Source organism: Lacibacter sediminis (genome assembly GCF_014168535.1).
Classification (GTDB): Bacteria; Bacteroidota; Bacteroidia; order Chitinophagales; family Chitinophagaceae; genus Lacibacter; species Lacibacter sediminis.
Map to the genome: position 1 here is coordinate 1,960,835 of NZ_CP060007.1, position 57,671 is coordinate 2,018,505.

The window sequence follows — 57,671 nt, forward strand, 5'->3', positions numbered from 1 at the left end:
GCTGAAGCAGTCCCTGTTGTAACACAGGTTATGGACTTGTCGAAAAACCGTAACGATAATATCAGCGGAAAGAAAATATTAGTGGCAGAAGATAACGAGATCAACCAGAAAGTAATTATGCACGTACTGCAACGTGTGGGCATCAGCACCACCATTGTAAATAACGGTAAGGAAGCTGTTGAATTACTTGAAGCAGGTGAAGAGTTTGACCTGATCATCCTTGATCTGCAAATGCCAATAATGAATGGATTTCAGACAGCAACCTATATCAGGAAAAAACTGGAATTAACTCTTCCTATTATTGCCATGACGGCGAGTGCACTTCGTAATGAAAAAATGCGCTGTTTTGAATTAGGTATGAACGAATATCTCACCAAACCATTTGTTCCGGCTGATCTTTATACCGAGCTGCGTCGTTTCTTACTTGCTCAGCCAGCAACAGGCAAGTCAACAAACACATCACAAACACAACAACAGGGCACTGAATTGTATAATCTTTCGCACCTCTATGAAATGGAAGACCAGGAATATTTCTGCGAAGTATTACAGCTGTTTCTTGCAACAACACCATCATTATTAAATGAAATTCATGAAGCAACACTGTATGAAAATTGGGAGGAAGTGTACAGGAAAGCTCACAAGTTAAAAAGCAGCCTCGGCATTCTGCAAATGAATTTAATGCTTGGCCTGGTTTCGACAATTGAACTTCAGGCAAAAGAGCAAAAGAATATTGACCGGATACCCGATGGGTTAAAAAAAGCAACGGAACTGTATGACTTGATACGTCCAATGATTGAAGCCGAACTGGAAAAAGCAATACAAATAACCTGAACTTAATTACCAACCTGAAAAATCAAAACATGAAAATTTTAGTAGCAGAAGATGAACCCATCATGCTTAAAACAATTGCTTTGCGTTTACGGAAAGACGGTCACGATGTAATTGTTGCTGATAATGGCCGTGAAGCCATGGAGCAGATCGATGCACATGATCCTGACATGATTATTACCGACATTATGATGCCTTACTCATCCGGGCTGGAAATTGTTGGAAAAGTAAAAGCTGTTGGCCAGCGTAACGTTCCCGTTATTGTGCTGAGTGCAATGGGCCAGGAGAATGTAGTCGTTGAAGCATTCAACCTTGGTGCCGATGATTATATTACAAAGCCATTCAGCCCGAATGAACTTTCCATGCGTGTCAAACGGTTAACAAAAATTGCCTGATGAATGTCGCCTGTTTTAAAAGAAATGGATGTTCATTAAAACAGAGTAGGTAATTTCAAGTTAAGCGGATTAAATTAGTTGTATGGAAATGGAATTTAAAATGGCTGCGCAGCAAGTGCTGGATGTATTTATACAACCGGTTCACCTGATGCTGGCCATGTTTATTTTCATTGCGATTATTACGGTTGTCATCTTTTTTATTTTAGTTTATCTCATTCGTCGAACGGCACGCAGTTACAGGCGTGCCCAGTTAAGAGAAACATACAGTTCGCTGATCAGTGAACTTGCGCTTTGCGAAACGGAAAATGAATTGCAGGAGTTCCTTGCTCTGTCATCTACACAAGAGCAACTTCATTTATTGCTCAACGACGCCTATTCACGAAAAGTACTGGTATCAGAATTGTTGAAAACCGTAAAGAATATGAGCGGCACAGCAGCATTGAACATTTGCTGGTTTTATGAAAAGGCCGGGCTCGATAATGATTCTCTTACACGCTTACAGGAAGGCGCATGGCATGTGAAAGCAAGAGCCATCCAGGAATTGAGCGGGCTTCAGCAAAAAAAATATATCACGAAGATTTATCGTCTTACAAACCATCCGGATGAATTGGTACGTAATGAAGCAAGAACGGCTGTGGTAAAACTCACCGGTTTTGATGGTTTACGTTTTCTGGATGTTGTGAGTTACCCGTTAACCGAATGGCAACAGCTGTGCCTTTTGTATGAGCTATCGTTGCATGGCAGCAGAGCATTTGAACAGGCACCCCGTTGGCTGCAATCAAAAAATAACAGTGTAGTTGAATTTACATTACGTTTAGTGGAAGTGTACAAGCTGTATGAGCTTTATCCCAACGTAATTGCATGTTTACATCATCCGGCAAAGATTGTCAGGAAAAAAGCACTTGCAGCACTAAACGAAATTTATGATTCAACTGCAAATGAATTGCTGGTTGAAATGTATACCAAAGAAGATGCTGACGTGCAGGTGCAAATACTAAAACTGCTGCAGGAACATGGTGGAGAAGCAGAACAGTTTTTTCTATTGCAGCAGTTGATTCACCCACAACAGGAAATTAAAGTAGCTGCAGCACGTGCAATATTTCATACTCAACCAGAAGCGGAGCGTTTATTAAAACAACAGGTGGATGAAGAAAGCTACCCATGGACAGTATTGCTTCCACAGTTAAAACAGGAGGTAGCTTTATGAACTGGCAGCAGCTTCTTGTTGATCTGTTAACCTATGTTATTTTTATTTATTCTGTTGTATTGTTATTATGCTATCTCTTCATTGCTTTTTATTCCATTGGTGAAACAAGAAGATATATCCGTAAAAGCAGTTTCACTGATTACTCCATCATGGCGGTATCAGAACACACGCCATCTATCAGTATTCTTGCGCCGGCATACAACGAAGGCGCAACGATCATTGAAAATATCCGTTCGCTGCTGAATATCCATTACAACAATATGGAAGTGATTGTGCTTAATGATGGCAGTAAAGATGATTCAATGCAGAAGTTGATGGATGCCTATCAACTCGTGGAAGTTCCGTACGTCTTCACTACACATATTGCAACAAAACCTGTTCGTGCAATTTACAGAAGCAGCAATCCCGTTTATAAAAAGTTACTTGTTGTTGATAAACAGAATGGAGGTAAGGCTGATGCGTTGAATGTTGGTATCAACATCGCATCGAATGATATTCTTGTTTGTATTGATGTGGATTGTATACTTGAGCAGGATGCGATGCTGAAATTGATCAAACCATTCCTGGAAGAAAAAGAGAAACGTGTGATTGCTACTGGTGGTGTTGTACGTATTGCTAATTCATGCGAGGTAAAAGATGGAAAGATTATTCGTGTGCATTTACCTGAAGAGTTTATTCCAAGGGTGCAGACATTAGAATATATCCGTGCATTTTTATTGGGTCGTATGGCATGGAGCAGGCTGAATGGATTGTTGCTGATTTCAGGTGCGTTTGGAGCGTTCGATCGGGAGATTGCAATTAGAGCCGGAGGTTACGATCATAATACTGTAGGTGAGGATATGGAACTGGTTGTGCGTATGCGCCGCTATATGGAAGAGAAAAAACTTCCGTACAAAGTTGCTTACATTCCAGATCCCCTTTGCTGGACAGAAGCACCTGCGAGTTATAAAATTCTTGGTCGTCAACGTAACCGCTGGACCAGAGGAACCATTGAAACATTGAAGCTTCACAAGAAAATGTTTTTTAATCCGTCTTATGGTGTGTTGGGCATGCTCAGTTATCCTTACTGGTTCTTCTTCGAATTTCTTGCCCCGCTCATTGAGTTTACCGGCTTTATTGCGTTGTTGATATTTTCTGTCCTCGGCTTTATGGATTGGCCATTCTTTTTTGCTTTGCTTGGGTTTATTCTCAGTTTTGGATTTCTGTATTCTGTATTTGCAATTTTGATGGAAGTACTTACCTATAATCAATACAGGAAACGAAAAGAAATTTTCAGTTTAATACTAACTGCTTTTTTAGAACCATTCGTTTTTCATCCGTTTGTAGTTTGGAGTGCTGTACGTGGGAATATTGATTTGATCCGTAAGAAAAAATCATGGGGTGAAATGACAAGACAAGGATTTGCCGGAAAGAAAAAAACTTAGAATCTTCTTCCATACCCAACTGATCCATACAGTTGATTGCCGAATGTGGATGGCTTGTATTCATCCCTTGAATAGCCAACTGCAAACTGTAGAATATTTTTTCGCTGAATCGATTTCTTAATACCCAAAACAATGCGATTGGAATATAACCTTTGGTTCGTAGTAAACTGAATATTTCTTGTTTCATCGGGCGATACTCCCGTACCATATTGCAGCCAGGCATAATCGTTCATTTCACCAAAATACCTGCGTGCTGTAAATAACCCAGCGAAGTTGAAACCGTCATTATCGCTCAGGAAACTTCTTGCCTGTAAAAACCAATTGCCGGTGTAATAACCGACACCTGCAACGCCGATCCATAAATTCTTATCAAAGTATAGATAACGAAAACCTCCTTCAAGTTCAATACTTTTCGGAATATTTACATACAACGAATAACCTGCACGAAACTTTGGAAAAACGGGCATGTCTGCTGAATAGCCAACACCTACATAACTATAAACCTTCTTTGAGAATTTCGGATATGCTTCCAGTTCGCCTTGCCAGCCATTTTGTGCAAGACGGTTTGCATAATTCAAGCGGCCAAGGATAGCTGCTTTCTTTGTTTCGTGTTTGTACTCAAGACCGGTTATGTGCCAATTGTTAGCAAACTGTTTGTCGAAATGAAAATACTCGTATTGAATGGTGAGTGTGTTCTTGAAGTGCACACTGTCTGTTTGTTGTGCAGCTGTAAACACCGGCAACAACAAAATGAGGTATAAAATAATATGGTTTCTCATTATGACTACGGAGTGAATAAAGGTAATTGTTATCCTGCTATGTTTTTGTAGTTGAAAATAGAAAAATAGTCAGCTTATTAGAATCTTACAAACAATTCGCAGAAATTGCGCCAGAACTCAAACTTATAAAATGTAAATACGGAAATATGATAGAGAACAAGTATGAGTAAAGCAAGAGGGAATACATTCCATCGTTTATGTGATCGCCAATCCCAGATACATAGACCAATCAGCATCAGATCAGCTAACAGGAACCCGGCGAAGGGAGCCATTGGGTTACCCTCGATCGTAGGCATATAATTCAGCATACCCCGAAAATGAATGTGAATCAACCGGTCTGTTACAGGTGTAAACATAGGAAACACTGTACAGATCATGTAACGGGCATGGATAGTTGATTTCTTACGATGATAAATTGCAAGTCCGTAGAGTAGTGCAAATGCAACGAGTGCGTTTGCGGCCAGTGCTACAAAGAAATAATCCATCGTACCTAATTGCGGTACGGGTTGCAACTGGTATTTTAATAAGTCAAGTGTAGTAAAGATCATGAGCGGTACCAGTATGTACGATGCTTTACCAACTGTTCTGTGCAGTTTTGTACGTTTTGTACGGATGAGGTAGGGCTGCACGATCAGCATCAGGCACCAGAGCGTTAATGCAATACCATGCAGATGCATCCGGTAATTCTTCTGTTCAAGTAATTTGGTAAAATAAGTTACCCAGAAACCGGCTACTACAAAAAGGAAGAAAGCAATGAAATATAAATGACTCTTTTGAAAAATTGTTTTCTCAAGCTTCATGGCAATTAGTTGGTTAACGTTCAAGATACAAATCTGAAAGGATCAGCTGGTTAATTCTTTCAAATTCATAAACGAATAACACATCAGCTTTGTTCAATATACTCCTGCAGTAAAGCTGCATTCAGAATTTGTGTTTTCTTACCGTCGGTATTGATCGCTTTTTCAGTACTTAATTCGTTCATGATCCTGAACAACGATTCATAAGTAGTACCTGTATAAGATGCAAGATCCTGGCGACTGATGGAAAGATTGATGTATCCATTTGCATCTTTTCCGAATTTATTCTGCAGGTAAAGCAATGCATTTGCAATACGTCCTTTTACATTCATGTGTGCAAGGTTGCGCATGCGTTTTTCCGATTCTTTCAATTCAGCTGCAAAGAACATTAATAAGTTATATTGAAAATCGGGATTGGTGCGCAGTGTACTGTTGAAGAAAGAAAGATCAATATAACAAACATCGGTTGGTTCCATTGCGGTACCTGAAACAGGGTAAACAGTATCAGCACCTAAACCACGGTGTCCAACAATGTCGCCATCTCTTGCAATACGAAGGATCAGTTCTTTTTCATCGCTCCATCGCTTATGCACTTTCACCAGGCCTTTGCTGATAAAGTACATGCCTTTTACTTCTTCGCCTTCAATAAACAGTTGCTCACCTTTTTTGAAATGAAAACTTTTGCGGTTGGCATCAAGCGCAGGTAACCAATCGTGCTGGCATTGTTTGCACATGGTACAGCTTTTCAGGTCGCAGTTCTTTTTGTTTTGCTTCATTGCGGATTTTCGTGTTTGCTGCTGCAAAGTAACGGCAAACGCTGTTTGGGTTCATCACAAAGATTTCTTCTGAAAAATAGCTTCTCCTGTTTGTTCGTTTATAGCCGACTTTAAAAGCGATGGATGCAGTTTCACCACTTCACCCACGATAATAATTGCAGGATTGCCAATGCCTTCGTAGGATGCTTTAAAGAAAATATCTTTTACTGTGCCAATCACCATCTTCTCATCTTTAGTAGTACCATTCTGAATAATGGCAACAGGTGTATCGCTTTTGCCATGCGTTCTGAAAATATCCATAATGCCTTCGAGCTTACTCATGGCCATTAATATAATAACAGTAGCACTTGATTGTGCGGCTAATTGGATATCTGTTGATATCTCACCCGAACGGGTAGTTCCGGTTGTTACCCAAAAGCTTTCATTGATACCACGACAGGTGAGGGGAATCATTTGTGAAGCAGGTACAGCAATGGCACTGGAGATGCCGGGCACCAGTTCAACCTCCATTCCAGCCAGTCTTGCTGTTTCAATTTCTTCCTGGGCACGTCCAAACACAAACGGATCGCCGCCTTTTAAGCGCACCACCACTTTATGTTTCTGGCCATACTCTACTATTAATGTATTGATCTCTTCCTGGGAAAGGGCATGGCAACCATAGCGTTTGCCCACAAAACGTTTGATGCAGTTGGACGAGGCATACTGCAGAAGTTCATCGTTGGCGAGTGCGTCATATAGTATCACATCAGCCTGCTCCAGCATACGTATAGCTTTTATTGTAATAAGTTCCGGATCGCCTGGTCCAGCCCCAATAAGTAGCAATTTTCCCAGTTTCATACAAATTAAATTAAAAAATATGTGATCGAAATCATGTTTCGGTCAATAAAAATACAAAAAATAGCCTTAATTTCATGACAGAAATCATTTAATACTCTGCTGATAGTTGGGTTTGCCATAAAAAATATTAAATGATTAAAAATTATAATACGATTGTTTGCTACCATTGTTGTTACACTTAAACAATAAGATTATGAAAGTGGTAGTAATTGGAAACGGCATGGTGGGTTACAAGTTTTGCGAAAAGCTTGTAAAAAAGAACATTGCCGGCAATATCTCCATCGTGGTTTTTGGAGAAGAAGTAAGACCTGCTTACGACAGGGTTCATTTAAGTGAATATTTCGCCGGTAAATCTGCCGACGATCTTTCCCTCGCTCCCAAAGAATGGTATACTGAAAATGGTATTGTATTACATCTTTCCGATCCCGTGGTATCAATCGACCGGGAAAAGAAAACCGTACACTCACACGCAGGTATAACCGAAACTTACGATTACCTGGTCCTGGCTACAGGTTCTGCAGCATTTGTGCCCCCGATTCCGGGAGTTGAAAAAGAAGGTGTATTTATCTACCGCACCATTGAAGACCTGGAACTGATGACCAAATGGGCAAAGAAATCAAAGAAGGGTGCGGTGATCGGTGGTGGCTTGCTGGGATTAGAAGCTGCGAAAGCCATGCTTGATCTGGGTGTTACCGATACGCAGGTAATTGAGTTTGCTCCACGTTTAATGCCCCGCCAGATAGATGATGCGGGTTCAAGATTATTACAATCGAAATTAGAAGACCTCGGTCTTACAATTCATACATCAAAAAATACCACGGCTATAAATGGTGATGAAGCAATTGCCAGCATGAGTTTTTCTGATGATAGTTCTTTTGATGTTGACATGCTCGTGATCTCTGCCGGTATTAAACCAAGAGATGAACTGGCAAGAAATGCAGCAATTGAAGTTGGTCCACGTGGAGGAATAACCGTTAACGATAACTTGCAAACATCCGACCCTTTTATTTTTGCTATTGGTGAATGTGCATTACATAAAGGAATGATCTATGGTTTGGTTGCTCCCGGTTACGAAATGGCCGAAGTGGTGGTGACTAATTTAACAGGAGGTGAAAAATCGTTTACCGGTTTTGATATGAGCACCAAGCTAAAATTAATTGGTGTGGATGTAGCCAGCTTTGGCGATCCGTTTGTGAGTGGAGAAGGAATAAGAAGTATTGTGTTTGATGACAGTGTGAAAGGTGTTTACAAACGCATTAATGTAAGTGCCGATGGTAAAGAATTATTGGGCGGAATTTTAGTGGGTGATGCAGAGCAATACAATATGTTGTTGCAAACCTGTAAGAACAAAGTGGTGTTGCCTCCAAATACAGAAGATGTTATTCTTGGTGCAAGAGGTGGTGAAGGTGAGGGTGGTGCCGGTGTTACAAGTTTGCCTGATGATGCAGTGATCTGCAGTTGCGAAGCTGTAACAAAAGGAGCTATCTGCGAATCAGTTGTATTGGGTTATGAAACTGTTGATGGCATTAAGAAATGCACCAAAGCAGGTACCGGTTGTGGTGGTTGTGTGCCAATGGTGAAAGACTTGATGTTGCATACCATGAAAACACAAGGCAAGGTTGTTCGTAATGTATTGTGCGAACACTTTGATTACAGTCGCCAGGAATTATTTGATCTCATCAAAATAAACGATCTGCGTACATACGATGCAGTGCTGGATAAATTTGGTAAAGGTGATGGTTGCGAATTGTGCAAACCTCCTGTTGCATCGATCCTTGCAAGTTTGTGGAATGAAGTGATCCTGAAAAAAGGAAATGATACGGCACAGGATAGTAATGATCGTTTCTTAGCGAATATTCAAAAAGGTGGAACCTATTCTGTAGTTCCTCGTATTCCCGGTGGAGAAATTACGCCTGATAAATTAATTGTGATTGGACAGGTAGCGAAGAAATACAATCTCTATACAAAGATCACCGGCGGTCAACGTATTGATCTGTTTGGTGCACACTTAAGTGATCTTCCAAATATCTGGGAAGAATTAATTGAAGCTGGTTTCGAAAGCGGACATGCTTACGGTAAAAGTTTACGTACAGTAAAAAGTTGCGTTGGAAGTACCTGGTGTCGTTTCGGTTTGCATGATAGTGTAAGTTTTGCAATACGGGTTGAAGAACGCTATCGTGGTCTTCGTTCACCACATAAATTAAAAGGTGGTGTTAGTGGTTGCATCCGTGAGTGTGCTGAAGCACAGAGTAAAGACTTTGGAATTATTGCAACAGAAAAAGGCTGGAACCTGTATGTATGCGGCAACGGCGGTAGTAAACCTCAACATGCATTGTTACTCGCTTCTGATATTGATGAAGAAACATGTGTAAAGTATCTCGATCGTTTCTTAATGTTTTATGTAAAAACTGCTGATCCGTTAACACGTACAGCTACATGGTTAAATAAGATGGAAGGTGGTATTGATTATCTGCGTTCAGTTGTTGTGCATGATGCATTAGGAATGAATGCAGAGTGGGAAGCGGCAATGGAAAACCATGTAAACACTTACGAGTGCGAATGGAAAGCTGCGATTGAAACGCCTGAATTACGTAAACGCTTTAATCACTTTGTAAACGCACCTGAAGTGAAAGATCCAACAGTTGTGTTTGATCCAATGCGTGAACAGAAGCGTGCGAAAGAATGGAAATAAAGATTTTTGGTTTTGAATAATACGATTGTTGCCATATAGAAAATTGCTTTTAACCTCCGAATAATACTCCAAACGAATTTTCGATGATTGATTGCTAAGGCCCCAATGGCCACTTTTCTGCGATTGCCTGCATATAAAAAAAGGAAGCTCTGTTCTGTTGTGTAAACACAAGTTTTATCAACAGGTATTCATTAAGTCCTTTAAGTACTAAAAATATGATCGCAGAAAAAACAATTACCTGGTTTGCCGCCTGCAGAGTATCAGATGTTCCTGCAAACGGTGGCGTGTGTGTGAAATACAACGACACACAGATTGCACTTTTCCATTTTACAAGACGAGATGAGTGGTATGCCACACAAAACGAATGCCCGCATCGTCAGCAAATGGCGTTGAGCCGTGGCATGATCGGTACGCAAAACGAAGAGCCGAAAGTTGCCTGCCCCTTTCACAAAAAAACATTTTCACTGGTTACAGGCGAATGCCTGAGTGGCGATGAATGCGCTATTAAAACCTACGAGGTGAAAGTGGAAGAGGGCATGGTCTACATCGGTGTTGAAGATTAATAATACATTATTTCAAAACCAAAACTGAAGAATAAATGAAGAGAAAGTAAACTAATTATCAGCAAAGCTGAAAAAAATAGCCCGGCAGATGGCAGTCTAACCGGGCCGTATGATTCCAGGATTTATCACCTTAAAATCGACCAAAATTAACATGAAAAATTTTAAAACAACACGAATAATCTTTTTGAGCTTAATGCTACTAGCTTATTGCACAACAAAGGCACAGTTTACATTATCAGGCCAGCTCCGCACACGTACTGAAGTGCGTAACGGCTTGGGCAACCTCGTATTGAAAGGTTCGAAACCCGCCGTGTTCACTTCACAACGTACGAGATTGAACTTTGGCTATAAATGGGACAGATTAACTTTTGGAGTGGCAGTACAGGATGTTCGTGTTTGGGGACAGGATGCATCATCTATTTCAAATGCAGATGGTAACCGTTTGATGCTGCATGAAGGTTGGGCAGATCTTACATTGTTCAACGTTGCAGATACAACCATCAAAGCAAAAGGTATTGACCTGATGAGCCTCAAAGTAGGTCGCCAGGAATTAATTTATGATGATGTGCGTTTGATCGGCAATTTAGACTGGTTGCAACAGGCCCGCCGTCATGATATGGCGTTGATGAAAACAGTTCACAAAGGATGGCAGATCGATATCGGTTATGCGTTCAATCAAAACACAGATGCATTTGGATATACCGGAACTGGTTATGTTCCGTCCAATGTACCTGCGTATGTAAAAAACTCATTGGGTACATTAGTGCCAACACCAGCAGGCATGTTGCCAATGGCAACAGCCGGCAGTGCAAGTAATAACAGCAGCAAAACAGGAGCACCTGTCTGGATGAATCCTCCCACAACAAATGGTGGTAACCAGGATTACAAATCATTTGCGAGTTTGTATATCAGCAAAAAAATTAAGCAGACTAAATTCTCTGCGCTCTTCTTCAACGACAATTTCGGTAAATACAAACTTGATTCAGCAGGCAGCGATGCTACAGGTTATGTATATGGTCGTCGCTTTGTTTCTTCCGGCGCATCAGATGCGTTCAATTATAAAGGAACCAATCAACGTTACACGTATGGTTTAATGATCAACCAAACGATAGGTAATGCATCCGGTTTTGGAAAGATCGCATTCCAGGGAGCTTTCTATGCACAAAGTGGTAAGAACCGTGATGGTGTGAAAATGAAAGAAGCCTATCACTATGCATTGTCTGCAACTTATCAAAAAGGAAAGATCAGTGTAACACCCGGTTATGAATTCTTAAGTGGTAACGATGCAACAACTGCAACAGATGAAAAGTTTGATCCATTATATGGTACGCCACACCGTCATTGGGGTTACATGGATTATTTCTATGTAGGTACAGGTTCACCTGCAGGTGGTTTAAAAAATCCTTACCTCAAAGTGAAATACACAGGCACTGCATTAACAGCAGGTGTTGATTTTCACTTGTTCTCTATTGATAAAAACATGAAGAAAGCTGATGGCTCCTTCATTGGAAAAGATCTTGGTAATGAACTTGATTTCCTGTTGAACTACAACATGAACAAGTTCACTAATATAGAATTGGGTTATTCAATCATGAATGCAACCGGCAGCATGGCAATTGCAAAAGGACAGGCAACAACTGATGCGGCAGCTGCTAATTACAGGAAAACAGGTAACTGGTTTTATGCGATGCTTCGCTTTACGCCTGATTTCTTTTACACAAAGCCGGTAGCGATCAAACAGTAATGATGTGATGAATGAACAGAAGAGGTAATGATTAGTAACACTTAAAACAACAACAACATGAAACTCTCAATAAAAAAACTGGTTCTTTTTTCAGCAATGGCGCTGTTGCTTACAGGCATGTTCGCCTTTAAACTTTCTACGCCTTCACGTAAAATAAAACTGGGGTTTATTCCTCTTACCGATTGCGCACCGCTGGTAGTGGCAAAAGAACTCGGACTCTTTGCGAAGTATGGAGTGGATGTGGAACTTGAAAAACAAGCATCATGGGCAGTGGTACGTGATAAAATATTGAACGGTGAATTAGATGGCGCACATTGTTTATTCTCAATGCCGCTTTCTGTTTACACAGGTGTTGGTGGTAAGGCAGGTTCCGAAATGAAAATTGCGATGGTGTTAAATAACAATGGCCAGGCAATTACATTGTCAAAAGATTTTTGCGGACAGGTTGGGTTTAAACAAGTGAACAAAGCTGCAGGTGGAGTAAAAAATGTTCAGGGCAGAAAGGAAGTAACCTTTGCACAAACATTTCCCGGCGGTACGCATGATATCTGGTTGCGTTACTGGATGTCGGCAGCAGGTATCAATCAGAAATCAGTTGGTATCATTACCATTCCTCCTCCGCAAATGGTGGCCAACATGCGTGTTGATAATATGGAAGGTTTTTGTGTTGGTGAACCATGGAATGGTGTTGCAGCCGCACAAAACGTTGGCTTTACACATATCTCTTCACAGGATCTCTGGAAGAATCATCCTGAAAAAGCATTGGTTGTGAATTCAGCTTTTGCTTCTGCCAGCAGGGAAGATCTCAAGAAAGTAATGAAAGCAATTGTTGAAGCATGCAGGTGGCTCGATGTAATGAGCAACAGGTCAAAAGCAGCTTCATGGCTTTCAAAACCAAATTATGTAAATGCGCCTGTTCAGGTATTGGAAGCAAGATTGAAAGGTTCATACGATCTCGGTTGCGAGTTAGGTGTACAAAAGTATAAAGATGATTACATGACGTTTTATAATAACGGTATTGTAAACATGCCTAAGAAATCATACACCGCATGGTTTCTTGCACAGTATGTTCGTTTTGGATATTTAAAAGCTGAGCCGAATTACAAAGGCATTGCAGAAAAATTAGTGTTGGATGATCTGTTTGCAGAAGTAGCAAAAGAAATGGGTATACCGGTGCAAACGGATATGCAGGTGATCAAAACAAATTTTGATGTGGCATTTGATCCAAACAATGTATCGGCTTATTTGAAAACAACAAAACATTAAAAATGGTGAGTGGTCAGTGGTGAGTTGTAAGTAATGATTCACCGCTGACGATCACAATAAAATATTTACAATGAAAAATTTCTTCTCCATAAAAACGCTTCTTTCAGCGGTCTACTTTTTAGGTGGGCTTGCGCTGATGGGTGGTATATGGGAATTAATTGCAGCTATCACTAAACATGAGATCCCAACACCGGCAATGACATGGGAAGTGTTTAAAGAAGTTATGCAAAATCCCATGCAGAACGATCCTGATTACAAAGGCATCGGTGTGAAATTGATCAGCTCACTCAGTCGTGTAGGAATTGGTTTTGGCTTTGGTAGTTTATTCGCTATTCCGATTGGTTTGATCATGGGGTCAAATAAAATTACCATGAACATCATTAATCCAATGGTGCAGATACTTCGCCCTGTTTCTCCATTGGCATGGTTCCCGTTGGGACTTGCCATTTTCCAGGACTCACCACAGGCAAGCATCTTTATGATCTTCATTTGTTCATTGTGGCCAACGCTTATCAATACAGCATTTGGTGTATCACATATTCCGCAGGATCATAAAAATGTTGGAAAGGCATTTGGCTTTTCCCGTTGGAAATACATTACAAAAATTGTGTTGCCTTATACATTCCCGCACATCTTAACCGGTTTGCGTTTGTCGATTGGTGTGGCATGGATGGTAATTGTAGCAGGAGAGATGTTATCAGGTGGTATGGGGCTTGGATATTTTGTTTGGGAAGAAGGATTTAATGGCGGCAGTGTTGCAAAGATCCTTGTAGCCATCATCATCATTGGTATTGTTGGGTTGTTGCTCGACAGAATTTTTATGGCTTTGCAAAAGCGTTTCAGCTTCGCTGCATAAAACCTAAAACAGATGTTTATGAATAAGAAAAATATAACAACAGCTTTACTGGTAGCAGTGATCGTTGGAACTATTCTGAATATAATAAACAGCTATGAAGTGATTGTGAATGGAACATTTACAGGTAAGAACATGCTCAGGATCATGCTCACCTACATCACACCATTTTGTGTGTCGCTTTATTCTTCAACAAAAGCTTCAAAGCAAAAAGCATGAACGGAGTGATAACAGAAAACGAAATTTTAAATTCTTAACTGAAAAGTTATGACAACAACATTAGGACTAAGCCCACGGGTGGTTGAAATAAGCAAGACAGATACTGCCGAGGCAAACAGTATTGAAATAAACAATGTAACTGTAAGCTTTAAAACGCCTACCGGTGTTTACACAGCCGTGAAAGATATTTCATTGAACGTAAGGAAAGGAGAGATCGTTGCACTCATTGGTCACTCGGGCTGTGGTAAATCAACACTCATGGGCACAATCAGTGGCATGGTGAAACCAACATCAGGTGAAGTGATCGCTAATGGAAATGTGGTTTCAAAACCAGGCCCTGACAGAGGTATTGTTTTTCAAAACTATTCCTTGCTTCCCTGGCTGAGTGTTTATAGTAATATCTACGAAGCTGTTGACGCAGCGTTGAAAGATAAATCAGCAGCAGAAAAGAAAGCATTGGTTGAAAAGAATTTGAAGATGGTGAATCTCTGGTCGCACAAAGACAAATTGCCCGGGCATTTATCAGGTGGCATGAAACAACGTGTAGCTATTGCACGAGCATTCGCCATCAACCCAAGTATTCTTTTGCTTGATGAGCCTTTCGGTGCATTGGATGCTTTAACTAAAAGTAACATGCATGTAGAGCTGTTGAAATTATGGAACCTCGATAACAGGGAAAAAACAATTGTGATCGTTACACATGATGTGGAAGAAGCAATTTTCTTAAGCGATCGTGTAGTGGTGATGAACAATGGTCCGGCTGCTACCATCAAAGAAATTGTTGATGTGCCGTTGCCAAGACCAAGAAATAAAAAAGAGATCGTTCATGATGAATGTTACATGGCGATCCACGACAAGTTATTAAGTCTCCTGATCGATAAATTTTCAATCAACGATATACATTAATTCATTCTAACACTTAAAACAGCAGCTGATGTCGCAAGCAACATTACAACAACCACTAAGCAAACTCAATATCTTTTCATTGAGTGGTGTGCAAATGAGAACCTTCCATATTACCTGGCTTACATTTTTTGTTTGCTTTTTTGGATGGTTTGGATTAGCTCCTTTAATGCCAACCATTAAAGAAGACCTACATTTAGATAAGTCACAGATCGGAAACATTGTGATTGCATCTGTATCAGGTACCATCATTGCACGTTTGCTCATTGGTCGTTTGTGCGATACCTGGGGGCCACGGAAAACATACACTGTATTGTTATTGCTTGGTGCAATTCCGGTAATGGGTGTTGGCTTGGCACAATCATATACGTCGTTTTTGTTGTTCCGTTTAGCGATCAGCGTAATTGGTGCATCATTCGTGATCACACAGTTTCACACATCCATGATGTTTGCGCCAAACATTAAAGGAACAGCCAATGCAGTTGCTGGTGGTTGGGGTAATCTTGGTGGTGGTATCACCAACATGGTGATGCCGTTGATCTTTGCGGCCATTGTTGGTTTTGGTTATACCAAAGGCGAAGCATGGCGTTATGCGATGATCGTTCCCGGTGTAATGATGTTGGTGGTTGCATTTTTGTATTTCCGTTATACAAAAGATACACCTGCCGGTAACTACGATGAAATTCAACGTGAAGTAAAAGTAAAAACCAAAACTGATTACAGTGTGTTGAAAGACTGGAGAGTTTGGTCACTTGCATTAGCATATTCCGTTTGTTTTGGAATGGAAATCACCTTCGACAATATTGCTGCACTTCACTTTGTGCAGGAGTTTAAATTATCACAAAGCAGTGCAGGATTCTGGGCTGGTGTGTTTGGCTTCATGAACATTTTTGCACGTGCACTCGGCGGCATCTTTGCTGATAAGGTTGGCAGAAAATATGGTATGCGTGGTAAAGGTTTATTACTTGCTGCTGTATTGTTGCTTGAAGGTGCAGGATTGATGTTGTTTGCGCAAGCCGGTTCATTTACGATGGCTATAATCTCCATGATCTCTTTTGCATTGTTTTTGAAAATGGCGAATGGTGCAACATATGCTATTACTCCCTTTGTAAATGAAAAAAATGTTGGATTGGTGAGTGGTATTGTTGGTGCAGGTGGTAATGTCGGCGGTATGTTGTTTGGCTTCCTGTTTAAAAGTAAAAACATTACATACGTTGATGCATTCGGTTATATCGGTATGATCGTAATGGGTGTGTCGTTATTGGTATTGGTAACAAGATTTACGAAAAAAGAGAAAGTGGCAGAATTGAATGTGGCGTTAGAGAACGCAGCGTGATGATTTATTAAAGATTGTCTGCAAATAAAAAAGTAGCGTGAAGGAAACGAATGAACATACTATGGATCTGAACAGCTCAGGAAATACTGCAGCTAACCTTACCACCTGTTGTTATTGTGGAGTGGGTTGCGGTATTGTTACCAGTAAAGATAAATTGGGTCGTTTGCATGTGGAAGGCGATAAGAACCATCCTGTAAACAAGGGTATGCTTTGCAGCAAGGGCATGAATCTTCATTACACAGTGAACGATCGCTCTGATCGGTTGCTTTATCCGGAGATGCGTTACAACCGTAACCAGCCCCGTCAACGGGTAACATGGGATACAGCTTTGGAACGCACAGCAAAAGTATTTGCAACACTCATTGAAAAGTATGGTCCTGATTCGGTTGCGTTCTATGCATCGGGACAATGTTTAACAGAAGAATATTATGTGATCAATAAACTCATCAAAGGATTTATCGGCAGTAATAATATCGATACCAACTCACGTCTTTGCATGAGCAGTGCCGTGGTTGGTTATAAAATGAGTTTGGGCGAGGACAGTGTGCCAGTGAGCTATGATGATCTTGAACTGGCTGATGTAATTTTTGTGGCCGGTGCAAATCCTGCCTGGTGTCATCCCATTTTATGGAGAAGAGTGGAGGCAGCCCGTGAAAAAAATCCTGATCTCAAAATCATTGTCAGCGATCCACGTAAAACTCAAACATGCTCCATTGCCAATGTGCATCTGCAATTAAATCCGGGAACGGATATAACGCTGCATCATGCAATAGGAAGAGTGTTGATCGAGAACGGCGATATTGATCTCGACTTTATTGCTAATCATGCAGAAGGCTTTGAAAAATACCGTGATACTGTTTTTGAACGAACCATTGCAGAAGCAGCGATCATTTGCGGTGTTGATGAAAAAGATATTCGATTAGCAGCTTCTTATATTGGTAAAGCGAAAGGTTTCATCAGCATGTGGACGATGGGCTTGAACCAAAGTGTAATTGGTGTAAACAAAAACCTTTCACTCATCAACTTAAATTTAATTACTGGACATATAGGAAAACCAGGCTCTGGTCCGTTATCGTTAACAGGTCAGCCAAATGCGATGGGTGGAAGAGAAGTAGGTGGCTTGTCGAATTTATTACCTGCCCATCGTGACCTTTTAAATCCCGAACATCGTGCTGCAGTAGAAAATTTCTGGGGTGTTGCCCCGGGAACGATCGCTGCGAAGCCAGGTCTTACTGCTACAGAAATGTTTGAAGCGTTGAATGATGGACGGTTAAAAGCCATCTGGATCCTTTGCACCAATCCACTGATCAGTTTGCCTGATGTGCGCATGGCTGAAGAAGGATTGAAGAAAGCAAAGTTTGTAGTAGTACAAGACATCAGCAATCGCCCCGAGACAATCAGGTATGCCGATGTGCTGTTACCAGCAGCATCATGGACCGAAAAAGAAGGTACCATGACGAATGCAGAGCGGCGCATCAGCTACTTGAATAAAATTATAGATGCACCGGGGGAAGCCTTGCCCGATGCTGAGATCATTTGCCGCTTTGCAAAAAAGATGGGCTTCAAAGGTTTTGATTACAACAGCTTCTCCGAAATTTTTGCAGAACATGTTGCACTCACTGCCGGTACCAATATCGACATGAGCGGATTGAGTTATGAAGTTCTGAAAGAGAAACGTTCGGTTCAATGGCCGTATACTTCTTCATCAGAAAGCTATGGTACAAAGCGATTGTTCACTGATCGTAAATTTCATACGCCTTCGCAAAGAGCCATCATTCATTCGTTCAATGATGAGAATCAATCAGAAAAATTAAGTCCAGATTTTCCATTGGTGTTAACAACAGGTCGCATCCGTGATCAGTGGCATACCATGAGCAAAACAGGAAAAGTAAATAAACTCAACAAGCATATTTCAGAATCGTTTTTGGAAATACATCCTGATGATGCGGCTGAACGTTCCATTAAAGAAAATGATCTCGTTGAAATTTTTAATGGCAGAGGTAATGTAAGAGTGAAAGCAAAATTCACAACCGATATTAAGAAAGGGGTTGTGTTTTTGCCGATGCATTGGGGTAAAGTATTGAACAGTGATTTGAACAGGGCGAATAACCTCACCAATAATTTAGTTGATCCGAAAAGTAAAGAACCCGACTTTAAATTCTCTGCTGTTGAAGTGAAACTTCATAAGAAGGCAAAACAAAAAATAATTGTTGTTGGTGCCGGCGCAGGTGCCTGTGGTTTTGTACGCAGCTACCGCATGATCAATACAGATGATGAAATAGAGATTTTCAGCAAAGAAGATTTTCCGTTTTATAATCGTGTATTGTTGCCCGATTATATCAGTGGTACGCTGCAATGGCAGAACCTGGTGAAAATGACTGATGCAGAAGAATATGATTACAATATTAAACTGCATCGTGGTGTAAGCATTGCTGAAATTAACAGGGAACAAAAAACAGTAACCGATAGTAAAGGAAATATTCATCACTACGATGTGTTGTTATTGGCAACAGGCAGCCGTGCAGCGATGTTGCGTGATGTGCCTGCGATGCAGGGCATCTTTACCATGCGTAGCAGAACTGATGCGGATAATTTCAAGTATCATGTTGATCCTGCAAAGGGAAAAGTAGTGATCGTTGGCGGTGGTTTGCTGGGTATTGAATTGGCTGCATCACTTCGTGAAGTAGGAGTGGAAGTAACCATTGTGCAACGTATCTCCCGTTTAATGGATCGTCAGCTTGATCCGTTGGGAAGCCAGTTGCTGCATGAAGAGTTAACCGATAAAGGAGTTGATATTTATTACAACGATGAGATCGAACGTTTTCTTGGTGATACAACAGTTACCGGTATTCGTTTAAAGAGTGGTTTGATGATCGATTGCCAGGCGATTGTAATTGCAATTGGCACTGTGCCGAATATTGAAATTGCAAAAGCAGCCGGTATTGATTGTAAGCGTGGAGTTGTGGTGGATGAATACCTGCAAACAAATGATCCAGCTGTATTTGCCATTGGTGAAATTGCAGAGTTCAAAGGTTTTCTTTATGGTATTACTGCTGCAGCTGAACAACAGGCAGAAATTGTCGCACGCTATCTAGGTGGCGATATTTCCAACTACTATTCAGGTTCTTTGCTCATGAATATTTTGAAAATGCATGGCACAGAACTTTGTTCATTGGGTGAAGTGGAATGTCCGGATGATCCTGCTTACGAAGAAGTGGTGTTTATTGATAAAGCCAAACGCTATTACAAAAAATGTATCATTCACAATGATCGTTTGATCGGTGCTATTTTAATTGGTGATAAAAGCGAATTCCTTGAATACCGCAACCTCATTGAACAAAAAATGGAGTTGAGTGAAAAACGTTTACAGTTATTACGTTCAGGTAAAGCACCGGAACCTGTCATTGGAAAACTGGTGTGCAGTTGTAACAATGTAGGTGAAGGAAATCTCATCAACAAAATAAACGAAGGTTGTAAAGATCATTTGCAGTTATGTCAACTCACAGGTGCAGGTATGGGTTGTGGCAGTTGCAGGCCCGAAGTAAAAACGATCCTTGAAAACAACCTTCATTCAAATCTAAAAGAAACATCACTGGTAGAAAAATGAAAAACAGTTCAACCATAAAGATCAATTTCCGTGGCGGTATTATATCGCCGGGTGATCTGTACAATATATTGGTCGCTGCTACCAAAGTGGGCGTTCGTCATGTGAGTTTTGGTTTGCGTCAGCAATTGCTGATCACTGTTGCTGTTGAAGACAGGCAAACGTTTTTGGATGAATTGGATCTTATCGATATTGCTTATGAAGTAGGGACGGTGCAATTTCCAAACATCGTCAGCTCATATCCTGCAGAAGAAATTTTCATCAATAACACCTGGTTGAGCGAAGGTGTGTACAAAGATATTTTTGATGGTATCGATTATCAGCCAACGTTAAAAATAAATGTAAGCGACAGTAACCAGAGTTTCACGCCCATGCTTACCGGTAATATCAACTGGGTGGCTGCAAAGGAGTCTGCACATTTTTGGCATTTGTTCATTCGTTTTCCCAAGACGAATATCATTTTCGAATGGAATCAGCTGGTGTACACCAATGATGTTGCAAAAGTGTCGAAGGAAATTGAAGAGATCATTCTTGATCATCGTGATCGTTTCTCAGATAATACCGAAGCGCAAGGCGAAACATTGATGAAGCTGGTACACACTGATCGTTATATTACAAAACCTGTCGAAAAGCCCGTGCAATTACCTGCATTCAATCTTCCTTATTACGAAGGTTTCAACAGGTACAACAATAATAAATACTGGATGGGTGTGTACAGGCGTGATGAGTTGTTCAGTGTTGATTTCCTGAAAGAAGTGTGCAAGCTTTGTTTGGAAACCAAGATCGGGCAATTGTGTTCAACACCATGGAAAAGTATAATTGTAAAAGGAATTGACGAAAAAGATAAACTTAAGTGGAGTTTGTTGCTGGATAAATATCATCTTAATGTTCGACATGCAGCTAACGAATTAAATTTCCAGGTGGAAGATGATTGCCGTGAAGGATTGGCATTGAAAAACTATTTGGTGAAGCAATTGAATAATGAAGACACCCGCACATTTGGTCTTTGCTTTGGTATCAAAACAAGAAGCAAGAGCGAAGTGTTCAGTAGTATACTGGTGAAACGCAAACCGTTGTTAAAACTATTCGGTTGGGAATTGTTTTATGTATATGATATTCTTTGTGCAAACGATTTTAATCCTAATGCACGAACGGGATTTGTGTTTAGCAGCAATAATCCAAAATTCTTACTCTCAGAACAATTGCGTCGTTCGGTGAATGCATTTTACCAGAACCGTGAAGGCAAGCTCGCTCTTGTAGAAAAAGTGTTACCGGTTAAAAAAGAAGTGGAGAAGAAACCCGCAGCACAATATGTTTATCAATGTACTGATTGCTTAACGGTGTATGATGAAACAGTGGGCGAACCTGAAAACAATATTGCAGCAGGTGTATCATTCGAATCACTGCCGGCAGATTATTGTTGCCCTTTATGTGATGCAGGCAAAGAAAGTTTTACAAAAATTGAAAAATCGAAACTGGGTTTACAAACCGTTTAACTCAGCATGTGCATTAAAATTACGAAAGCAGGTTTTCTGAGCATCGTTCAATTGAATGCTGAACACGGTTAAATGATCAAGCATAAACTTCATGCTGTGCCTTGTTAACGAGCCATTTTGCAGCATATCAAAAATAGTGGCAAGTCCCTTTGCGGTATAGATGGCACACAATGGCTCAGGTTCATGATCGTTCATAAACACATATGCATTGTAACCCGGGTTTTGTTTATAAGCCGCAGAAAGTTCTTTGATCAATAGTGGTTCCATCAACGGCATATCGCAGGCAAATACAAACAGGTCTTCTGTGTTATACTGCAAATGCGCACTCAACACACCCAGCAATGGTCCATGCAATTGCAACGAAGCAGCATCAACAAACAGATCATCTGCTGCAAACACTTCTGCATAATCATTTAGCTGTTGCCTGTTCACAGAAAGTTTTACAGGAATGTCGAGTATGCTGAGTTTATCTACAGCAGTTTGGGCCCATGTATTTGCTTCGAGCTTCAACAAGCCTTTATCGCAGCCCATCCTGGAGCTTTGTCCGCCGCAAAGTATAATACCCGTCATAACAAAAATGAATTAGAGTGAACTCTGGTGATGAGGTTTTGTATCAGCATGCCCAAGACTTTTACCCGGGCTTACAATATCTCTCACCACCTGTTTTAATTCTTTGATCTCAGGAAAGCCACCATAGGTTTTGCGGTTGAAAATTTCTTTACCATCAATGGAAATATGAAAATCGCCGCTTACTTCACTAGGTTGCAGTGTAACGCCCTTCAATTCATTCTCAAACGTCGTGAGTAATTCCTGTGCGATGTAAGCAGAACGCAGGAGCCAATGACATTTCGGACAGTATTCAATGACAATAACAGGTTTCATGTAGTTTAGTTGATTATTAGGGATAAAAGAGCCTTATAAAATTACTGTTATTTTACTCGTGTAAAAATTATTCTTTGCAGCAAAACCAAAGCTGGCAGTCGTTTACAAATACTGTAATTTTAGGCATGCTTTCGATCAGCCATTTATATGTGTATCCCATAAAGTCGTTGGGTGGTATTGAACTCAGCTCGGCTCGTTTAACCGATCGTGGTATTGAACACGACCGTCGGTGGATGCTGGTTGATGAGAACAATCGCTTTTTAACCCAACGGGAATTTTCAAAAATGGCCTTGCTGCGCACAGCCATTCATGCAAATGAATTAACCGTTTATGAAAAGGGGAATGAAGTGGATAAGATCAGTGTTAACTTGTACCCAACAGGAAATGGAACAGTGAATGTGCAGGTGTGGGATGATGTGTGTGAAGCACTAGTGATGAGCAACGAGGTCAATGAATGGTTTACGCAGAAGTTAAATATGTCCTGTAAACTGGTGTATATGCCGGATGTGAGCAAACGAAAAGTGGATACAGAGTATGCATTCAATCATGAGATCACCGGTTTCTCCGATGCATTTCCTGTGTTGATGATCGGGCAGGCATCGTTGGATGATTTGAACAGCCGCTTGGAAAAACCTGTGCCGATGAATCGCTTTCGTCCGAATATTGTGTTTACTGACGGAACGGCATTTGAAGAAGATACGATGAGAGAGTTTCACATTAATGGAATAACATTTTATGCGGTGAAACCCTGTGCAAGATGTGTGGTAACAACCACCGACCAGGAAACCGGCATTACTTCCAAGGAGCCATTGAAAACATTGTCAACTTACAGAACAGGAAACAATAAAGTGTATTTCGGACAGAATATTTTATACAAGAACGAAGGAACTATAAAAGTGGGAGATGAGTTGAAAGTGGTGGAGACAAAAGAAGCATTGCAGTTGAATGCCTGATCATCTCTCAATAAAAAGAACAACATGTTGATCGATCAATATAACAGGGTACATAATTATTTACGGATATCGTTAACCGATAACTGCAACCTGCGTTGCTTTTATTGTATGCCGGAAGAGGATTATGAATTTACAAAGCAGGCAAGCCTGATGCAGGCAGACGAAATTGAATCGCTGGCAAAAACATTTGTACGCCTTGGCGTTAATAAAATCCGCTTAACCGGCGGCGAGCCATTAGTACGAAAAGATGCAGCCGATATTATTCTTCGCTTATCAAAATTGCCCGTTAAACTTACACTCACTACCAATGGTACAAGATTACATGAGTTTGTAGATTTGCTGGAAGAAGCAGGAGTGCGTTCGCTCAATGTGAGTCTTGATACATTACAAGCAGCAACTTTTCAGCATCTCACCAGGAGAGATCAGTTTCAAAAAGTCATGGATAATATTCAGTTACTCATCAACCGTAACTTTCATGTAAAAGTAAATGTGGTGGTAATGAAAGGACTGAACGATGGGGAGATCAATGATTTTATTGCATGGACAAAAGATACGCCTGTGCATGTTCGCTTTATTGAGTTTATGCCGTTCAGCGGTAACCAATGGACAAGCAACCAGGTATTCACCTGGCAACAGATTTTACAGGTAGTAGAACAACAATATTCTTTTCTTCCACTGAAGAATGAAGAACATGATACTGCAAAAGGCTATATCGTTCCCGGTCATACAGGAACATTTTCTGTGATCAGTACCATGAGTGCTCCTTTCTGCAGCAGCTGCAACCGCATGCGTTTAACAGCAGATGGTAAAATGAAAAATTGTTTGTTTGCAGAAAAGGAAATGGATCTGTTGGCTGCATTACGCAGCGGTGAAGATGTAACCGAACTCATCAAACAAAATATAGCAGCCAAAGCAAAAGAACTCGGCGGCCAATTCACTGCCGACTTTGAGCACATCAACGCAGAAACCATTCACAACAGAAGTATGATTGGGATTGGAGGATAAAAACAAGTACGAAGTCGGAAGTTAGAAGTACGAAGTAAGAAGCCCACCACGTCAGACGCCCTCGTCGGACGGAAAACGTTAAATAAACTTAATTCAGATTTCGATACTCATTCGGCGATTGCCCAACACGTTGTTTAAACAGTCGTGTAAAATGTTGCGGATATTTAAATCCTAATTCATACGCTATTTCACTGACTGATTTGCTGTGATCAAATATTTTTTCTTTAGCGATGTCAATCATCTTCGATTGAATGTATTCCTGTGCTGTCTTACCGGTTTCTTTTTTGATGAGGTCGCCAAAATAATTGGCTGATAAATTCAATTCACCTGCACAGTAAGCTACAGAAGGCAAGCCGATGGTTTGTGGTTTATCTGACTGGAAATACTCGTTCACTAAATTTTCAAATTTCTCCAGGATGCCTTTATGCGGATTGTCACGTGTAATAAACTGGCGATCGTAAAAACGCAGACAATAATCTAAAAACAATTCAATATTCGATACGATCAATCGCTTACTGTGTTTGTCAATACTTTGTTCTAATTCGTGTTCAATTTTAGAAAAACAATCGAGAATGATTTTCCGTTCACGTTCTGATAAATGCAATGCCTCGTTCGATTGATAACCAAAAAAACTATAATCCTGTATATGCCTTCCTAACGAAGTGCCGTGTATTAAATCAGGATGAAACACCAATGCATATCCTTTTGGTTGATACGTTTCGCCATTGCTGTTTACACCTGCCACTTGTCCCGGCGCAAGAAAAACCAATGTGCCTTCCTGGTAATCGTAGGTATGTCGGCCATACACCAAGTCACCACACTTCACATCTTTTAAAAAGATGGTGTAAAACCCAAAGTACATACGGGAGCCCTGGCGTGGAGCCGCTTTCGATAGATCAACCACACTCACCAGCGGATGCCGTGTTTCGTTGTTGTTGAAAACATTATAATCGTTGATGGTTTCAAATCTTCGCATCTCATTCATAGCAAAACGTTTTACGCTATCAAAGCTACAGCTTTCCTCATCTGTTACCCAACCACCACATGCAAAACAGTAATCTTGGTAGGTGAAACAGTAATCTGTATAACCTATAGGCGAGATATTCGACTCACCTTTGTAAAACAAAAAAGAAAAGATATGAAAAAGCGAACATTGGGTAACAGCGGATTAGAAGTTTCAGCCTTAGGAATGGGTTGTATGAACCTGAGTTTTGGCACAGGCAAAGCTGCTGATATAAATGAAGGAATCAGCGTGATTCGTAGTGCTTACGAAAAGGGCATTACCTTTTTTGATACGGCAGAAGCCTATGGCCCTTACACAAATGAAGAACTGGTAGGCGCAGCATTGCAACCTATGCGTAAAGAGGTGGTTATTGCGACAAAATTTGGAATGATTTCCGACACAGGAATTAACAGCCAACCAACACATATCAGAAAAGTGGTAGAGGCTTCTTTAAAAAGATTACGAACAGATTATATTGATTTATTGTACCAACATCGTGTTGACCCAAATGTGCCGATTGAAGATGTTGCAGGAACAGTAAAAGAGTTAATACAGGAAGGAAAAGTAAAACACTTTGGCCTTTCCGAAGCCGGAGTAAATACAATTCGCCGTGCTCATAATGTTCAACAAGTTTCAGCAGTTCAAAATCAATATTCGGTTTGGACAAGGGAACCAGAAGCTGAAGTGCTACCGCTTTGTGAGGAATTAGGAATTGGTTTTGTGCCATGGGCACCCATTGGAACAGGTTTCTTAACTGGAAAAATTACTCCAGATACTAAGTTTGACAGTGATACTGATCTAAGGGCTGTCTTTCCCCGTTTTACACCCGAAGCCATCAGAGCCAATATGCCGGTGGTAGACTTGCTTACCAAAATTGCCAATCGAAAAAATGCTACTCCGGTTCAAATTGCATTGGCATGGTTGTTAGCTCAAAAACCATTTATCGTACCTATTCCGGGAATGGACAAAATTGAATATTTAGATGACAATATTAAGTCAGTTGCTTTAGAACTTTCTTCAAGCGACCTGGAGGAGATCAATAACGGATTGGCAACTATTACTTTTCAGGGAGCAAGATTGAATGAAGGATTACTGGGTTTGTCAGAAGAATAAATAAAACTAAGAAGAATGAAACTTCTCTTGCAATTATTGATTCTAACTTTTCTATTAAATGCAACAGTGGCTTGTTCGCAAACAAAACCGCAAAAACAAGTAGAAATGGAAACAGAAACAGATAAATCATCAGTTCTTGAAGTGGCTCGCCAACTGACAGAGTTGATGATTGAAAAGAATATTGCTGCAATGAATAAGATTGTAGATAAAAATTTTACACTCACACATATCACAGGATATGTACAGTCAAAAAAGGAATGGTTCTCCGAAATTGAAACTGAGCGAATGAAATACTATTCATATAAAGAGGTGAAAACGTCAGTAGAGATTGACGGAAACAAAGGCACATTTGTTGGTCAGAATATTTTAGATGCAAGAATTTGGGGATCAAGAAATAACTGGCGACTGCAACAAACGATGCAGCTTGAAAAACGTAACGGCAAATGGATTATCCTGAAATCCGTGGCTACCACTTTTTAAGAAAATCATAAATAAAAAAATATGCAAAAGAGAATATTAGGTGATAGCGGATTGGAAGTTTCCGCATTGGGTTTAGGTTGTATGGGCATCAGTTTTGGTTATGGCAATGTGATGGATAAATCAGAAGCAATAAAGCTTATACGAGCCGCTTACGAAAAAGGAGTTACGTTCTTCGATACGGCTGAAATTTATGGCCCTTTCACGAATGAAGAATTGGTTGGTGAGGCATTAGAGCCGTTTCGGAAAAACGTTGTGATTGCAACCAAGTTTGGATTCAAGACTGGAACAACTCCTGGTGTGGATAGTCGTCCTGAAAATATCAGGGCTGTAGCAGAAGCATCATTAAAACGGTTGAGGACAGATGTGATTGATTTGTTTTATCAGCATCGTGTTGACCCCGCAGTTCCTATTGAAGATGTAGCAGGTACTGTGAAGGAATTAATAAAAGAAGGTAAGGTGAAGCATTTTGGATTATCTGAAGCAGGTGTGCAAACAATTCGCAAAGCACATGCTGTGCAACCGGTTACGGCACTGCAAAGTGAATATTCATTATGGTGGCGTGAACCTGAAGATGAAATATTGCCAACATTGGAAGAATTAGGTATTGGCTTTGTCCCTTTCAGTCCGTTAGGCAAAGGATTTCTTACAGGTAAGATCGATGAGAATACAACATTCGGTGCAACTGATTTCAGAAACACGGTACCCCGTTTTTCAGAAGAGAACCGGAAAGCAAACTTTGCTTTGATCGATCTGCTTGGCCGCATAGCGAAGAATATGAACGCAACTCCTGCACAAATTGCTTTAGCATGGTTGTTGGTGCAAAAGCCATGGATCGTTCCCATTCCTGGTACAACAAAATTGCATCGCCTGGAAGAAAATATTGCATCAACTGATGTTGTACTCAGCAAGGAAAATCTTAGCGATATAATTGATGCACTTTCGAGAATCACCGTGCAAGGTAACCGGTATAGTGAGCAGTCGCAAAAGCTCATCAACCGATAGATGATGTTGCATGCATTCAACTTCATGTGATCGACATTTAAGGGATTACGCATTCAAATGAAAGGAAGAAGAACATATTTCGCATTGATCTTAGCAACCTGTTTGCTATTGTGCGGTTGTACAACGGCGCAAACTCCATCAACTGAACTTGACGAGACGCTGAAAAATAAAAACGTGTTGATCGTTTACTTATCAAGAACAAAAAACACAAAAGCAGTAGCAGAGATCATACACAAACATACAGGCGGCACATTGGTGGAACTAGTATTAGAAAATCCTTATCCCGAAAATTACAAAGCAATTGTAGAACAGGTGGCAAATGAAAATGCGACAGGATTTTTGCCGGTATTGAAAACAAAGATTGACAGCATCGAGAAATACGATTTTGTATTCATCGGGTTTCCTACCTGGGGCATGCAATTGCCACCACCCATGAAAAGCTTCTTAAAGCAATATGATCTAGACGGAAAAATAATTATTCCTTTCAATACACATGCTGGCTATGGTGTGGGAAGTGGTTTTGAAACTTTAAAAAAAATCTGCAAGAAGTGCAAGGTGCTGGAAGGGTTTTCAACAAAAGGAGGAGTGGAGAGAGACGGAATTTTATTTGTAATGGATGGTGATAAGGAAAAACAAGTGCAAACCGAAAAAAGAAGTGGTTGCAAAGAATTGAATTAGTTAAAAAATAAATTAGCAAATGATGGAAGCAAATAATCGTCGCAGCTTTTTAAAAGCAGGTAGCTTATTAGGGGCATCGTTATTAGCAGCGCCTTTAGTTAATAAAGCTTCAGGCAAAGAAATAATTCTTGACATCAAACCTGAAAAAACGAAAGAACGAATTTTGGGTACCGGCAAACACAGTCTGAAAGTGAATTACGGTCTTGGGCTTGGTTGCATGGGCATGAGCTGGCACCGCACATTTATTCCAGACCGCAAGCCAATGATCGCCTTGATTCAGAAAGCATATGATATGGGCGTAAACTTTTTTGATACTGCAGAAGCTTATGGCCCATGGCGAAATGAAGAACTGGTGGGGGAGGCTATCCGGCCATTTCGTAAGAAAATTATTCTATGCAGCAAATTTGGTTTTAATATCCAAGATGGGAAACTGGCTGGCTTTAACAGTAAGCCGGCGCATATAAGAGAAGTGGTTGAGCAATCGTTGAAACGTTTGAAAACTGATTACATCGATTTGTTGTATCAACACCGTGTTGATCCCACTGTTCCAATTGAGGATGTTGCAGGTACAGTAAAAGATCTGATCAAACAAGGTAAGGTATTAAACTTTGGATTAAGTGAAGCTGATCCGGCTAACATACGCAAAGCACATGCAGTGCAACAAATTACGGCATTACAAACAGAGTACTCCTTAATTTCAAGAGACCCCGAAGGAGAAATTTTAAATACCTGTGAAGTGCTGGGTATAGGATTTGTTCCTTACAGTCCAATTGCCCGGGCATTGCTTACAGGTTACATCAATCCGCTTACAAAATACGTAGCGGACAATGACAATAGAGATACACTTCCACGCTATACACCTGACGCTGTTAAAGCCAACTGGCCTTTAATGGAAGCGATTGCAGATTTTGGAAATCAACGTGGGTTAACAGCTGCTCAGGTTTCATTATCGTGGTTGTTGGCACAAAAGCCATGGATTGTACCAATACCTGGTACAACGAAGCAGGCACATTTGCAGGAAAATCTTTGGTCGGCAAATTATGACTTTACTAAGGATGAACTAAAAACATTTACTGAAAAAATTGCCGGAATAAAAATTACAGGAGCAAGGAGCTAATTGCATAATAATTCCATACAGTCATTTTAAGAATATGAAAAAGATATTGATTATAGGGGCAGGTGGAAGTCTTGCTCAATATGTAATTGAAGCAGTAAAACAATTGCCAGATACATCACTTACATTGTTTGTAAGAAACAGGAACCGGCTTTCAAAAAATATTGTGGAAAGCTGTAGTGTTTTTGAAGGCGATGCTATGAATTTCACAGATGTAAAAAATGCAGTAAAAGGCCAAGATATTATTTATGTAAATCTTTCAGGCGATTTAGAAGCAATGGCAAAGAATATTGTAAAAGCCATGCAGGAAACAGGAGTAAAAAGAATTGTTGCCATCAGTTCCATTGGCATTTATGACACCCCGTTACGAAGTGTTTTAATACCATACAGGAAACTGGCAGATGTTATAGAAGCATCGGGTTTAGACTATACTATTTTGCGCCCCGATTGGTTTACGAATGGGAATGAAATTGACTACGCCCTTACACAAAAAGGCGAACCTGAAACGGGCAGTGCCGTTTCAAGAAAAAGTATAGCAGCCTTTATTTCTTCGCTTGTTGAAAACCCCTGGTTGCACAAAAAGGAGAATCTGGGAATTAGCAAACCATAACAAGCAGGTAATGCAGAAAAATCGTTTAGAGGCATTTTCAGATGGGGTACTGGCTATTATTATTACCATCATGGTAATGGAATTAAAAGTGCCACACAACCCCTCATGGCAAAGTTATATCGATGCATATCCTGTATTTGCAAGCTATGCACTCAGTTTTGTTTTTGTTGGTTTGTATTGGAGTAATCATCATCACCTGTTTCATGCCGCTTCCAAGGTTAACAATAAAATTCTTTGGTTGAATATGTTTGTGCTTTTTTGGGAATCGCTGATTCCATTTGTAACATCATCGATGGGTGAGAATCATTTTGCAAACATCACCGTAACAATGTATGCGTTAGTAATGACTGCAAGCACTATTGCTCACATGATTTTGGTAAACGGATTGTGCAGGCTTCATGGTGTCAACTCTGCATTTTCAAAAGCATACAAAGGACACTCAAAGAGTTATGTTACAATAGCTGTAAATCTTTCGGCAGCATTACTTGCATTGATGGGGTTTCCTAAACTTGCATTTTGTGTAATGGCAGTTATGGCAATAGCATGGTTTTTACCAAATCACCGTGTTCAAAGTTAATCACAATAAAAAAAGAATCATTATATGAATACAAAACAAGTTAAAGCATTCGGTACAACAGGAGCAGCCGAACCTTTGCACGAAATGAATATTAACCGTAGAATCGTTAAAGCGCATGATGTTGAAATGGAAATATTGTACTGTGGTATCTGTCATTCAGATCTGCATCAAATTAAAAATGATTTTGGCGGTACAATGTTTCCCATTGTTCCAGGCCATGAAATGGTAGGAAGGGTTATAGCTGTCGGAGCTCATGTTAAAAATTTTAAAGAGGGTGACCTTGCCGCAGTTGGTTGCATAGTGGAGAGTTGCGGACATTGCGAATATTGCAATGATGGTTTAGAACCTTTCTGTGAGGAAGGTGTAACGTACTCCTTTAACAGTCCGGATAAATTGTTAGGCGGCGCAACCTACGGAGGTTTTTCAAAAACATATGTTTGTGAAGAAAAGTATGTGTTGCATATGCCTGCATTTAACGATCTGGCAGCAGCAGCGCCATTACTTTGTGCGGGCATCACCGTTTATTCTCCGCTAAAACATTGGCAGGCTGGTCCGGGGAAAAAAGTAGGTATTTTAGGAATTGGAGGTTTAGGTCACTTAGCAATTAAAATTGCAAAAGCAATGGGCGCACATGTAACTGTGTTTACAACATCTGCATCGAAAGTTGAAGATGCAAAACGATTGGGTGCAGATGAATCTGTGTTATCTTCTGATGCAGAAAAAATGAGCCGCTTGAATCGTCAGTTACATTTTATCATTGACACTGTTTCTGCAAAACATGATGTGAATACTTATCTGAACTTATTGCGTCACGATGGAACAGTTGTTTTAGTAGGGTTGCCACCTGAACCATTAGAAATTGGCGCATTTAATGTGGTGATGGGTAGGAGAAGTTTTGCCGGCTCCAACATTGGGGGTATTGCTGAAACACAGGAAATGCTGGACTTCTGTTTTCAACACAACATCACAGCCGATAGTGAGGTCATCGCTATTCAGGAAGTAAACGAAGCATTTGAACGTTTAGAAAGAGGCGATGTGAAATACCGGTTTGTAATTGATATGGCCTCGCTGGCTAATTGATCGTAATCTTAAACTTCTAAATACAACTATATGAAATTAACGATGCTCGTTTTATGTTTTTTGTTTGCAACTACGCAATACAGCACTGCACAACAAACAAAACCAATTCTTACTGCTGCAGAGCAACAGCTAATTGATCTCTCGAAACAAAAATGGCAATGGATGTCAGATAAGAATGCAGATTCATTATCGCTTCTCTTTCATGAAAAATCCATGTTTATACACATGGGTGGAACCTGGGGAAAGCAACAGGAGATCAATGTGATCAAAAGCGGCGGCATCTGGTACAAGAAAGCAGAGGTGTATTCAGCATCAGTAAATATTATTGGCAATACAGCCATCCTGTTAAACGACATCGATTTGGTAGCGGTTGTTGGAGGAAATGAAGTGATCAATCCTTTTATGGTAACAGAAGTATATATCAAAGAAAACGGAAAATGGACGATGGGCTCGCTTACATTTTCAAAGTTGATGCGACCTGTTAAAATGACGGGCACTAACAAATAACCGACAGATTTAAATCAATATTTTAAAACTGTCAACTGTAGAAAATATATTATTGAATCAATAAAAAATAGCTGTATGAAAGGATCAATTGCGTTAATCTGTTTTTTACTCATCACATTTACGATGGGTTGCTCATCTCAAAAAAACAGTTCTTCTACTGCAGGTAATGCAAATTCTCAGCAGGAAGTACTCAATCTGTCAAAAGAGAAATGGCAGTGGATGGCAGATAAGAATGTAGATAAGCTGACTTCACTCTTTCATGATCAATCCAAATTTGTGCACATGAGTGGCACATGGAAAAAAGCCGAAGAACTGGAGATCATTAAAACAGGAAGCATCTGGTATAAAAAAGCAGATGTGCATGATGTTGCAGTTGAAATGGTAGATGATGTTGCCATAGTCTGGAGTCGTATTACACTCACAGCAGTAGTTCGTGGGGCAGATGTAGTAACTGAATTTACAGTTACCGAACTTTATAAAAAACAAAGTGGAAGCTGGAAACTATTGGCGTTAACGTTTAGCAGTGTACGGGATACGCATCAAATTAAGCATTAGAATTAATTGATCACAAAAGAAATTTGTATGCGCACAATTAATTCTTTCATAGTGCTGGTATTGGTTGCCTCATCTATTATAAAGGTGAGTGCTAAACCATTGGTGCATACAAATGAACACCTGGATAAGAAGCAGCAGAGCATTATTATCATTTCATCTCTTGCCTCAAAAGGAGACCTGGTACAATTACAGAAAGCTTTGCATGATGGGTTAGACGCCGGATTAACTATAAATCAAATCAAAGAGGTTATTGTTCATTTATATGCATACTGTGGATTTCCACGCAGCATAAGAGGGTTGCAGACTTTTATGGAAGTACTTCAACAACGAAAAGCGAAAGGAATTACTGATAAAACAGGAAACAATGCTTCACCCATCGCTAATGACAGCAACAAATACGAACGTGGGAAAAAGATTTTAGGTGAACTTACGAACACAAAACAACCTGATTCACTTAGCGGTTATTCTGCCTTTGCGCCGGTAATTGACACTTTTCTGAAAGAGCATTTGTTTGCAGATATTTTTGAACGGGATGTTTTAACCTATGCTCAACGGGAACTGGTAACCATTTCGGTACTCAGTACCATTGGAAATGCAGAACCCATGTTGAAATCGCATTTATCCATTTCTCTCAATGTGGGGTTATCTCCTCAACATTTACATGAATTCGTCAACATCATTTCAGTAACCATCGGTAAAAATGAGGGGGATACTGCAGGAAAAGTGTTGGAGGAAGTGTTGAAAAAGTAATAGTTGAGTTTTAAATTTTTTAGCAATGAAAAAAATCGCATCTATATTTTTAGTAACAATGTCAATGGTAGCTACAATTAAAATCAATGCACAATCTACTCAGCAAGTGAAACAGCAAAACGCTTTTACACTTGTGTACGATGCTGCAATTACAAAAAATGAAAAAGGAAAAGTAAATATTCATCCTGTTACATATAAACTGAACGGGATCGATATTGCTGCAAATATTTATACGCCTGCCAATTACGATTCGTTAAAAAAATACCCGGCAATAGTGGTAGCACATCCTAATGGCGGTATAAAAGAACAAACGGCTGGATTATATGGGCAACGTTTGGCGGAGGCTGGTTATATAACGATTGTAGCAGATGCTGCGTACCAGGGAGCAAGCGGCGGTACTCCACGTCATACAGATAAACCATCAAGCCGCATTGAAGATATTCATGGTATGGCTGATTTTATTTCGCAACACGCAGGCGTTGATGCAAACCGTTTAGGTGTTCTGGGTATTTGTGGAGGTGGTGGTTACACGTTAAAAGCAGCTCAGTCAGATAAACGGTTTAAAGCAGTAGCAACGCTGAGTATGTTCAATTCAGGTGAAGTAAGACGCAATGGCTTTCAGAATTCACAGATACATACTATCCAGGAGCGTTTAAAAAAAGCATCGGAGGCACGAGCACAGGAAGCTGCAGGTGGTGAAATAATGTATGCTGGTGTGGCAAGTGTTACCGATGAAGAGATAGCCCGGACCTCAACTGATCTTTATCGTGAAGGGTATGTGTATTATTACAGAACGCATGCACATCCCAACTCTACTTTTTTATACACGATGAGTAGTTTGCTTGATTTGATGACATGGGATGCCAGTACGAATATGGATTTAATTGATCAACCCTTATTAATGATGGCCGGCAGCAAAGCCGATACAAAATATATGACTGATGAAGCATTTAAAAAAGCAACCAATGCAAAAAGCAAAGAGTTGTTTTTAATTGATGGGGCAACTCATATACAAACCTACTGGAAGCCAGAGTATGTATCACAAGCCGTCAATAAATTGGTTCGTTTTTATCAATCCAATCTTTAACGTTTACAATATGAAACTTCATCTTAGTTATATACTGCCGCTATTCTTATTGCTATTGACAGCATGCAAGAACAAAGAGGAAATGAATCACTCAAAGAGCGAAAGCACACTTGTTTTTCCGAAAGGGGAAAAAATTACGAATGATAATTTTACGGGCAATGCCTATTTACAAATGCTTATTGCTGCCGACAGTCTTAATGCCATAGCAGTGGGTAATGTTACTTTCGAACCGGGTGCCAGGAGCAAATGGCATTTACATCCGGCAGGACAAATATTATTGGTAACTGATGGTGTAGGTTATTACCAGGAAAAAGGTCAACCTAAAAAAATACTCCGCAAAGGAGATGCTGTAAAATGTCCGCCTGATGTTCCGCATTGGCACGGAGCAAGTGCCGACAGTGCTTTTGTTCAACTTGCCATCACCGGGAGAGAAAAAGGTGAAACAGTTTGGTTGCAGCCCGTAACCGAAGAGGAGTATCACAGTAACAACAAGTGAGAAATCCTTCAATCAATCTCCGTTAATCTTCCCAAATCACGCATTCATATAATTGTGGTGCTTTTCTGCTATCATGTTTTGAAGAATGGCTAACTTTCCCAAAAGTATTCCATTATGGCAGCTATCAATTTGAACGTAAATGGTAAAACGCTATCGGTTGATGTAGATCCTGCAACACCATTGTTATGGGTGCTGAGAGATCATTTAAATCTTGTGGGCACAAAATTCGGTTGTGGCATGGCACAATGTGGCGCATGCACGGTTCATTTAAACGGCAGCGCTGTGCGTTCCTGTTCAATACCAGTTTCATCTGTAAAAAATAATGCAATTGTTACCATTGAAGGGTTGAGCGAAAAAGGCGATCATCCACTGCAACAGGCATGGGAAGAATTGGATGTGTCGCAATGTGGTTATTGTCAAGCCGGCCAGATCATGAGTGCGGCAGCATTGTTGAAACGAAATCCAAAACCAACAGATGTGGATATTGATAATGCGATGTCGGGAAATATCTGCAGATGCGGAACACATGTCCGTATCAGACAGGCAATTCATTTAGCAGCCAAACAACCAAGCAAAAAATAATTATGGCAACAACACATTCAAGAAGAAACTTTCTGAAAGTATCTGCTTTATCAGGTGGTGGTATGCTCATCAGTTTCAGTTTACTCAACCTGCCGGCAGAAGCAAAAGCATTGGAAGAAATGATCTTTACTCCCAATGCTTATATCAAAATTGCTGCCGATGGCTCCATTATTTTGTTAGCTCCCAATCCGGAAATTGGACAAGGTGTAAAAACATCATTGCCCATGATCGTTGCAGAAGAGCTGGGTGTTGATTGGAAAAAAATCAAAGTTGAACTTGCGCCATTAGACAGCAGAATGGGCAGACAAACTGCCGGTGGCAGCGGATCAGTGAGAGGCCGATTTACCGAGTTACGTACAGTTGGTGCAACGGCACGTGAAATGTTGATTGCCGCAGCCGCACAACAATGGAATGTTCCTGCAACGGAATGTACTGTTGAAAACGGAGAAGTCATTCATAAAGCAAGTGGAAAGAAATTGAGTTTTGGTTCACTTGCATCTGCTGCAGCGAAACTGGAAGTGCCGGCTAAACCAACATTAAAAGATCCGAAAGAATTTAAACTCATCGGCACAAGAGTAAAAGATGTAGATGCACATAAAATTGTAACGGGCCAACCATTATTTGGAATTGATACAAGAAGAGAAGGAATGTTGTTTGCAATGGTAAGCAGACCGCCTGCCTATGGAAAAACATTGGGTGAAGTAAACGATGCAGCTGCATTGAAAATTGAAGGCGTAAAAAAAGTTGTGAAGATCAAAAACGCCGTTGCTGTTTTGGCAACTTCAACATGGGCGGCTAAAAAAGGAAGAGATGCATTGGTGATCCAATGGAATGCAAGTGAAAAACTGGAAAACAGTGCCGAACATTTCGCAACATTCAAATCACTGCTCGACAAACCTGCGCCAACTGCACCTGCCAGAAATGACGGAGATGTTGATGCTGCAAAACAGGGTGCCGTTAAAGTACTCGATGTAACCTATGAAATACCAACACTGTCGCATGGACAAATGGAGCCGCTTAACTTTTATGCGAATGTGAAAGATGGTAAAGTAGAATTGTTTGGTCCTACACAGGTGCCGGGTGCAGTAAGAACGGAAGTGTCAAAACTATTAGGAATAGCTGAAGAAAATATAACCATTTCATCACCTCGTCAGGGTGGTGGTTTTGGAAGAAAGTTAATGACCGATAATGGTGTTGAAGCAGCATTGATCTCTGCTGCTGCACAATGTCCGGTACAAGTACAATGGACTCGTGAAGATGATATGCAGAATGATTTTTATCGTCCGGCAGAAATGTGGCGTTATCGTGCAGCATTATCAGCTGACAATTTATTGTCATGGCATCAATCAGGTGTTGGCATTGGTAGAGGTGTACGTGGCGACAGTTACGTTGCAGGAGCCATTGCAAACTATCGTGCCGAAGGACAAGGCTATACAAGCAATACACCAACCGGTTGGTGGAGAGCACCGGGTGCAAACACGCTTGCATACGTTGCCGAAAGTTTTATGGATGAAGTATGCACTGCGTTGAAAAAAGATCCGATAGCATTTCGTTTGGAGTTGTTGAAAAGAGCAAAAGAGCAAACCGTTGGAAAAATCAATTACGATCCGGAGAAATACAAAAGTGTAATTGATTTGGTGGCGAAGATGAGTAAGTGGGGTTCAAAAACACCCGGTGTGTTCAGAGGTTTCTCTACCTGGTTTTCGTTTGGATCTTATGTGGCGCAGGTAGTAGACGTACAAATGGTAAATGGACAACCGAAAGTAAAGAAAGTGTATTGTGCAGTCAACTGTGGTCGTGTAATTAATCTGAGCGGTGCAGAGAACCAGGTACAAGGTTCCATTGTGGATGGTATCAGTCATGCCATGTTCCCGAAAGTGACATTTGTAAATGGAGCTGTGGCTGAAACAAACTTTCACATGTATAAATTCCTACGTATGAAAGATGCGCCAACAGATGTAGAGGTGCAATTTGTTGAATCGGATGAAGCGCCTACCGGTTTAGGTGAACCGGCTTTGCCGCCGATAGCAGCAGCTCTTGCAAACGCCATTTTTGCAGCTACCGGAAAACGATTACGCAAGTTGCCTTTTGCTGAACAGTTGGCATAATCGGGTTCGTTTCGTTGCAATAGTTCTGTTCTCGGGCCTGCCTCCTAATTACTAAACTATCTCAATCTGTAATTATGGTAGGTAAATCCGTAATCTGTATACCAATAAAACAGAAAAAATAAAGCAATTTTAATGCGTGTGTACAATCGGCATTTTTTCAACCTTGTTTTAAAATCTGGTTAAACTGTTTGGTTGCACATTCAACGATCAATTTTTCAAAAACGAACATAAAAACAGGTTGCCTGTTATTCTTACATTGAAAACAACCTGCAAAAAACTCACTAACTTTCATAAAAGTATTCCGCTATGCCAGTAATCAGTTTGAACGTAAACGGTAAAACAGTTTCAATTGATGTTGATCCTGCAACGCCTGTACTATGGGTGTTGAGAGAACATTTAAATTTAGTTGGCACCAAATACGGATGCGGCGTTGCCCAATGCGGTGCCTGCACAATTATGCTTGATAATGTTGCGGTGCGTTCTTGTTCATTGCCTGTTTCAGCCGTGTCAAAACGATCAATCACAACCATTGAAGGTTTGAGTGAGAATGGAGATCATCCGGTGCAGAAAGCATGGATTGAACAGGATGTGGCACAATGTGGTTATTGCCAAACCGGGCAGATCATGACTGCTGCTGCATTGTTGAAAAGCAATCCCAATCCAACCGATGCACAAATTGAAGCGTCTATGAGTGGTAATATTTGCAGGTGTGGTACTTATCTGCGTATCAAGGAAGCAATTAAAACAGCAGCGAAGCAAAACTAAACTACGTTGAGCCCTGGTTTTTATTAAAATTATTTAATCTGCCTTTCGATGAAATACATTCTGGCTTTTTTGCTTTTCTCATACAGCAATGTTTCTGCTCAGTCAAAAGACATGATGATTCGTATATCCGAAATTGAGATCGATTCAAATTATCTGAATGAATATAATACAATTCTAAAAGAAGAATCAAGGGCATCCGTTCAATTAGAATCCGGCGTTATTGCTATTTATCCAATGTATCAAAAAGCGAATCCAACGCAGATCCGGATTTTAGAGATCTATGCAAACCGTGAAGCTTATGAAGCACATTTAAAAACACCCCATTTTCAGAAATACAAAACAACCACGTTGAAAATGGTAAAGTCGTTGAAACTAATAGACATGAATAATATCGATTCAGAAACGATGGTTGATATCTTTCGTAAAATAAAACAATAGCAGTTCTACCGTACTGAATTCATCATTTTTAAAGTCATTCAAAATGGAAAAGTTCAAAACCGATAATAGCAGAAGAGCATTTTTAAAATCATCTTTCCTTGCAGGTGGTGGATTGATGATCAGTTTCAGTGGATTGGCAGAGTTCAGTCTGGAGAATAAAATAAATCCGGCCGATCTGCCTGCTGAATGGCATGAGCTCACAGGTTATATCAAAATCACTTCCGATAACATCATCAAAATATTCAACCCCAATCCTGAGTTTGGACAAAATGTGATGACATCACTTCCGATGATTGTTGCGGAAGAGTTAGATGTAGATTGGAAAAAAGTACAAGTGGAAATGGGGCCGCACGACAATGTGAAACTTGGGCCACAATTTACAGGCGGCAGTAATTCCGTTCGCATGTATTGGAAACCATTGCGTGATGCAGGTGCAGCTGCACGCAGTATGTTGTTAACGGCAGCAGCTCAAACATGGAATGTTCCGGTAGAAGAACTTACAACGAAAGCTGGCATGATCCATCATGAAAAATCAGGTAAGTCAGGAACTTATGGTGAGTTTGCATCGAAAGCTGCAGGTATTCCTATTCCAAAAGATATCAAGCTGAAAGATGTAAAGAATTTTACTGTCGTAAGAAACTCACAGAAGAATGTTGAAGGACAGAAAATTGTAACCGGCAAACCATTGTTTGGATTAGACTATACACAGGAAGGAACATTGATTGCGATGATTCATCACCCTCCTGCATTTGGTATGAAAGTAAAATCGTTTGATGCAAGTGAAACATTGAAAATGCCCGGCATCAAAGATGTGTTTACGTTGAAGTTGTATGAAGATGGATACGAACAGGCTGGTTTCGATACACGTACATTCAACGATTTGCTGGTGGTAGTTGGTAAAACAACATGGGAAGTGATGAATGCACGCAAGAAATTAAAAGTAACCTGGGAACCGAAAGGAGATACAAAAGATTATATGGCAGGCAGGGGCGGAAAGAGAGAAGTAGTTGTGCCGGGTGCATTGGAAAGCACAGCAACACATCTTGCAAAAATGAAAGAGTATGCAAGTAAGCCTGCACAACTGTTACGTAAAGATGGTGATCCTGAAACAGCATTTAAAAATGCAGCGAAGGTGATTGAGCGAACTTACAACGCACCATTTCTGGCACACAATTGTATGGAGCCAATGAATTGCTTTGCACATGTTACAGATGAGAAAGCATTGATCGTTGGGCCACACCAGGCTGCCGGTTGGATTGAACCGACTTTATCAAAAGCATTGAACATGCCTGCAGATAAAATCGAAATTCAGATCACACGTATGGGTGGTGGTTTTGGTTTACGGGCATACGGGCATACGTTTACAGAAGCCGCACTTATTTCCAAAAAAGTAAAAGCGCCAGTGAAACTGGTGTACAGCAGGGAAGATGATATGACCTATGGTATTTATCGCCCGATGTACACTGCTACCTACCGTGCAGCATTTGATGCCAATAAAAACCTACTTGCGTTTCATGTAAAAGGTGGTGGTATTCCGGAACATCCTGTCCATGCAAACAGGTTTCCAGCAGGAGCAGTTGATAACTATTTAGCAGAGAGTTGGGAAATACCTTCCAATATTACCATTGGTGCGTTTCGTGCGCCACGTTCTAATTTCAATGCAGCTGCTGAACAATCATTCTTGGATGAAGTTGCTGAATACGTTGGGAAAGACCCCATTGAATTTCGATTGGAATTATTGAAGCGGGCGAAAGAAAATCCGGTTGGAAAAAATAATGAATACGATGCAGACCGATATGCGGGTGTATTGAAACTGGTGAAAGAAAAATCGGGATGGGGCAGTGCAGAGAACAAACAATACAGTCGTGGTGTGGCTGCTTATTTCTGTCACAACTCGTATGCAGCACATGTAGTTGACGTTATAAAGAAAGATGGACAGCCATTTGTTGAACGTGTTACAAGTGCAGTTGATTGCGGTATTGTGATCAATCCGGATGCTGCCGCTAATATGGTACAGGGATGTGTGGTGGATGGCATTGGTAATGCATTGTATGGTGAACTGACTTTTAAAGATGGTGTTCCGGAGAAAAATAATTTCACCCGTTACCGAATGATCCGCCATCGGGAAGCACCAAAGAAGATCGATGTGCATTTTGTACAGAATGACATTAATCCAACAGGTTTAGGTGAACCACCTTTCCCGCCAATCTTTGCAGCAGTAGCCAATGCATTATATAAAAGTGAAAAGAAGCGATTTTACAATCAGCCTTTTTCAACTGAACTTCAAAAGAAATCATAAGTGGGTTTGATAGACTTAAATAAAATGTGAGCGGAATATGAAATTGATACTTGTAACTTTTGTACTGTCAACATTAGCAATAACCTTGCTTTCGTTTAATCAGACTTTTGATTTAAAAGCGAGTGTGCAACGTGGTAAAACAGTTTATGAAACGAATTGTATGTCTTGCCATATGCCCGAAGGAACCGGACTTGAAGGTGCGTTTCCTCCTTTAGCCAAATCAAAAAATCTGGCTGATAAAAATCGCCTGATCAAAGTAATCCTTCAAGGAATGAGAGGTCCGGTGAAAGTGAATGGAGTTGATTATAATAGTGAAATGGCAGGTATCAGTCTCACCAATGCACAGGCTGCCGATGTTGCAAATTATATCCGTAATTCATGGGGCAATAAATATCCTGCTGTTTTGCCGAAAGATATTCAGCCGGGTTTAAAAGCAGTTTCAAAAGGATATCAGAAATATTAAGGGGAAATTTGTAAAACACAAATTTGTTTCATTATTGCATGACGAAAGAGATCAATGAAATAATTGCAGCATATAAAAAAGCAACGCAGAAAGGAATGAAGACTGCGTTGGCAACGGTTGTATATGTAGAAGGATCTTCATACAGAAGGCCCGGTGCACGCATGCTCGTGGAAGAAGATGGACGGATGACCGGAGTCATCAGCGGAGGATGCCTGGAAGGAGATGCATTACGAAAAGCACTGCTGGCCATTCATCAAGATCAAAACAAACTCGTTACCTACAACTCGATGGATGAAGAAGATGTTGAGTTTGGTGTACAGCTCGGCTGTAATGGTATTGTACATATTTTATTTGAGCCGATTGATGCGGCGGATGAAAATAATCCCATTGAATTGTTGGAGCGTTCGCAGTTGTACAGAAGAGAAACAGTTTTAGTGACATTGTTTTCATTACACAATTTTCATGGTCATCAACCAGGTACTTGTTTTTTTCTTGATCAAGAAAGTTCGTACAGCAAATTAGATGAAGCCGGATTAAAAGCCTTAGTGCATGAAGATGCATCTACAGTGTTGAATGCAGGTTCATCATTCATCAAAGAATACAGTGCGTTTGAATTGACTGCCTTTGTTGAATTGCTGCAGCCCTCCATTTCATTGATCATTGTTGGTGCAGGCAATGACGCATTTCCTTTAGTTGAAATGACGAAGGTGTTGGGTTGGCAGATAACAGTTGCAGACGGACGATCAACACATGCGAATGCACAACGTTTTCCTGACGTACATCAACTGCTTACAGGAAAACCGGAGGAGATATTCAAACAACTTGCCATTGATGAATGGACAGTGTTTTTGTTGATGACACACAATTACAAGTATGATTTGGCCATGATGAAACTGTTGTTGCAAATCAACTGCAGATACATAGGAACACTCGGGCCAAAGAAACGGCTTGAACGCATGTTTGATGAATTAAAAGATGAAGGTATTACTGTAACAGACGAACAACGTGCAACAATCCATGGGCCGATTGGATTGGACATCGGTGCAGAAACTGCCGAAGAAATTGCCTTGTCTGTACTGGCAGAAATAAAAGCGGTATTTGCTGAACGTACAGGCGGTTTTTTGAAAAACCGTTCGGTCAGTATTCACACCCGAAATGAATTGGAATTACAGAAATTAAGCAGCAATGGCAGATGAGCACATGCATACAAATAAAACAGGCGTCATTATACTCGCTGCAGGCGCATCTTCACGGTTAGGTTCTCCCAAACAATTATTGGCATATTCAGGCGCTACGCTATTGCAACATTCCATTGACGCAGCTCAATCATCTGATGCTTCTTCAGTTCTTGTTGTTTTAGGTGCCAATGCTGATCTCATTAAATCTGAAATCGGCCACACAGCTGCTAACGTTGTTGTAAATCCTGAATGGAAAGAAGGAATGGCTTCTACCATTCGATGCGGTTTACAAACTTTGGTTGAAATGCATCCGGAAACAGAAGCTTTAATTTTCATGGTAGCCGATCAGCCATTTGTAACAGCGGCGCTATTAAATAATTTGATGGAGTTGAACAGAAATGAACAGCGCAGCATTGTTGCAAGTAAATATGGAAGTACTTTTGGAACACCTGTGCTATTTACCAAACGTTTCTTTCCGGAACTGATGGAGTTAACAGGTGATGTGGGAGCAAAGAGCCTGGTTCGAAAATATATGGACGAAGCTACTTTTGTTTCCTTTCCGAAAGGAGAGATTGATATTGATACGGTGGAAGACTATAAAAATCTTTCGGAAGAATAATTGAAAGTACGCCTCGTCTGATGTCCTCGTCTGACGGAAAATTCAGCAAACAATGATTACTGTAACAGAAGCAAAACATATTATTTCAAATAACGTAACAGCATTAAAACCTGTTACGCTTCCGTTATTGCAGGCAAGAGGAAAAGTATTATCAACAGATGTGTTTGCTACAGTTGATATTCCTGCGTTTCCGCAATCGGCTATGGATGGTTATGCATTTGCATATGATGATCTGCAGAAAGAATTAGTTATTGAAGGAGAGATGGCAGCAGGAAGTTCTTCCACAATTGAACTTACAACAGGCAAAGCCATCCGCATTTTCACGGGAGCACCTGTGCCTGCCGGAGCAGATACAGTGGTAATGCAGGAGAAAGTAAAAGCAGAGAATGGCATCTTAATTATTGAAGATGATAAATTGCAACGCAACAGCAATGTTCGTCCGGTAGGTTCTGAAATAAAAGCAGGGGAACTGGCTTTACCGAAAGGAAGTGTATTAACTGCGGCAGCTATTGGTTTTTTAGCAGGCATTGGTGTTACAAAAGTTGAAGTTATACCAGATCCTGTCATCAGCATTCTGCTTACTGGTAACGAATTGCAGCAGCCGGGCAATCCTTTATCGTACGGACAAGTGTACGAATCTAATTCATATAGTTTAACAGCAGCATTGCAGTCGCTGCATCTTCCTGTTCATCGTGTATACAAAGTAGAAGACAATCCGGAGGTGCTTACTGCAACATTGCAACAGGCATTAGATGAAAGTGATCTTGTATTATTAACCGGTGGTGTAAGTGTGGGTGATTATGATTTTGTATTGCAGGCTGCTGAAAAATGTGGCGTAACAAAACAGTTTCACAAAATAAAACAGCGTCCGGGTAAACCGTTATTCTTTGGCACAAAAGATGAAAAGCTTGTGTTTGGTTTGCCGGGCAATCCATCATCGGTAATTACTTGTTTTTATGAATATGTAACAGAAGCACTGGCACTTCAAACAAAACGCCCTTTGCAACTGAAGGCTGTGCAAACGATACTGGCAAAGGATTGCATTAAACCAATAGGGCTTTCCCATTTTCAAAAGGCATATTACGATGGAGAGAAAGTATTGCCCTTAACAGCACAGGAATCGTACAAATTAAATTCATTTGCAACAGCCAATTGTTTGCTGATGTTGGAAGGAGAGAAGGAAGCATACAAAACAAACGATCCCGTCACCATTCATCTTTTACCAGTTTAAGAGCGATGGACTTCATTTATTTTTTTTATATTCTATTGTTTCTTGTTGCATTTCTTTATGCATCAGTCGGCCATGGTGGAGCCAGTGGTTACCTTGCATTGATGGCCATCTTCAGCATTGCGCCCGATGTAATGAAACCAACAGCGTTACTGTTGAATTTATTTGTATCGCTTACATCTTTCATACAGTTTTATCGTGGTGGTTATTTCCGGATGAAATTATTTCTGCCCTTTGCATTGGCTTCTGTGCCGTTTGCATTTTTAGGCGGATTGATTTCAATAGATGCTTCAGTATATAAACAGATTTTGGGTTGGCTGTTATTATTGCCGGTGATCCGTTTCATTTTCTTCAGTGATATACAGGTGAAAGAGCAACAGCATTATTCGTTACTGCTTGCAATCGGCATTGGAGCAGTTATTGGTTTCTTGTCAGGATTGATCGGTATTGGTGGTGGTATTATTTTGTCGCCAGTATTGTTACTGCTGCGTTGGGCCGACATGAAACAAACAGCCGCCATCAGCGCCTTGTTCATTTTTGTGAATTCGTTATCAGGCTTAGCAGGACAATTGACAAAAGGTATTCAGTTTACAACCGATATGTATCTCTATGTGATCATTGCGTTTGCAGGCGGGCTCGCAGGAGCATATATTGGTGCAGCTAGGTTAAAACAGGGCATGTTGAAGTATATGCTGGCTATAGTATTATTAATTGCTGCCGTAAAACTATTGGTAACCTGAGTTGGGTTATTTTTGCTCCTTAATACAACAATGATGCGTGTGGAGGTTTTGTTTTTTGGAAAACTGGTTGACATTGCAGGTACTTCGCTTGTACTGAATAATATAATATCAACTGATGAACTGTTGGAACAACTGCGTTTGCAGTTTCCTGCACTTGCAGCAGAAAAATTTATAATGGCGGTTAATAAGAAAACCATCTCAGCTAATACTCCTTTAACTGATAATTGCACGGTTGTTTTATTGCCACCATTCTCCGGCGGATAAATATGAACAACGACCAACTATATGAACGTTACCAACGCCAACTGATCCTGAAAGGATTTGGTGCCGAAGCACAACAGAAATTGTTGTCTTCTTCCGTATTGGTGATTGGTGCAGGTGGATTGGGTTGCCCGGTGTTGCAGTATCTTGTTGCAGCCGGTGTTGGCAGTATTGGTATTGTAGATGATGATGTAGTTGCTCTTTCGAATTTGCACAGGCAGGTGTTGTACAATGTGCAAATGATCGGCCGGTCAAAAGTTGAATGTGCAGTTGAAGTACTACAACAGTCAAATCCTCAAGTAAAGTTTACCGTTTACAACGAACGATTCACAAACAAAAATGCAACTGCTATTCTTTCTGCGTTCGATGTAGTAGTTGATGGCTCTGATAATTTCGCTACACGTTATTTGGTGAACGATGCCTGTGTGTTACTGAACAAGCCATTGGTATATGGTGCCATTTCACAATACGAAGGACAGGTAGCTGTGTTCAATGCAGAACAGAATAACGAACGCACAGCGAATTACCGAGATATTTTTCCTCATCCACCAAAAGAGGGAGAAGTTTTAAACTGTGCAGAGGCCGGCGTGTTGGGCGTATTGCCCGGCATCATTGGCAGTATGATGGCGAATGAAACCATTAAGCTCATTACAGGAACAGGTGTGCTATTGGCGAACAAGCTGTTTACTTATAACACACTTAACAATCAAACCTATGAACTGGAGTTGAGCAAACAGGCAGATACAGCTTCACTCATTCCTGCTAGTATTCAAGCATTAGAACAAACCGATTATGAATGGCTGTGCAGCAACTCAGCTACTGTAAACGAAATTGATGTCGCTGTATTTAATGAGATGGTCGTAGAAGGAAAAGCGGCAATTGTTGATGTGCGGGAAAAAGATGAATTACCTGTTGTAACCGAGTTCAGTCACATGCAGATTTCTTTAAGCCAGCTGCAACAACATACAGCATGGCTTACAGAAGATACGATTGTTGTATTTTGTATGTCAGGGAAACGAAGTGCACAGGCAGCAAAGCAATTGAATGATCTTTTTGGTGCATCAAAAAAGATCTATAGTTTAAAAGGCGGTATTCAGCAATGGATACAGCAACAAAAACAAACTGTATAATGGAACGTAAACCCAAGAATATATTTAATCAGGGAGCAATTTCTCCTGCGTTTATTGCAGATAGTATTGCCAAGCACAGTTCAAAAACGAATATCGGCGGGCATAGTATTTTCTTAGGACAGGTGAGGGCTGATTTGATCGATGAAAAGAAAGTGGTAGCGATCGAATACACTACCTACGAAGAACTGGCCTTAGAAAAAATGCATATCATTCGTGAAGAGATATTTGCAAAGTATGAACTGACCTGTATGCATGTGTACCATAGTTTAGGTGCTGTTGCTTCAGGAGAAATTTGTTTGTTTGTGTTTACTTCATCTGCCCATCGTCGTGCAGCAATTGATGCCTGCAACGAAGTAGTAGAACGCATCAAAACAGAATTGCCGGTTTGGGGCAAGGAATTATTCGAAGACGAAACACATCAATGGAAAGTAAATCAATAAGCAATGGTCGACATTACGCATAAATCAACAACCTTACGTGAAGCAATCGCATCAGCAACACTCACCGTTTCCAAACAGGAAACCATAGATGCAATTCAAAACAAAATAATTCCCAAAGGTGATGTGTTTGAATTTTCCCGTGCAGCGGGATTATTAGCGATCAAAAAAACAAGTGATGTAATCCCAGATTGTCATCCGTTGCCTGTTGAGTTTGCATCAATTAAACATGAAATAGATGGATTAAGCATCCGCATTTTTGTTGAGGTACATACCATTTATAAAACAGGAGTGGAAGTGGAGGCAATGCATGGTGCAGCCATCACTGCATTAACAATGTACGATATGCTGAAGCCTTTGGATAAAGGTGTGGAGATTTCTTCCATCAAATTAGAAAGTAAGAAAGGAGGGAAAACAGATTTCAAAGATGAACTTAAGGATAGCATTCGCACAGCGGTGGTTGTTTGTTCCGATTCCGTAGCAGCAGGTACAAAAGAAGACAGCAGCGGAAAAGCCATCCTGCAAAAATTAGAACAGCATCAACTCAAAACATCCGTTTATGAAATCATTCCCGATGAGTTTGATGTAATTCAATCAAAAGCAAAGCAATACAGCAACGAAGGATTCAATTTAATTCTATTCACCGGCGGTACCGGACTTTCGCCAAGAGATATTACACCGGAAGCTATTCAACCATTACTCGATCGGGAAATACCCGGTATGATGGAAGCTGCACGAAATTATGGGCAGCAACGTACACCATATGCCATGCTATCAAGAGGTGTGGCAGGTTTCATCGGCAATTCATTGGTTATTACATTGCCCGGTTCTACAAAAGGTGCAGAAGAAACAATGGATGCATTGTTTCCTTATGTGTTACATTTATTTCGTGTAGCGAAGGGGATGCGGCACGATTAAAGATGACAATCTTCTGATTATAAAAGAACCGCTTCTTTGGCTTCTTTCACATTTACAATAAGGTTTTTCAACTGATGCAAATCTGGTGAGGTTTTATGACCGGATTCGGTCATTTGCCGCAAATTCTTATTGGCGGAAATTGCAAATAATTGGTATCGTCAAATCTTTGAATCCGATTTCGAATTCTCTAATTTGAGTAATCCATCAAATTGTGTCCACGTGTGTTCAATGGTAAACTTTATCAGGTTTTCGGTATGTATCATCTTTACATGCCTGCTCACTTCTCAAGCTAAAAGTCAAAGTAAAATTCAAGGCAGGCTACAGGCGCAGGAACAAAAACTTGTAGATATCAGCGGGGCCTCAATACTGCTGTTAAAAGCTTCGGATTCTGTTCTGGTAAAAGGAACGGTTAGTAACTCGTCGGGTAAGTTTTCATTCGACAATATTCAAAAAGGAAAATATCTGCTTCATTGCAGTCATACCGGCTACACAGAAATGTATATCGATCTGTCTGATCTTTCAAAAGATACTGATCTTGGAGTGATCACACTTAAACCTGTAGCTGAAAACCTGGGAACAGTTGTTGTAACAGGCAAGCGCCCAATGTTTGAACAGAAGATCGACCGGATGTTAATCAACGTAAAGAATAGCGCAACGAGTGCAGGCGGAACTGTATTGGATGTGTTAGAAAAATCGCCCGGTGTAATTGTGAATCGTGGCACAGGTGCGGTTTCATTAAATGGAAAGGACGGCGTGATGGTGATGATCAATGGAAAGCTCAGCTATATTCCGCAGGAAGCGATCCTGCAAATGTTAAATGGAATTAATTCATCGAATGTTGAACGTATCGAAATTATTACAGTGCCGCCTGCAAAGTATGATGCAGGTGGTAATGCCGGTTATATCAATATCGTTTTATTAAGTAATCCTGACGAAGGGTTCAATGGTTCGTATACACTCAGCATGGGAGTTTACAAAGGAAATTTTCCAACAGCTAGTGTGAACTTTAATTACAGGAAGAAGCAGGTGAATTTTTATGGTGGATATACTTTTTCAAAAGATGAGCAATTGCAACGCTTTGAAAATTTCAGAAAAATAACGTCTGCTAACAGCACAAAGGAAAGCAAAATGATCAGTGAACGGGATCCTTTTCAACGAAATCATAATGCACGCTTGGGTGTTGATTATAATATTGGAAAGAAGACAATACTTGGCGCACTTGTTTCCGGTTACGATAATAAATGGTCGATGACGGCAAAGAATACGGCTGTTTATTCAACTAACTCTTCTGTCGACACATCAGTAGTGATCGATAATTCAGAAATCAATAACTGGAAAAACCTGATGGGTAATATTAATCTGCAGCACAATGTGAAAGCTGGTGTGGAGTTTACGATCAATGCAGATTATCTCTATTATTATAACCGCAACCCGACAGATTATTTCAATCAATATTATAATGGAAGTGGAAGTTTTCTTGGAGATGAAAAGACGACCAGCGGAAAAACCACGATCATCAAGTTGTTTGTAGCACAATTTGATTATTCAAAAAAGTTTAATGAAAGCATAGCTATTCAATGGGGTGTAAAAGGGGTGTCGTCAAGGTTTACAAATGATGTGTTGGTGGCAAAGCTTGTGCAAAATACATGGGAGCCTGACGGTCGGTTTACTGCTAACTATTTTTTAAAGGAGAGTATTGGTGCAGCCTATGTTTCGATGGATAAGCGTATCAATGCCAAAACTGAAATGAAAGCCGGTCTGCGATATGAATACACCGAATCGAATCTTGGTAGTGAAACCAAACCGAATATTGTTGATCGAAAGTATGGCAACCTGTTTCCTACATTTTATATTAATCACCGGATGAATGAAAACAACTCGATCAACTTCAGTTATAACCGACGCATCAACAGGCCAACATTTAATCAATTGGCACCGTTTCTTATCTTCTTTGATCCAAAGACATTTATATCCGGTAGTCCGGCCGTGCAACCGTCTTTTACAGATGCTGTAAAAGTTGATTATACGTTAAAGAAAGTGCTTTTCTCTGTAAGCTATTCTTATGAGAAGAATTCAATTGCACGTTTTCTTGCTGAAACAAATCCTGTTGATAACAGCCAGATCATTACTGCACAGAATTTGAATTACATGAATTTGTTTTTTGTTTCTGTAAGCTTCCCTTTGAAGATTACAAAGTGGTGGAATTCGCAACTGAATGTATCGGGCAACAGGAGTGAAATTGCGGCGATCATTAATAAGCAAAAGGCCGGATTTTCACAGGTGTTTGTAAACATCAGCGGATCGCAACAATTCACCTTACCCAAACAATTTTCTGTTGAACTTTCAGGTTTTTTTCAATCCAAATCATTTGTATTTGGCGCCGATGTTGTAAAGCCATATGGCCTCATGAATATTGCTCTGCAGAAGAAATGGAAAGATAATAGCCAATCGCTTGTGCTTGGAGTTGATAATGTATTCAACAGCTTCAGGTTCCGAACATCGCTTGCAGTGCCAGGTCAGAATATTGAAAGCAGGGGTGATTATTTATTTACCCAGCGTTGGTATAAGATCAGTTGGACACAGCGTTTCGGTAATAAAGTATTAAAGGATAAGCGTAGCCGTAATACCGCTTCTGATGAAGAACGAAAACGGGTTGATTGATCAACGTATAAAAACGGACTCTGCTTTATTCATTGCATCAGTTAGCCAATTAGGGTTTATGAGTGCAAGATCAGCAGGAAGTTGATCAGTTGAAAAGAATTTTAACTCCTGTGTTTCATTGTTTGAAAAATCTTCTGCTATCTCTTCCGTAAGTTTTGCTTCAAAGTAAGAAGTAACATATTGAACTGTTCTGTCATGATACGTATAAGTTTGAGAGGCAGGTGAGGAATAAACCCCAATAAAGCGTATGATGTTTGCAGCACTGTTCGTTTCTTCTTCTATTTCACGTAACAAGGCCTGTTCAATTGTTTCACCAAATTCCACATGACCTGATATAATGCACCATTGATTGACATCTTTTCTTTTCTGCAGGAGTATTTCACCTTTCTCATTAAAAATGGCTGCTGCAACTGCCGGTAGTATTTGCGTATTCATCATTACTTGTTTAAGGCTAAGATACAAATGAGTCTTTAGCTTGGCTGCAGCGGCCATATTACAACGTTGTCGTAAGGATAATTGTCGTTTTAACTAATAAAAAACGCCGTTGGGTATAAGCGCTTTTTTTAGGTGAAAGCCTTGCCCAGCAACAGTTCTGGTAAATCAATTTGCATTTGGCATCATAAAAACAGGCGCATCTTGATTTGATGGCTAAACACAGGTTCAATAATTTTACATCATCAAATCAGCGATCAGGAAGTTGAAAAGCAATAACCCGAAGATTTGAAAGCTCTACAACCAGATATTTAGAACTCTTTTTTTATATGGCAAGCAATCGTTAACGGTCACCTGTTTCTACAGATGACCTTTTTCTTTTTTAGCACTTTCCATTCAACTATTCCTCATTTTTCTTTATGGTGATTCAGCAAAGCTGGTCACGCTTTTGCAGGTGAATTCATTGAAGAATAAGATATGTTTGCAAAACGATCTGTTCAGAAATCGGATCATTTGGAAAGTAAAACATGAACTGGAAATATATCGCTGCCGGCGTATTCTTTGCATTGTTGTGGTCATCGGCAGCAACTGCTACAAAAATATCATTGCAATCGGCACAACCATTTGTGATAGCTGTTGCCCGATTCTTCATTGGAGGAGTGGGTATGTTGGTTTTTGCACATCTTATCTGGCGTAAACGTTTCCCAAAAAAGAAAGAGTGGTTATTTATTACAGTTTATGGTTTACTCAACATCAGTTTATACCTGGGCTTGTATGTAGTGGCTATGCAGGAAGTTTCGGCGGGCTTGGGAAGTATGGCTGTAGCTGTGAACCCTGTGCTCATCAGTATTCTTTCTGCTGCTTTGTTCGATCATAAGATGGGAACAAAACATTGGTTGAGTTTGTTGCTTTGCAGCGCCGGTGTAGTGGTGGCAGCCTGGCCCTTGTTACAAAACAGTTTTGCAACAGTAAATGGCATACTCATTATGCTGGTAAGTATGCTGGCTTATTCAGCTGGTGCAATTTATTTTGCCCGTGCAAAGTGGAGCGATCTGCATATTCTTACCATCAACGGATGGCAAACTTTGATCGGCGGTGTGTTGCTCATTCCTGTATTGCTGTTTACTTATAAAAGCGAATTCAATCATTTCGATTTCCATTTCTACAGTGGTGTATTGTGGCTGGCTATTCCTGTATCAATTGCAGCTGTGCAATTATGGTTATGGCTACTGAAACGAAATGCAGTAACAGCATCTTACTGGTTATTCCTTTGTCCGGTGTTCGGATTTATCATTGCTGCTGTTAGCCTGAACGAGCCAATTACACTGTTTACCGTTGCCGGTGTATTACTCGTAACTGCAGGGCTGTATATGGTACAAAAGAATATTGCTGCAAAAAGGAAGAATTGACAATTTCGTTTTCCCCGCCCCGGCCCGCCACTAAAGCTCAATGACCAATCTTTAAATTTTCAGCAATAATAGCGGTAATCCTTCCAGTTTAATCTTCAAAAGTGACCAATCCTGAGTCAGGTAGCTCAATGTCATGGTAGGTAAGCTCGGCAAAATAGGAGCCAAATAACCCAAAGGAGCCAAATAATTTTAGGATGACAGGTAATGTTAATAAAATTTAAAAAAACTTCTATCATTTTTTTAAGAAGTTTGAAAAGTTTATTTACTTTAGTCCTGCTGTTTAAAATGATTGCCATCCATGCTGCTAAAGAATAACCGTTATAAAAGACAGATTCAAAAGCATCTCTATTTTGAGAAAGAGCTTTCCTGTGCTGATTTGAGTCTTTTAACCGATAAAAGCCTTCCGCTTACAACACGTGTATTGAACGAGTTAATCGAGGATGGATTGGTTGTAGAGTCTGGTTACGCTCATTCTACAGGTGGTCGTCGGCCTTTGGTTTATTCCCTTAAGGCTGATGTGCTTTACATAGTTTCTGTGGCGATGGATCAGTTGGTTACACGCATTGCTATTTTGGATATGCAGAATAATTATGTGCTGGAGCCTCTGCGTATTGAACTTCCATTAAGCAATAATCCCGATGCGTTATCACAACTCACGCAACATATTAACAGCTACATACTTTCTTCAGGCATCTCTAAGCAAACTATTGCCGGTATCGGCATTGGTATGCCTGGTTTTATAGATGTAACAAAAGGTATCAATCATTCATTTCTTAAAACAGAAAGCGGAAGCAGCATTGTTAGTATTGTTGAAGGAGCGGTTGGCGTACCTGTATTTATAGATAATGATTCCAGTTTAATTGCCTTAGCAGAATTGAAATTTGGAGCAGCCCGCAATAAGCAAACCGTAATGGTGGTAAATGTAGGCTGGGGTATTGGTTTGGGTATGATCGTAAAAGGTGAATTGTTTCGGGGTAATAATGGTTTTGCCGGTGAATTCAGTCATATCCCTCTTTTCACGAATAATAAAATGTGTTCATGTGGTAAAAGCGGTTGCTTAGAAACGGAATCATCTTTATTTATTGTTACAGAAAAAGCAATCGAAGGTTTAAAGCATGGAAAAGTATCGATGCTGAAAAACTTAACGCTGGAGCATGCAGAAGATTCTTCTAAGGAAATCATGGAGGCTGCTATCAAAGGTGATAAGTATGCAATTGAGTTATTGTCGGAGGCTGGTTATAATATTGGCCGTGGTATTGCTATTCTAATTCATTTACTCAACCCCGAGTTAATTATATTAAGCGGACGTGGATCCGTTGGTGGAAAAATCTGGTTGGCACCTATACAACAAGCAATCAATGAACATTGTATTCCCAAAATTGCGGAGAATACACACCTTGAAATTTCGTCACTTGGTTTTCGTGCAGAATTAATTGGAGCAGCTGCGTTAGTGATGGATCACTTTGACGCACTAGACAGGCGAAAGAACAAAAGTTTGGGCAGCCAGGTGGAGCTATAATATTATTCTTTACTTACTTCCATTATTTACATCAGTCTCTTATTCTTTAACCAAAAAACAAACTGCAATGAAAATGTTGTTTAAACGATTGCTGCTTTTTGCAATAGCAGCAATGTGCTTCCTAAACGTGATAGCACAGGAAAAAAAGACGGTTACCGGCACCGTAAAGGATGCGGAGGGAACCCCCCTGGCCTCGGTAACTATTAAAGAAAAAGGTACTACCAATCAAACAACAACAGGTGCAAACGGGGCTTTCCGTATTAATGTGGCCGCCAATGCTATCCTGGTATTTACTTCTATTGGATATGAGGCCAAAGAAGAGAGTTTGAATGGCAGAACCGCTATTGAAGTAAGCCTGGATATATCCAGCAAAGAAATCGGCGAAGTGGTGGTAACATCATTGGGTATTACACGTGAAAAGAAAGCACTTGGTTATGCAAGCTCTACTATTAAAGCGGAAGATCTGACACAAGCCGGATCACCAAATTTTGCAGCTGCATTGTATGGTAAAGCTCCTGGTGTACGTATTGGTGCAACACCGGGTGGTGCAACCAGTGCAGTAAACATCAACATTCGTGGGATTAACTCTATTACGGGTAAAAACCAACCTTTGATTGTAATGGATGGTGTACCTATCCGCAATGAAGAAGTGCGTAACAATGATTATTGGAACGATCAACGTCTACGTGGTAATGGTTTGTTAGACATCAACCCTGAAGACATTGAAAATATTTCCATTCTGAAAGGTGCGTCTGCTGCTGCTCTTTATGGCTCAGAAGCTGTTAACGGTGTTGTATTGATCACTACCAAAAAGGGATCAAAAAGTAGCAAAGGTTTCAGTGTTGATTTCAATGCTAACTACAGTGTTGACCAGGTAGCTTATTTACCCCGTTATCAAAATGTTCGTGGTGCAGGTGCACCCATACATGTAAGCAATGGCGGACAGGATGCTGAAGGTTTTGTTTATTATGATACGAATGGTGATGGTATAAAAGAAACAAGAGGTATTCTTGGTTACAGTATTAATTTCGGACCTAAGTTCGATGGTAAGCCAACAATGGGTTGGGATGGTGTTATTCGTCCATACGAAGCACAAAAAGATAATTATGCCGGCTTATTCCAAACAGGAAGAAGTTCAAGTATTAACGTAGCCGTTTCGCAATCATCAGCAAATGCTACAACAAGGTTTTCTTTAACACGTCAGCAAAACCAGGGTATCAGCCTTGGTGCAGATAACTATAAAAACATTGCCAATCTTAATACTTCACTTAGGTTGGGTAAAAAGTTTACAACAGATGTAATCGTAAACTTTATCAACCAGAAAACGCACAACCGTCCTTATTCCATTGATCGTATGATCAACAATTTTACAGGTATGATGGGACGTTTTGATAATGCAGACTGGTACCTCAATAAGTATCAAACCAGCAAGGGTTACAGATATGTAACAGGCACAAATCAAAGTTTAACGCCGGGTGAAAATATCATCTACAATGGCTTTAAAGGTGATATTGCTGATTATGTTTGGAGAGTTAAAGAACATAATGAAGATGAGTATAGCAACCGTATCATTGGTAGCGTAACAAATACATGGCAAATTATCAGAGATCTGCGTTTACGTACAAGATTCTCCAGTGATTTCACTTCACTTCGTTCAGAAAGCAAACAGTCAACTGAAATTCCTTTGGCATTTGGTAATTCAGGATATTTTGGCATGAACTCTTATCAAAATAATATCCTTTATGGCGATGTATTGCTTACTTATACTAAGCGTTTAACCACAGATATTGAATTGAATGCCATGGCTGGTTACACTGCAACCAAAGAGACTCAAACCACAATGGGACGTGGTACAAACGGAGGTTTAAGTACAGAAAACCTGTTTGACATTGCTGCATCAGTAAATACAGCAAACAGTTCTTCATCAAGATTCTTCCTGGTAAAAGATGCGATGATAGGAACGGTAAATGCAAACTACAAAGACTACTTGTTTCTTGAAGCAACAGTGCGTAGAGACCGTACATCTGTAATGAACCCAAGTCATAACAGTTTTGTTTATCCTTCAGTTAACTCAAGCTTTATTCTTTCTGATGCGTTTCAATTGCCTTCGTATATAAGCTATGCCAAAGTGCGTGCATCATGGGGCGTAGTAGGTAACTATCCTGATATCTACAATGCCAATATAGCCTATAACCAAAATACATTAGGTGTGCAAAGTGTAGGTGGTCAGCCGGTGTTGTACACAACCATTCCTTCAACTTTTGGTAACGACGCTATTAAGCCGGAAGAAAAACATGAAGTTGAATTTGGTATCGAAGCAAGATTTTTAAAGAATCGCTTAGGAGTTGAAGTTTCTTATTACAATGCACAGATCAGAGATCAGATTTTGCCGTTAACAATTCCTGCAAGTTCTGGCGCTACATCTGTTCTTACCAATATCGGCACACTTCGCAACCAGGGTATCGAAATTGCCATTAATGGTACGCCAATCAACAAGCAGAATTTTAAATGGGAAACCGGTATCAACTTTTCACAAAACAAAAATATTGTTGAAAAACTGGCATCTGGTTCAAATGAGTTGTTACATGCCGATTATGATGGTAACGCTGCTCAGTTGAAATCTGTTGTTGGTCAGGCAATGGGCGATTTTTATGCGCATCCTGTATTAACCAATAATAAGGGTGAAAAAGTTGTAGGGTCAAACGGTTTGTATTCACTTGACGCTAACAATATGGTGAAAGTTGGTAATGCAATGCCAAAGGTAGTAGGTGGTTTCTTCAATACACTCAGGTACAAAAATTTCAATTTGGATGTACTTACCGATTTCCGTTTTGGTGGTTATGTAATGCCAACCGGTATTTATTGGATGATCA

Annotated in this window: 55 protein-coding genes (2 of these 55 running past the window's edge); 47 read left to right on the forward strand and 8 right to left on the reverse strand. The window is 40.3% G+C overall.

The features are described 5' to 3' along the window. The 4 genes from H4075_RS08410 to H4075_RS08425 form a co-directional block, all read left to right on the forward strand. A protein-coding gene (locus H4075_RS08410) for a PAS domain S-box protein (protein WP_182805888.1) crosses the window boundary here: on the forward strand, nt 1-831 show its 3' portion. It extends 2,922 nt beyond the left edge of the window; only the last 831 of its 3,753 coding nucleotides appear in the window; its start codon lies off the left edge, out of view; it ends in the stop codon at nt 829-831. A 29-nt stretch (nt 832-860) separates the two neighbouring features. Further along, nucleotides 861-1,223 (forward strand): response regulator transcription factor, encoded by a 363-nt coding sequence (locus H4075_RS08415; RefSeq protein WP_182805889.1) that lies wholly within the window; start codon nt 861-863, stop codon nt 1,221-1,223. An 82-nt stretch (nt 1,224-1,305) separates the two neighbouring features. Continuing rightward, entirely contained in the window at nt 1,306-2,430 is a 1,125-nt protein-coding gene (locus H4075_RS08420) for a HEAT repeat domain-containing protein (protein WP_182805891.1), read from the forward strand. Continuing rightward, nucleotides 2,427-3,854: a glycosyltransferase family 2 protein gene (locus tag H4075_RS08425; protein WP_182805892.1), complete on the forward strand. Its 1,428-nt coding sequence runs from the start codon at nt 2,427-2,429 to the stop codon at nt 3,852-3,854. The genes H4075_RS08420 and H4075_RS08425 overlap by 4 nt, the downstream gene beginning before the upstream one ends. Here H4075_RS08425 and H4075_RS08430 read toward each other — a convergent pair. The 4 genes from H4075_RS08430 to cobA all read right to left on the reverse strand — a co-directional run bounded on the left by H4075_RS08430 (nt 3,851) and on the right by cobA (nt 7,043). Then, on the reverse strand, nt 3,851-4,633 hold the full coding sequence (locus tag H4075_RS08430; RefSeq protein WP_182805894.1) for a YaiO family outer membrane beta-barrel protein: 783 nt from the start codon (nt 4,631-4,633) through the stop codon (nt 3,851-3,853). The genes H4075_RS08425 and H4075_RS08430 overlap by 4 nt on opposite strands. A 77-nt stretch (nt 4,634-4,710) precedes the next feature. Then, on the reverse strand, nt 4,711-5,433 hold the full coding sequence (locus tag H4075_RS08435) for a hypothetical protein (RefSeq protein ID WP_182805896.1): 723 nt from the start codon (nt 5,431-5,433) through the stop codon (nt 4,711-4,713). An 83-nt stretch (nt 5,434-5,516) separates the two neighbouring features. Beyond that, complete coding sequence (locus tag H4075_RS08440) at nt 5,517-6,206, reverse strand: Crp/Fnr family transcriptional regulator (RefSeq protein WP_182805898.1); 690 nt, start codon at nt 6,204-6,206, stop codon at nt 5,517-5,519. A gap of 54 nt (nt 6,207-6,260) precedes the next feature. Then, nucleotides 6,261-7,043, reverse strand: a complete 783-nt coding sequence (gene cobA, locus H4075_RS08445; protein ID WP_182805900.1) for a uroporphyrinogen-III C-methyltransferase — start codon at nt 7,041-7,043, stop codon at nt 6,261-6,263. Nucleotides 7,044-7,236: 193 nt separating this feature from the next. Here cobA and nirB point away from each other — a divergent pair, with 193 nt between their 5' ends. From nirB to H4075_RS08495, 10 genes are all read left to right on the forward strand, one after another. Next, nucleotides 7,237-9,735, forward strand: coding sequence for a nitrite reductase large subunit NirB (gene nirB, locus H4075_RS08450; RefSeq protein WP_182805902.1), 2,499 nt, complete (start codon nt 7,237-7,239; stop codon nt 9,733-9,735). Nucleotides 9,736-9,950: 215 nt separating this feature from the next. Next, nucleotides 9,951-10,298: a nitrite reductase small subunit NirD gene (nirD, locus tag H4075_RS08455; RefSeq protein WP_182805904.1), complete on the forward strand. Its 348-nt coding sequence runs from the start codon at nt 9,951-9,953 to the stop codon at nt 10,296-10,298. 193 nt (nt 10,299-10,491) lie between these two features. Continuing rightward, complete coding sequence (locus H4075_RS08460; protein WP_255460402.1) at nt 10,492-12,042, forward strand: alginate export family protein; 1,551 nt, start codon at nt 10,492-10,494, stop codon at nt 12,040-12,042. Nucleotides 12,043-12,099: 57 nt separating this feature from the next. Further along, complete coding sequence (locus tag H4075_RS08465; protein WP_182805908.1) at nt 12,100-13,308, forward strand: CmpA/NrtA family ABC transporter substrate-binding protein; 1,209 nt, start codon at nt 12,100-12,102, stop codon at nt 13,306-13,308. Between the two features lie 70 nt (nt 13,309-13,378). Continuing rightward, nucleotides 13,379-14,164 carry a nitrate ABC transporter permease gene (ntrB, locus tag H4075_RS08470; RefSeq protein ID WP_182805909.1) on the forward strand — a complete coding sequence of 262 codons (786 nt, stop codon included), beginning with the start codon at nt 13,379-13,381 and terminating at the stop codon, nt 14,162-14,164. 18 nt (nt 14,165-14,182) lie between these two features. Further along, complete coding sequence (gene nrtS, locus H4075_RS08475) at nt 14,183-14,380, forward strand: nitrate/nitrite transporter NrtS (protein ID WP_182805911.1); 198 nt, start codon at nt 14,183-14,185, stop codon at nt 14,378-14,380. Between the two features lie 48 nt (nt 14,381-14,428). After that, nucleotides 14,429-15,286: an ABC transporter ATP-binding protein gene (locus tag H4075_RS08480; RefSeq protein WP_182805913.1), complete on the forward strand. Its 858-nt coding sequence runs from the start codon at nt 14,429-14,431 to the stop codon at nt 15,284-15,286. 28 nt (nt 15,287-15,314) lie between these two features. After that, nucleotides 15,315-16,619: a NarK family nitrate/nitrite MFS transporter gene (locus H4075_RS08485; RefSeq protein ID WP_182805915.1), complete on the forward strand. Its 1,305-nt coding sequence runs from the start codon at nt 15,315-15,317 to the stop codon at nt 16,617-16,619. 37 nt (nt 16,620-16,656) lie between these two features. Then, nucleotides 16,657-20,226, forward strand: coding sequence for a nitrate reductase (locus H4075_RS08490; RefSeq protein ID WP_255460403.1), 3,570 nt, complete (start codon nt 16,657-16,659; stop codon nt 20,224-20,226). Continuing rightward, nucleotides 20,223-21,719, forward strand: coding sequence for a rubredoxin (locus H4075_RS08495; protein WP_182805917.1), 1,497 nt, complete (start codon nt 20,223-20,225; stop codon nt 21,717-21,719). Before H4075_RS08490 ends, H4075_RS08495 begins: the two co-directional genes overlap by 4 nt. Here the strand turns inward: H4075_RS08495 and mobA are convergent. Both mobA and H4075_RS08505 read right to left on the reverse strand, forming a co-directional pair. After that, on the reverse strand, nt 21,705-22,289 hold the full coding sequence (gene mobA, locus H4075_RS08500; RefSeq protein ID WP_182805918.1) for a molybdenum cofactor guanylyltransferase: 585 nt from the start codon (nt 22,287-22,289) through the stop codon (nt 21,705-21,707). The genes H4075_RS08495 and mobA overlap by 15 nt on opposite strands. A gap of 12 nt (nt 22,290-22,301) precedes the next feature. Next, a complete protein-coding gene (locus H4075_RS08505; RefSeq protein ID WP_182805920.1) occupies nt 22,302-22,601 on the reverse strand; it encodes a SelT/SelW/SelH family protein in 300 nt (99 codons plus the stop codon). A gap of 74 nt (nt 22,602-22,675) precedes the next feature. Here H4075_RS08505 and H4075_RS08510 point away from each other — a divergent pair, with 74 nt between their 5' ends. Then, complete coding sequence (locus H4075_RS08510) at nt 22,676-23,554, forward strand: MOSC domain-containing protein (RefSeq protein ID WP_255460404.1); 879 nt, start codon at nt 22,676-22,678, stop codon at nt 23,552-23,554. 24 nt (nt 23,555-23,578) lie between these two features. After that, nucleotides 23,579-24,559 (forward strand): GTP 3',8-cyclase MoaA, encoded by a 981-nt coding sequence (gene moaA / locus H4075_RS08515; RefSeq protein ID WP_182805922.1) that lies wholly within the window; start codon nt 23,579-23,581, stop codon nt 24,557-24,559. 88 nt (nt 24,560-24,647) lie between these two features. On the opposite strand, the gene H4075_RS08520 is transcribed toward moaA, so the two are convergent. Beyond that, entirely contained in the window at nt 24,648-25,544 is an 897-nt protein-coding gene (locus tag H4075_RS08520) for a helix-turn-helix domain-containing protein (protein ID WP_182805924.1), read from the reverse strand. 153 nt (nt 25,545-25,697) lie between these two features. Here H4075_RS08520 and H4075_RS08525 point away from each other — a divergent pair, with 153 nt between their 5' ends. The 28 genes from H4075_RS08525 (at nt 25,698) to H4075_RS08660 (ending at nt 51,438) form a co-directional block, all read left to right on the forward strand. Next, nucleotides 25,698-26,675, forward strand: coding sequence for an aldo/keto reductase (locus tag H4075_RS08525; RefSeq protein ID WP_182805926.1), 978 nt, complete (start codon nt 25,698-25,700; stop codon nt 26,673-26,675). 15 nt (nt 26,676-26,690) lie between these two features. After that, on the forward strand, nt 26,691-27,155 hold the full coding sequence (locus H4075_RS08530) for a nuclear transport factor 2 family protein (RefSeq protein WP_220494904.1): 465 nt from the start codon (nt 26,691-26,693) through the stop codon (nt 27,153-27,155). Between the two features lie 21 nt (nt 27,156-27,176). Continuing rightward, on the forward strand, nt 27,177-28,157 hold the full coding sequence (locus H4075_RS08535; RefSeq protein WP_182805927.1) for an aldo/keto reductase: 981 nt from the start codon (nt 27,177-27,179) through the stop codon (nt 28,155-28,157). Between the two features lie 57 nt (nt 28,158-28,214). Then, on the forward strand, nt 28,215-28,835 hold the full coding sequence (locus H4075_RS08540; protein ID WP_182805929.1) for a flavodoxin family protein: 621 nt from the start codon (nt 28,215-28,217) through the stop codon (nt 28,833-28,835). A 19-nt stretch (nt 28,836-28,854) separates the two neighbouring features. After that, on the forward strand, nt 28,855-29,952 hold the full coding sequence (locus H4075_RS08545; protein WP_220494906.1) for an aldo/keto reductase: 1,098 nt from the start codon (nt 28,855-28,857) through the stop codon (nt 29,950-29,952). A gap of 34 nt (nt 29,953-29,986) precedes the next feature. Beyond that, nucleotides 29,987-30,559, forward strand: coding sequence for an NAD(P)H-binding protein (locus H4075_RS08550; protein WP_182805931.1), 573 nt, complete (start codon nt 29,987-29,989; stop codon nt 30,557-30,559). A 10-nt stretch (nt 30,560-30,569) separates the two neighbouring features. Then, nucleotides 30,570-31,136, forward strand: coding sequence for a TMEM175 family protein (locus tag H4075_RS08555; protein WP_182805933.1), 567 nt, complete (start codon nt 30,570-30,572; stop codon nt 31,134-31,136). Nucleotides 31,137-31,160: 24 nt separating this feature from the next. Continuing rightward, on the forward strand, nt 31,161-32,216 hold the full coding sequence (locus tag H4075_RS08560) for an NAD(P)-dependent alcohol dehydrogenase (protein WP_182805935.1): 1,056 nt from the start codon (nt 31,161-31,163) through the stop codon (nt 32,214-32,216). A gap of 30 nt (nt 32,217-32,246) precedes the next feature. Continuing rightward, nucleotides 32,247-32,723, forward strand: a complete 477-nt coding sequence (locus H4075_RS08565) for a nuclear transport factor 2 family protein (RefSeq protein ID WP_182805937.1) — start codon at nt 32,247-32,249, stop codon at nt 32,721-32,723. Nucleotides 32,724-32,798: 75 nt separating this feature from the next. Further along, a complete protein-coding gene (locus H4075_RS08570) occupies nt 32,799-33,278 on the forward strand; it encodes a nuclear transport factor 2 family protein (RefSeq protein WP_182805938.1) in 480 nt (159 codons plus the stop codon). Nucleotides 33,279-33,305: 27 nt separating this feature from the next. Beyond that, a complete protein-coding gene (locus tag H4075_RS08575; RefSeq protein ID WP_182805941.1) occupies nt 33,306-34,028 on the forward strand; it encodes a carboxymuconolactone decarboxylase family protein in 723 nt (240 codons plus the stop codon). Between the two features lie 25 nt (nt 34,029-34,053). Then, on the forward strand, nt 34,054-35,115 hold the full coding sequence (locus H4075_RS08580) for an alpha/beta hydrolase (protein WP_182805943.1): 1,062 nt from the start codon (nt 34,054-34,056) through the stop codon (nt 35,113-35,115). Between the two features lie 82 nt (nt 35,116-35,197). Next, nucleotides 35,198-35,611 carry a cupin domain-containing protein gene (locus tag H4075_RS08585; protein WP_220494908.1) on the forward strand — a complete coding sequence of 138 codons (414 nt, stop codon included), beginning with the start codon at nt 35,198-35,200 and terminating at the stop codon, nt 35,609-35,611. 114 nt (nt 35,612-35,725) lie between these two features. Then, nucleotides 35,726-36,193: a (2Fe-2S)-binding protein gene (locus H4075_RS08590; protein WP_182805946.1), complete on the forward strand. Its 468-nt coding sequence runs from the start codon at nt 35,726-35,728 to the stop codon at nt 36,191-36,193. A 2-nt stretch (nt 36,194-36,195) separates the two neighbouring features. Then, on the forward strand, nt 36,196-38,301 hold the full coding sequence (locus H4075_RS08595; RefSeq protein ID WP_182805948.1) for a xanthine dehydrogenase family protein molybdopterin-binding subunit: 2,106 nt from the start codon (nt 36,196-36,198) through the stop codon (nt 38,299-38,301). 306 nt (nt 38,302-38,607) lie between these two features. Then, nucleotides 38,608-39,066: a (2Fe-2S)-binding protein gene (locus H4075_RS08600; RefSeq protein ID WP_182805950.1), complete on the forward strand. Its 459-nt coding sequence runs from the start codon at nt 38,608-38,610 to the stop codon at nt 39,064-39,066. Nucleotides 39,067-39,114: 48 nt separating this feature from the next. Continuing rightward, nucleotides 39,115-39,504: a putative quinol monooxygenase gene (locus tag H4075_RS08605; protein ID WP_255460408.1), complete on the forward strand. Its 390-nt coding sequence runs from the start codon at nt 39,115-39,117 to the stop codon at nt 39,502-39,504. Nucleotides 39,505-39,547: 43 nt separating this feature from the next. Continuing rightward, on the forward strand, nt 39,548-41,803 hold the full coding sequence (locus H4075_RS08610) for a xanthine dehydrogenase family protein molybdopterin-binding subunit (protein ID WP_182805951.1): 2,256 nt from the start codon (nt 39,548-39,550) through the stop codon (nt 41,801-41,803). Nucleotides 41,804-41,840: 37 nt separating this feature from the next. Further along, on the forward strand, nt 41,841-42,266 hold the full coding sequence (locus H4075_RS08615) for a c-type cytochrome (RefSeq protein WP_182805953.1): 426 nt from the start codon (nt 41,841-41,843) through the stop codon (nt 42,264-42,266). 38 nt (nt 42,267-42,304) lie between these two features. Further along, nucleotides 42,305-43,462, forward strand: coding sequence for an XdhC family protein (locus tag H4075_RS08620; RefSeq protein WP_182805955.1), 1,158 nt, complete (start codon nt 42,305-42,307; stop codon nt 43,460-43,462). Continuing rightward, complete coding sequence (locus tag H4075_RS08625; RefSeq protein WP_220494910.1) at nt 43,452-44,063, forward strand: nucleotidyltransferase family protein; 612 nt, start codon at nt 43,452-43,454, stop codon at nt 44,061-44,063. Before H4075_RS08620 ends, H4075_RS08625 begins: the two co-directional genes overlap by 11 nt. 52 nt (nt 44,064-44,115) lie before the next feature. After that, nucleotides 44,116-45,294, forward strand: coding sequence for a molybdopterin molybdotransferase MoeA (locus H4075_RS08630; RefSeq protein WP_182805957.1), 1,179 nt, complete (start codon nt 44,116-44,118; stop codon nt 45,292-45,294). A gap of 5 nt (nt 45,295-45,299) precedes the next feature. Beyond that, a complete protein-coding gene (locus H4075_RS08635) occupies nt 45,300-46,031 on the forward strand; it encodes a sulfite exporter TauE/SafE family protein (RefSeq protein WP_182805959.1) in 732 nt (243 codons plus the stop codon). 12 nt (nt 46,032-46,043) lie between these two features. Further along, complete coding sequence (locus tag H4075_RS08640; protein WP_182805961.1) at nt 46,044-46,295, forward strand: MoaD/ThiS family protein; 252 nt, start codon at nt 46,044-46,046, stop codon at nt 46,293-46,295. A 2-nt stretch (nt 46,296-46,297) separates the two neighbouring features. Beyond that, on the forward strand, nt 46,298-47,422 hold the full coding sequence (gene moeB / locus H4075_RS08645) for a HesA/MoeB/ThiF family protein (protein WP_182805963.1): 1,125 nt from the start codon (nt 46,298-46,300) through the stop codon (nt 47,420-47,422). Next, nucleotides 47,422-47,862 (forward strand): molybdenum cofactor biosynthesis protein MoaE, encoded by a 441-nt coding sequence (locus tag H4075_RS08650; RefSeq protein WP_182805965.1) that lies wholly within the window; start codon nt 47,422-47,424, stop codon nt 47,860-47,862. Before moeB ends, H4075_RS08650 begins: the two co-directional genes overlap by 1 nt. A 3-nt stretch (nt 47,863-47,865) precedes the next feature. Next, nucleotides 47,866-48,777 (forward strand): bifunctional molybdenum cofactor biosynthesis protein MoaC/MoaB, encoded by a 912-nt coding sequence (gene moaCB, locus H4075_RS08655; RefSeq protein ID WP_182805967.1) that lies wholly within the window; start codon nt 47,866-47,868, stop codon nt 48,775-48,777. 228 nt (nt 48,778-49,005) lie between these two features. Next, a complete protein-coding gene (locus H4075_RS08660) occupies nt 49,006-51,438 on the forward strand; it encodes an outer membrane beta-barrel family protein (protein ID WP_182805969.1) in 2,433 nt (810 codons plus the stop codon). Here the strand turns inward: H4075_RS08660 and H4075_RS08665 are convergent, their stop codons facing one another. Then, nucleotides 51,439-51,876, reverse strand: a complete 438-nt coding sequence (locus H4075_RS08665; protein ID WP_220494912.1) for an NUDIX domain-containing protein — start codon at nt 51,874-51,876, stop codon at nt 51,439-51,441. It abuts the gene before it with no gap. Nucleotides 51,877-52,397: 521 nt separating this feature from the next. On the opposite strand from H4075_RS08665, the gene H4075_RS08670 reads away from it, so the two are divergent. The 3 genes from H4075_RS08670 to H4075_RS08680 form a co-directional block, all read left to right on the forward strand. Then, entirely contained in the window at nt 52,398-53,279 is an 882-nt protein-coding gene (locus tag H4075_RS08670) for a DMT family transporter (protein WP_182805970.1), read from the forward strand. A gap of 298 nt (nt 53,280-53,577) precedes the next feature. Further along, a complete protein-coding gene (locus H4075_RS08675) occupies nt 53,578-54,798 on the forward strand; it encodes an ROK family protein (protein ID WP_182805972.1) in 1,221 nt (406 codons plus the stop codon). A gap of 67 nt (nt 54,799-54,865) precedes the next feature. After that, nucleotides 54,866-57,671: the 5' portion of a SusC/RagA family TonB-linked outer membrane protein gene (locus H4075_RS08680; protein ID WP_220494914.1), read on the forward strand. The gene runs 524 nt beyond the window's last position; 2,806 of the gene's 3,330 nt are visible here — the first part of the coding sequence; it begins with the start codon at nt 54,866-54,868; its stop codon lies beyond the right edge, outside the window.

Excerpts from the sequence above, each read along its gene's own strand:
- H4075_RS08415 (WP_182805889.1), top strand. The coding sequence starts at position 861 with ATGAAAATTTTAGTAGCAGAAGATGAACCCATCATGCTTAAAACAATT.
- H4075_RS08420 (WP_182805891.1), top strand. The coding sequence starts at position 1,306 with ATGGAAATGGAATTTAAAATGGCTGCGCAGCAAGTGCTGGATGTATTT.
- H4075_RS08425 (WP_182805892.1), top strand. The coding sequence starts at position 2,427 with ATGAACTGGCAGCAGCTTCTTGTTGATCTGTTAACCTATGTTATTTTT.
- H4075_RS08430 (WP_182805894.1), bottom strand. The coding sequence starts at position 4,633 with ATGAGAAACCATATTATTTTATACCTCATTTTGTTGTTGCCGGTGTTT.
- H4075_RS08435 (WP_182805896.1), bottom strand. The coding sequence starts at position 5,433 with ATGAAGCTTGAGAAAACAATTTTTCAAAAGAGTCATTTATATTTCATT.
- H4075_RS08440 (WP_182805898.1), bottom strand. The coding sequence starts at position 6,206 with ATGAAGCAAAACAAAAAGAACTGCGACCTGAAAAGCTGTACCATGTGC.
- cobA (WP_182805900.1), bottom strand. The coding sequence starts at position 7,043 with ATGAAACTGGGAAAATTGCTACTTATTGGGGCTGGACCAGGCGATCCG.
- nirB (WP_182805902.1), top strand. The coding sequence starts at position 7,237 with ATGAAAGTGGTAGTAATTGGAAACGGCATGGTGGGTTACAAGTTTTGC.
- nirD (WP_182805904.1), top strand. The coding sequence starts at position 9,951 with ATGATCGCAGAAAAAACAATTACCTGGTTTGCCGCCTGCAGAGTATCA.
- H4075_RS08460 (WP_255460402.1), top strand. The coding sequence starts at position 10,492 with ATGCTACTAGCTTATTGCACAACAAAGGCACAGTTTACATTATCAGGC.
- H4075_RS08465 (WP_182805908.1), top strand. The coding sequence starts at position 12,100 with ATGAAACTCTCAATAAAAAAACTGGTTCTTTTTTCAGCAATGGCGCTG.
- ntrB (WP_182805909.1), top strand. The coding sequence starts at position 13,379 with ATGAAAAATTTCTTCTCCATAAAAACGCTTCTTTCAGCGGTCTACTTT.
- nrtS (WP_182805911.1), top strand. The coding sequence starts at position 14,183 with ATGAATAAGAAAAATATAACAACAGCTTTACTGGTAGCAGTGATCGTT.
- H4075_RS08480 (WP_182805913.1), top strand. The coding sequence starts at position 14,429 with ATGACAACAACATTAGGACTAAGCCCACGGGTGGTTGAAATAAGCAAG.
- H4075_RS08485 (WP_182805915.1), top strand. The coding sequence starts at position 15,315 with ATGTCGCAAGCAACATTACAACAACCACTAAGCAAACTCAATATCTTT.
- H4075_RS08495 (WP_182805917.1), top strand. The coding sequence starts at position 20,223 with ATGAAAAACAGTTCAACCATAAAGATCAATTTCCGTGGCGGTATTATA.
- mobA (WP_182805918.1), bottom strand. The coding sequence starts at position 22,289 with ATGACGGGTATTATACTTTGCGGCGGACAAAGCTCCAGGATGGGCTGC.
- H4075_RS08505 (WP_182805920.1), bottom strand. The coding sequence starts at position 22,601 with ATGAAACCTGTTATTGTCATTGAATACTGTCCGAAATGTCATTGGCTC.
- moaA (WP_182805922.1), top strand. The coding sequence starts at position 23,579 with ATGTTGATCGATCAATATAACAGGGTACATAATTATTTACGGATATCG.
- H4075_RS08520 (WP_182805924.1), bottom strand. The coding sequence starts at position 25,544 with ATGAATGAGATGCGAAGATTTGAAACCATCAACGATTATAATGTTTTC.
- H4075_RS08525 (WP_182805926.1), top strand. The coding sequence starts at position 25,698 with ATGAAAAAGCGAACATTGGGTAACAGCGGATTAGAAGTTTCAGCCTTA.
- H4075_RS08530 (WP_220494904.1), top strand. The coding sequence starts at position 26,691 with ATGAAACTTCTCTTGCAATTATTGATTCTAACTTTTCTATTAAATGCA.
- H4075_RS08535 (WP_182805927.1), top strand. The coding sequence starts at position 27,177 with ATGCAAAAGAGAATATTAGGTGATAGCGGATTGGAAGTTTCCGCATTG.
- H4075_RS08540 (WP_182805929.1), top strand. The coding sequence starts at position 28,215 with ATGAAAGGAAGAAGAACATATTTCGCATTGATCTTAGCAACCTGTTTG.
- H4075_RS08545 (WP_220494906.1), top strand. The coding sequence starts at position 28,855 with ATGATGGAAGCAAATAATCGTCGCAGCTTTTTAAAAGCAGGTAGCTTA.
- H4075_RS08550 (WP_182805931.1), top strand. The coding sequence starts at position 29,987 with ATGAAAAAGATATTGATTATAGGGGCAGGTGGAAGTCTTGCTCAATAT.
- H4075_RS08555 (WP_182805933.1), top strand. The coding sequence starts at position 30,570 with ATGCAGAAAAATCGTTTAGAGGCATTTTCAGATGGGGTACTGGCTATT.
- H4075_RS08560 (WP_182805935.1), top strand. The coding sequence starts at position 31,161 with ATGAATACAAAACAAGTTAAAGCATTCGGTACAACAGGAGCAGCCGAA.
- H4075_RS08565 (WP_182805937.1), top strand. The coding sequence starts at position 32,247 with ATGAAATTAACGATGCTCGTTTTATGTTTTTTGTTTGCAACTACGCAA.
- H4075_RS08570 (WP_182805938.1), top strand. The coding sequence starts at position 32,799 with ATGAAAGGATCAATTGCGTTAATCTGTTTTTTACTCATCACATTTACG.
- H4075_RS08575 (WP_182805941.1), top strand. The coding sequence starts at position 33,306 with ATGCGCACAATTAATTCTTTCATAGTGCTGGTATTGGTTGCCTCATCT.
- H4075_RS08580 (WP_182805943.1), top strand. The coding sequence starts at position 34,054 with ATGAAAAAAATCGCATCTATATTTTTAGTAACAATGTCAATGGTAGCT.
- H4075_RS08585 (WP_220494908.1), top strand. The coding sequence starts at position 35,198 with ATGAATCACTCAAAGAGCGAAAGCACACTTGTTTTTCCGAAAGGGGAA.
- H4075_RS08590 (WP_182805946.1), top strand. The coding sequence starts at position 35,726 with ATGGCAGCTATCAATTTGAACGTAAATGGTAAAACGCTATCGGTTGAT.
- H4075_RS08595 (WP_182805948.1), top strand. The coding sequence starts at position 36,196 with ATGGCAACAACACATTCAAGAAGAAACTTTCTGAAAGTATCTGCTTTA.
- H4075_RS08600 (WP_182805950.1), top strand. The coding sequence starts at position 38,608 with ATGCCAGTAATCAGTTTGAACGTAAACGGTAAAACAGTTTCAATTGAT.
- H4075_RS08605 (WP_255460408.1), top strand. The coding sequence starts at position 39,115 with ATGAAATACATTCTGGCTTTTTTGCTTTTCTCATACAGCAATGTTTCT.
- H4075_RS08610 (WP_182805951.1), top strand. The coding sequence starts at position 39,548 with ATGGAAAAGTTCAAAACCGATAATAGCAGAAGAGCATTTTTAAAATCA.
- H4075_RS08615 (WP_182805953.1), top strand. The coding sequence starts at position 41,841 with ATGAAATTGATACTTGTAACTTTTGTACTGTCAACATTAGCAATAACC.
- H4075_RS08620 (WP_182805955.1), top strand. The coding sequence starts at position 42,305 with ATGACGAAAGAGATCAATGAAATAATTGCAGCATATAAAAAAGCAACG.
- H4075_RS08625 (WP_220494910.1), top strand. The coding sequence starts at position 43,452 with ATGGCAGATGAGCACATGCATACAAATAAAACAGGCGTCATTATACTC.
- H4075_RS08630 (WP_182805957.1), top strand. The coding sequence starts at position 44,116 with ATGATTACTGTAACAGAAGCAAAACATATTATTTCAAATAACGTAACA.
- H4075_RS08635 (WP_182805959.1), top strand. The coding sequence starts at position 45,300 with ATGGACTTCATTTATTTTTTTTATATTCTATTGTTTCTTGTTGCATTT.
- moeB (WP_182805963.1), top strand. The coding sequence starts at position 46,298 with ATGAACAACGACCAACTATATGAACGTTACCAACGCCAACTGATCCTG.
- H4075_RS08650 (WP_182805965.1), top strand. The coding sequence starts at position 47,422 with ATGGAACGTAAACCCAAGAATATATTTAATCAGGGAGCAATTTCTCCT.
- moaCB (WP_182805967.1), top strand. The coding sequence starts at position 47,866 with ATGGTCGACATTACGCATAAATCAACAACCTTACGTGAAGCAATCGCA.
- H4075_RS08660 (WP_182805969.1), top strand. The coding sequence starts at position 49,006 with ATGGTAAACTTTATCAGGTTTTCGGTATGTATCATCTTTACATGCCTG.
- H4075_RS08665 (WP_220494912.1), bottom strand. The coding sequence starts at position 51,876 with ATGATGAATACGCAAATACTACCGGCAGTTGCAGCAGCCATTTTTAAT.
- H4075_RS08670 (WP_182805970.1), top strand. The coding sequence starts at position 52,398 with ATGAACTGGAAATATATCGCTGCCGGCGTATTCTTTGCATTGTTGTGG.
- H4075_RS08675 (WP_182805972.1), top strand. The coding sequence starts at position 53,578 with ATGCTGCTAAAGAATAACCGTTATAAAAGACAGATTCAAAAGCATCTC.